Genomic DNA, 52,936 nt, shown 5'->3' on the forward strand with positions numbered 1-52,936 from the left:
TTTGGCGGTCGCAAGGGCTCAAGCTACGGTCCGCGCGAGCAGGGCCGCTATGCCCAGGAGTTCTACACCACGGTGAAGACGGCCTATACGCTGGCGTGAGCGAGATCGTTGATTGTTGCTTCTCTTTTGCCGGGCCTTGGGCTCGGCTTTTTCATGGCGCGGTGGCGATCAGCCCAGCAGCGCTGCCCTGATGGTCTTGACACCGTCGGCGTTGTCCCAGACCCCTTCTTCCAGCGCGTCGTGAATGGTCTTGTCCAGCGCGGCAGCCAGCTGCTCGCGTGTCTGGGCAGCCTGGGGGCTGGCGTCCAGCACGATGCGCAAGGCAGTGGCCAGTGCCGTGATCTGGGCTGTGAGATTGACGACGGTGGTGTTGGAGCTCATGAGTCGGTCCTTGAAAATGCGATGAACAGGGCAGCTGGCATGGCGCGCAGTGCGGGGTGTCCAGCTGTCAACGGCCTTCAGTGTCGCGCGGGTCGATACTGCTGTTAACGTATCAACAATGAGCAGCGGCCGCGAAGATCTCGCCTGGTTTCAAGGGTGGATAGTCTTCAGATGCTTTACGGTAAAGCACCGGCAGCTACTGTTTTTGAGAGTTCTATAAGACAGGAGAGACAAGAGCATGAGTCTGAAGAGAGTCTGTATCTATGGTGCCGGAGCCATTGGCGGCTGGCTGGGTGTGGCGCTGGCCAAGGCCGGCTGCGAGCTGAGCGCCGTGGCGCGGGGCCAGACGCTGGCTGCGCTGCAGCACAACGGCCTGACGCTGGTGCATGGCGAGGAGCGTGAGACCGTGGCCGTCAATGCGCAGCAGGACCCGGCCGCTCTGGGCGTGCAGGATGTTGTGGTGATTGCCGTCAAGGCGCCGTCCATGCCCGATGTGGCGCGTGCCGTCGCACCGCTGATCGGCCCGCAGACCCTGGTGCTGACCGCCATGAACGGTGTGCCCTGGTGGTTTCTGGCCGGTGGCGTGGATGCCAGCCTGCGCGGCCTGCAGCTCAGGACAGTGGATCCGCAGGGCGAGATTGCGCGCGCCATTCCCACCGAGCAGGTGCTCGGGTCGGTGGTGCATGCCAGCTGCTCCCTTGACGCTCCCGGCGTGGTGCGCCGGCATTTCGGCAACAGCCTCATCGTCGGCGAGCCCACGGCCCAGTCCGGCGATGCGCCCACGCCGCGCCTGCTGGCGCTGGCCGAGCTGCTGCGTGCGGGTGGTCTCGAGGTCAGGCTCAGCGACAACATCCAGCGCGACGCCTGGTACAAGCTCTGGGGCAATATGACCATGAACCCCGTCAGTGCGATCACGGGCGCGGCCACGGACAGGATTCTGGGCGATGAGCTGGTGCGCAACTTCATCACGGCCGTGATGCTGGAAGCCCGCGAAATCGGCGCGCGCATCGGCCTGCCGATTGCCGACAGTCCGCAGGACCGCCATCAGGTCACGCTCAAGCTGGGCGGCTTCAAGACCTCCATGCTCCAGGATGTGGAAGCCGGCAAGCCGGTGGAGCTGGATGCCCTGGTGGGCGCTGTGCGCGAGATGGGCGCCATGTGTGGCATGAGCACGCCGTTCACCGATGCGCTGCTGGGACTGGCGCGGCTGCGCGCGCAGCAGCTGGGTCTGTATCCGGTGTAAGGCGGTGGCGGGCAGGGCGCTCTTGGGCCTAGACTAGATGGCATGAGCACCACATCTACCCAGACCGCCACTCTCAAGTCCGCTCCTGCGCAGGACAGCCATTGGGCCACGCTGTGCGTGGTGACGACGACCGTTGGGCATTCGGCCGAGGCCGAGGACATGGCGCGGGCGCTGGTCTCGGCCAAGGCTGCGGCCTGCGTGCAGACCGAGCGCATCACCTCGTATTACGAGTGGGACGGAGTGCTGCAGACCGCTCCCGAATGGCGGCTGATCTGCAAGACCCTGCCCGAGGCCCTGCCGCGGCTGACGCAGCTGCTGCGCAGCCATCACAGCTATGAAGTGCCCCAGATCACCATGCGCACCGAGCGCTGCCTCAACGACTATGCCAAATGGCTCAAGCAGCAGGTGCAGCTCTGAAGCCTGAATAAAAAAGGAGCGCCTTGCGCGCTCCTTCATTAGGTTTCAGTACTTAATCTATCTGAAAATTTGATAGATAAAGCGCTGGTTGCTATGGTTTTTGTGATTCAGGACAGCAGGGCCTGGGCGAACTCGCGTGCGCTGAAGGTTTCCAGATCCTCGATCTTCTCGCCCACGCCGATGAAGTAGACGGGCACGGGACGCTCCTGCGCAATCGCGGCCAGCACGCCGCCCTTGGCCGTACCGTCGAGCTTGGTGACGATCAGGCCCGTGAGTTGCAGCGCGTCATCGAAGGCGCGCACCTGGGTCAGCGCGTTCTGGCCGGTGTTGCCGTCAATCACCAGCAGCACCTCGTGCGGCGCCGTGCCGTCGGCCTTGCTCACCACGCGCTTGATCTTCTTGAGCTCTTCCATCAGATGCAGCTGCGTGGGCAGGCGTCCGGCCGTATCGACCAGCACCACATCCTTTTTGCGTGCCTTGCCGGCTGAAACAGCATCGAAGCTCACGGCGGCGGGGTCGCCACCGTCCTGGCTGATGATCTCCACGGTGTTGCGATTGGCCCAGACGCCCAGCTGCTCGCGCGCGGCGGCGCGGAAGGTGTCGGCGGCGGCCAGCAGCACGGACTGCTCGCCGTCGGCCAGATGCTTGGTCAGCTTGCCGATGGAGGTGGTCTTGCCCGCACCGTTGACGCCGGCAACCATGATGACGGTCGGTGTGTGCTCGCCGATGGTCAGCGGCTTTTCCAGGGGCCTCAGCAAATCGGTCAGTGCATCGGCCAGCAGCGCCTTGACGGCGGCGGGCTCGGTGGTCTTGGTTTCCTTGACGCGGCGCTTCAGGTCTTCGAGCAGATGCTGGGTGGCCTTGACGCCGGTGTCGGCCATCAGCAGCGCGTCCTCCAGCTCTTCATAGAGCCGGTCGTCGATCTGCGTGCCGGTAAAGACGGTGGCGATGCTGGAGCCGGTCTTGCGCAGACCGGCTTTCAGCCGTTCCATCCAGTTTTGACGGGAATTTGGGGCTTGCGGCTTTGCGGTAGGCTCGGGGGCTGCTACAAAATCCTGAGTGGCAGGCTGATCTTCGCCGGCCTTGGCCGTCGCGCCGCCACCAAAGGGCTTGCGCCACCAGGAGCTGCTGCCGTTTTCGGCAGGCGTATCCTGTGGAGCTGGCCCGGTTTGCGGGGCAGGAGCGGGCGCCGCGGCTGCCTCGGCAGCGGGCGTGGTGTTCACTGCATCGGGTGAACTGGGCTTTTTCTTGAAAAAACTGAACATTGGCGGGTTTTTAGAATCGCATCATTCTATGAAACATGTACGCGCACTCCCTGTACTGGGCTTAATGGCCTGTTTGAGCGCTGGGGCAGCCTTGGCTGCGCCGGGCGCATCGTCGCAACCTGTGCCTGCTGCCGCCACGGCGGCCGCGCCGCAAGTGCAGCAGTTCACGCTGAAGAACGGCATGCAGCTGATCGTGCAGCCCGACCGGCGCGCGCCCACGGCCGTGCACATGGTCTGGGTACGCGTAGGCTCCATGGACGAGGTCGACGGCACCACGGGCGTGGCCCATGCGCTGGAGCACATGATGTTCAAGGGCTCCAAAAGCGTCAAGCCCGGAGACTTCTCGCGTCGCGTGGCGGCGCTGGGCGGCCAGGAAAACGCATTCACCTGGCGTGACTACACGGGGTACTACCAGCAGATTCCGTCCAGCCGTCTGGAAGACGTGATGAAGCTGGAATCCGACCGTTTTGCCAACAACCAGTGGCCGGACTCCGAATTCAAGAAGGAAATCGAGGTCATCAAGGAAGAGCGCCGCATGCGCACCGACGACCAGCCGCGCGCCATGCTGATGGAGCAGCTGATGGCGGCCACCTTCATGGCCTCGCCCTATCGTCGCCCCGTGGTGGGCTGGATGAGCGACCTGAACTCCATGACGCCCGGCGATGTGCGCGATTTCCACAAGCGCTGGTATGTGCCTGCCAACGCCGCCGTGGTCGTGGTGGGGGACGTGAACGTCAACCAGGTGCGTGCCTGGGCCGAGAAGTATTACGGCAGCATTCCCGCGCGAGCCCTGCCGCAGCGCAAGCCGCAGACCGAACCCAGGCAGATCGGCGTGCGTCGCATCGAGGTCAAGCAGCCTGCCGAGCAGGCCTTTATCGCCATGGCCTATCGCACCCCCACCCTGAAGAGCGTGGACAAGCTGCAGGCCGAGGATAAGGACGCGCTGGCGCTGCTGGTGCTGTCCGCCGTGCTGGACGGTTATGACGGTGCTCGCCTGGAGCGCGCCCTGGTGCAGGGCGAAGGCCAGGCCAACGGCCGTGTGGCCGATAGCGCCGGCAGCTCGGCCAACATCATGGGGCGCGGGCCCAGCCTGTTCATGCTGACCGGCGTTCCGGCCCAGGGCAAGACCGTGGCCGATGTGGAGGCTGCGCTGCGTGCGCAGATCAAGAAGGTGGCTGATGAGGGCGTGCAGGCCGATGAACTGGAGCGCGTCAAGACGCAGTGGATGGCCTCCAACGTCTATGAGCGTGATTCCGTCATGGGCCAGGCCCAGAACCTGGGCAATTACTGGATTCAGAACATGCCGCTGGATGCCGAGGACAAGCTGCTGGCCGAACTGCGCAAAGTCACCTCTGACGATGTGAAGGCCGTGGCCGCCAAATATTTTGGCGACGACCAGCTCACTGTCGGCACCCTGGTGCCTCAGCCTCTGCCGGCGGGTAGCAAGCCCCAGCGTCCCATGTCGGGCAAGGCGGATGCAGATAAATCCATGCACTGAGCGCAGCGGAGAAACCTATGAAAACTATGAAAAAGATAGCTGCTAGCGCTTTCGTGGTAAGCGCTGGAATGGGTTTTTTAACCCAATCTGCCTGGGCCTTGCTGCCGATAGAGCATTGGACCCAACCCAGTGGCGCCCAGGTCTGGCTGGTGCAAAGTCCCGGAATTCCCATGGTGGATGTGCAGGTGGACTTCGACGCCGGCAGCCGCCGTGATCCCGAGGACAAGGTAGGCCTGGCGACAGCCGTGGCCATGATGTCCTCCAAGGGCATCAAGGCGGCAGGCGATGCGCCTGCGCTGGATGAAAATGGCCTGGGTCAGGCCTGGGCCGACCTGGGCGCCAGTTTTGGCGCCAGTGCGGGGCGTGACAGCTTCAGCTACGGCCTGCGCACTCTGACCGAGCCCAATCTGCAGCAAAAGGCCGTGGCCCTGGCGGCACGCCAGATTGCCTCGCCAAGCTGGCCCGATGCCGTGTGGCAGCGTGACCGCGAGCGCTGGAGCGCGTCCATCAAGGAAGCCGATACGCGTCCAGGCACCGTGGCCTCCAAGGCCTTCCGCAAGGCCGTGTTCGGCAACTCGCCCTATGGCTATCAGACCACGGTCGACAGCCTGGGCCGGATCGATGTTTCGGCCATGCAGGACTTTCACCGCAAGCTGATTGCCGCCTGCCGCGCCAAGGTCAGCGTGGTGGGCGCGGTCAATCGCCAGCAGGCCGATGCCATGGTCAAGCAGTTGCTGGGGCCGCTGCAGGCCACCAATGGCAACGACTGCCCGCCGCTGCCTGCCGTGGCCAAGGTGCAGGACCTGCAGCAAGCCAAGGTCGAGAACATTCCGTTCGAGTCGGCACAAGCCCAGGTGCTGATCGGCCAGCCCGGCATTGCGCGCAACAACCCCGATTTTCTCGCCGTGATGGTGGGCAACCATATTCTGGGCGGCGGCGGCTTCACCTCGCGGCTGATGGAAGAGGTGCGTGAAAAGCGGGGCCTGACCTATGGCGTCTCCAGCGACTTCTCGCCGGGCCTGGATCGTGGCGCCTTCATCATAGGCCTGCAGACCCGGCCTGATCAGGCGGCCGAGGCGCTCAAGGTCTCGCAGGACGTGTTGCGCAAATTCATAGCCGAAGGTCCTAGCGACAAGGAACTCAAGGCGGCCAAGGACAATCTGATAGGCGGCTTCGCCCTGCGCATAGACAGCAACCGCAAGCTGCTGGGCAATGTGGCAAATATTGCCTGGAATGGCCTGCCGCTCGATTATCTGGAGCACTGGACCGATCGCGTTCAGGCTCTGACCACCAAGGACGTGAAGGAGGCGATGCAGCGCATGGTCCAGCCCGAGCGCATGGTCACCATCACTCTCGGAGCCAAGCCATGAGCCGCAGCGCCATCAAGCTACACACCCCGGCAGGCCGCAAGGCGCTGGACAAGATGATTCATGAGTCCGAGCGCAAGGCGCAGGAGCTGGCGGCCAGCCGTCCGGCCCGCCCCGGAGCCAAGGCTGCCCAGCCCGCTGCAGCCAAGCCGGCGGCCACGGGGGCCGGTGAAATCCGCATCATCGGCGGGCAATGGCGCCGCACGCGCCTGGTCGTGGCGCAAAAGCCCGGCTTACGGCCCACGCCCGATCGCGTGCGCGAGACCCTGTTCAACTGGCTGGGCCAGGACTTGAGCAACTGGAAATGCGTCGATGCCTTCTCGGGCACCGGGGCACTGGGTTTCGAAGCCGCATCGCGCGGCGCGACCAGCGTCATCATGAACGAGCAGGATGCCGCCCTGGTGCAGCAGCTGCAGCGTCTGCAGCAAAAGCTCGATGCCAGGATGGTCAAGGTGCAGCGCGGCGATGCGCTGAGCTGCCTGAAGACCGTGGCGGGCCAGGATCTGATTTTGCTGGACCCGCCATTCGGCCAGACTGAGCTGTTCGAGCCCGCGCTCAAGGCGGCCATCGCGGCCTTGAACGACGGCGGTTTCATTTACCTGGAAGCTCCCGAAGCCTGGGCCGAAGAGCGCCTGCTGGAAATGGGACTGGAGCTGCATCGCTATCTGAAGGCCGGCGCCGTCCATGCGCATCTGCTGAAGAAGCAGTAGACCTTTGCTATTGAACCGGGAGCTGCAGGCGCTTTGATCAGATGCGTCAGCAGCTCTTTTTTGTATGGGGCAGCGCTGTGCAGGCCTGAATGCATAATCTCTTTACGCTGCACTGCAGCAGCCCTCACCCTCATCAAGACCCGCAGGAGAGAGATAAGCCATGAGCCAGGACCTGATTGCTGTTTACCCCGGAACCTTTGACCCGATCACCCTGGGGCATGAAGATGTGGTGCGCCGGGCTGCACAGCTGTTTGGCAAGGTCATCGTGGCCGTGGCGGCAGGCCATCACAAAAAGACGCTGTTTTCGCTGGAGGAGCGCATTGCCATGGTGCGCGAGTCCTGTGCCAATTATCCTCAGGTGGAGGTGGAGAGCTTTGACGGACTGCTCGCGCATTTTGTGCTCGCGCGCGGCGCCAAGGCCATGGTGCGCGGCCTGCGTGCGGTGACGGACTTCGACTATGAGTTCCAGCTTGCCGGCATGAACCGCACGCTGATGCCCGAGGTGGAAACCGTGTTCCTCACGCCCAGCGATCGCTATCAGTTCATCAGCTCCACCTTTGTGCGCGAGATTGCCACGCTCAATGGCGATGTGGACAAGTTTGTCTCCAAGGGCGTGCATGAGCGCCTGATGCTCAAGGTCGGCCGCAAGGCCTGAGCTTTCAGCCTCCCTGGCTAGTCGCCCTGCTGCGATAGCTGCTGATGGTTTCGTGGACAAAGCGCAGCTTGTCCCAGGCCGGGCTGGAAATGGCAAACGGATAGGCATCGCCATGGCCGAGGCTGCGATTCAGGCTGTTGTGCAGCAGGGTCAGCGGCACCCACTGGGATTGCATCACCGAAAAATCGGGTGGCACCGGCCCCAGCGGGTTTTGAATGAGTTGCTGGCCCGTGCTGGGTATGTCCGGCACGGTAATGCAGGTGCCGTAGCTGGCAGCGGTCTCCAGCAAGTCCACCATGTGCAGATAGTGAGCCCAGGTTTCGGCCCAGTCCTCCCAGGGGTGTGAGGTGGCATAGGCGCTGATGAACTGACCGCGCCAGCTGTTGTCCAGAGGGTCCTTGCCATAATGGCGCTGCAGGGCCTGGGCATAGTCCTGATTCTCATAGCCAAACAATGCCCTGAAGCGCTCCAGATGCTCGCTGTTCGCTATCAGCTGATCCCAGTAGAAATGTCCCGATTCGTGACGCAGATGTCCTATCAGCGTGCGATAGGGCTCGTGCAAGGCCTGGCGGCGTTTGGCACGTTCGTCGTCGTCTGCCTCGACCACGTTGAGCGTGATCATGCCGCTGGCATGGCCGGTCATGACGGGATTCTGGCCGGGCAGGTCTGCGAGCAGGGAAAAGCGCGGCTCGGCCACGCGGTGTCCATGAGGGTCCAGCAGGCCCAGCCTGGCCAGGGTGTAGAACAGCCTGCGCTTGGCGACCTCGATCTTGGCCCAGCGCAGTTCATTGGCGGGATCGCTGCCGTCCGGCAGCCATTCGGTCTGTCGGCAGGAAACGCACAGCGGCTGCGGGTCTGAGGCCTCGATCGCAAAATTGCACAGGCTGATGTTGTGTCGGTGGGCGCAGGCGCGGTAGCGTACGTCGCCGGCCCGCGGCAGAATGCCGACGCGCAACTGGTCGGGCAGAAAGGCCTGGCTTGCTCCACAATGCACGCATTGCAGGCTTTCAAAATAGATCAGGTGGCCGCAGGCCTCGCAGTTGAAAACTTGCATGCGGACACTTTAATGGCGAAGTCAGCGACCCGGTTGTAGGAAAAAACAAAGCCAGCTCAAAAGCTGGCTTTGGGGCTGGAAGTGCAGCCCTCGGACAGGGCTTTGCTTCATGCGGGCAGATCAGGGTCTGACCACGATGCTGTTGCGCACTTCGCGCACATGCTTGGTCGTGCGGGCAATTTCGCCGGCACGGGCCTTTTCTGCTTCGGATTTGGCAAAGCCCGACAGCTGCACGGTGCCGTTCATGGTTTCCACGCTGATGGCGGTTGCAGAGACATTCTTGTCTTCGGCCATCTTGGCCTTCACCGCAGTGGTGATGCCGGCGTCGTCCACATAGGAGCCCACAGTCTGCTGGTCACGAGCCACCGAGCAGGCCGTGGTTGCCAGCACGGTCGTTGCGGCGACCAGACTGAAAGCCAAAGCGCGAGTCAGATTCTTCATATGGTTCTCCCTTGGTTTTGAAAAGGCGCAAAGAACGCTTGCGATAAACGGCTCAGAGTGAATTCCTGCTCACTTCCTGCGCGAGCGGCCCAGAAAGAAGGCCGTCGCCAGAGCCGCCCCGGTCGCCGCGGCGATCAGCACGGAGCGCCCAGGTTGTTCGGACACATACTTGGTGGTCGCATCCGCTGCGGTGTTGAACTGACGGCGTGCGCGGTGCGAGCTGTCGGCCCAGAAGTTGATACTGCGCTCGGCCAGATCCTGAGCGCGGTTGGCAAGGTTGTCGATCAGCGGGTTTTCGCTGTCGTCGATATTGCGCATATGACGCCCCGTGGAGTCGATGGCCTCGGAGGCTGTGCGCCGTGCGCGGCGTGCGGCGTCATGAACCTTGTCGGCGACGTCCTCTGCCACATCCTGAGCCTCATTCACCATTTTCTGGGCGGCCTGCTTGCCGGAGTCCGCTGCATCTTCAGCGGCATCGGCTACCTTGTTGGCCACATTCTGGGCGGATTGGGCGGCATGCTTTGCCGAGTCCTTGGCACCGGCAGCCAGCTCCTTGGCAGCGTCCTTGAGATCTTCAACCGTGTCCTTGGCGTCTTTTACGGCTTGGCTCATTGTTTGGAACTCCCTGAAATCTAGAAATTATCGTGACAGCGTGAAGTAACGCCAGTCTTCGTAACCCGGCCTATCGGAGGCAGAAGCTGAGAGCGATCATGGCGAATACTGGTGGTTTGTGCAATGTGCAGGAACAAAGTTCTACACATTTGGCGCCAGTGCTATTTCTTCACGAGGCCCATCAGGAAGGTGATGACGGCCATGACCAGAAACACGAAAAACAGAATCTTGGCGATACCTACGGCGCTGGCCGCGATGCCGCCGAAGCCGAACACTGCAGCGATCAAGGCAATCACCAGAAAGACAATGGCGTAGTGCAACATGGTTTTCTCCTATCGAATGCAGGCCGACAGGCATTGCCGTGCGGCCATGTATTGAATGTAGAGAACTGAGCAGCCCAAGCTTGACGGTGAGCTTCTGTCACCAGGGTCGGGGTATTTAGGGACAGTCATGTAGGACTGCGTTGACATGTGCGCCCAGTTCAGGTGCTTGCCATTGTCAAAGGAATGACTGCCGAGATCGTGGTTCCCTTGCCGAGCTGGGATGCCACGGTAAGCCTGCCGCCGACAGCTTCAACACGGTGTTTCATGCCTGCCAGTCCATGGGAGTTGGGGCGCATGCTGGCCGTCTCGAAGCCTTGGCCATCGTCCTGGATCTGCACGGCCACATAGGTGGGATAGTTGTGCACCGTGACGATGACATGGCTGGCCCTGGCGTATTTCCCGATGTTGGTGAGCGACTCCTGTACGACGCGATAGACCGTCAGCTGCGTGGATTCAGGCAGGTCCACTTGCTCCAGGCTGCATTCCACCTCGATGTTGCTGCGTTCACCGAATTCCCGGGTCAGGATTTCCAGCGCGGTGGTCAGGCCCAGGTTGGAGAGAGAAGAGGGTCGGAGGTCTTCAATGATGCGGCGTTTGAGTGCAATCCCGCTGTTGAGCGTCTCGATCAGATGGGTGATGCGTTCGGAGACGTCGGGTGTCGAGGTGTCGATCTTGGACTTGAGGCGCGCAACGTCCAGTTTCGCGGCGGTCAGCAGCGAGCCCAGTTCATCGTGCAACTCGCGTGCCAAGTGCGCTCGCTCATCCTCGCGTACCTGCTGCAAATGGGTTGCCAGCTCGGTGAGGGCCGCTGTGCGGTCGCGAACGACTTCCTCCAGACGATTGCGTTCATCGCGCTGAATCTCCTGCTCGCGCTGATGTGAGTGCTGCAACGCATTGGCCTGTCGCAGATACATGAAGAAGCCCAGAATCCCCAGAGCGGTCACTGTCGCAATTCCCAGGCGTGACAGACCCAGCGTTTGTTCGATATCCGCGAGATTGGACTTGACGCGCTGATCGATGCTGTCCATCAGGGTCTTGATATGGCCCCGTATGGCATCCATGTTTTCCATGCCTACGTCGGTAAACATCACAAAGCGCCACGCTTCATCGTTGCCCTGGCGATAAAGGCGCAGGCTCAGCTCCATTTCGCTGGTCTTGCGCTCGACCTGGCGCGCCAGCGGAGTAAAGGTTGCCAGCTCCTTGGGGTCCATGATGAAGATGCCGCGCAGGTCATCCATGCTGCTGCTGATAGCGGCGGAGGCAGAGTTATAGGGCTCGAGATAGCGCTCCTCTCCTGTCAGCAGGTAGCCGCGCAGGCCGGTTTCCGCATCCAGCATTTGCTGCATCAGCAAATTGAGCTTGGCTCTGGTGGCTTGCGTCTTGGTGAGCGTGTCCAGAGCCTGCAACGAGCGCTTATAGCCTGCTTCATTAATGCTTACCATTAAGACTGCCGCAATGACTGCGATCGTCAGGCTGACTGCAATTTTGCGGATATTGGTCCAACGCATCTACATCCTCTCACCTACAAGGCAATTACCTGATATTCTGCATAACCGTAGCGTCAACGACTGACATCATAGTGCGGGTCTTAAAATGTGATGCGCCCTGGAGATGAGCGCAGTTTCATGAAAAGAGGTGTTCATGATAAAAGTAGGCATAGTGGATGACCATGCGATTGTTCGCTCGGGATTACGCCAATTCCTGTCGGAACATGTAGATCTGAGGGTCGTGGGAGAAGCGGGCAATGGGCGGGAGGCCATTGACCTGGTTCGGGAGCATGAAATTGACGTGCTGCTGATGGACTTGTCCATGCCAGGACAAAGCGGCATAGATGCCTTGGCAATGCTCAGAGCCAAAGCACCTGATATGGGCATCCTGATACTTAGTGGATACCCTGAGGAGCATTACGCAATCAACTTGATTCGTCAGGGGGCCAGCGGATATCTCAACAAGGAGTGCGATCCCCAGGATATTGCAGAGGCCATCCGCACCGTGGCTCTGGGAAGGCGTTACCTGACGCCGGCGGTGGCCGATCTCCTGGCCCAGCAACTCAACCGCAAGGATGATGTTCCGGCACACGAGCAATTGTCGGAGCGTGAGTTTCAGGTATTCCTGAAGCTTGCGCGCGGCGAGACTGCCGGAGACATTGCCAAATCGCTCTCGTTGAGCGTGAAAACAGTGAGTACTTACCGGACAAGGCTCATGGAAAAAATGGGCCTTTCCTCAAATAGCGATCTGACATACTATGCGTTGAAAAATCGATTGATCGATTAATGGAGACTCAAATAAAAAAGGCTTGAATATTCAAGCCTTTTTTATTTTGCGTTATTTTCAAGATTTACTGGTATTTAAATCAATACAGAAATCGATAAGCGCATCGATTTCGTTGGATTTGTCAAATACGGCATCTGCGCTGAGTTCAAGGCAGCGCTGTCGTATATCGGCGGTCGCGTAATTGCTCAGCACGAGCAGCTTTTTCTGCGGTGGTCGATGTTGAAGGCTTGTGACGATGCCGAGACCGCTGCCCTCGCGCAAGAACAGGTCCACGATGACCAGATCCCAGGCGTCAGGGTTGTGGCTGAGCCAGCGTACGGCATCGGCTTCGGTCTCTGCCACCCCGACCGCTTCCACATCGGCAAGCTCCACCATCGTCGCAATCAGGTTGTCGCGAATCGTGGGATTGTCTTCAACAAAAAAGGTACGCAGTTTCACGACGGTAGCAAGCTGATGAGGTGGACGCCAAGGATCAAGCGGCGAGAGTCATTTCAATTCTCAATGTGGAAAATCAATTACGGCCCATGAAAAAATCATTGTATTGTCATTTTTTGTAATTTGTGTTTGGCGTTCCGCAGATATCACAGGTTTTAACCCTAGCAATTTTCATCCTACTCCACTCCATGGAGCGTGCATCAAGCATTTGAAGTTGTCCGACAGAAGATCGGCCAAAACCGACAATCAGCTTCAGTGCTTCCGCAGCTTGCTGGGTGCCGATCAGTCCAACCAGCGGAGCAAAGACGCCCATGGTTGAGCACTGAACCTCTTCGAATTCAGCCTCTGGCGGAAAGACGCATGCATAGCATGGGCTGTCGGGGTTGCGTGGATCAATGACCATCAGCTGGCCATCGACACGGATGGCAGCTCCTTCGACCAGGGGTACGCCGTGGCGTACGCAAGCCGCATTGATGGCCTGGCGGGTCTTGTAGTTGTCGGTGCAGTCGAGCACGATGCTTGCCTCAGGCAGCAGTTCATCGAGCAGGGTCTCGGTTGCACGCTGCTGGATGCAGCGAATCTCGATCCCGGGATTGATGGCATGTACGGCAGTGCGGATCGATTCCACCTTGGCCATGCCTATGCGCTCGGTCGTGTGGGCAATCTGGCGCTGCAGATTGGTCATGTCCACGACGTCGTTGTCGACAATGGTGATGCGCCCCACACCTGCCGAGCCCAGGTAGAGTGCGGCAGGCGAGCCCAAGCCGCCGGCTCCAATGATCACTGCATGCGCTGCCAGAATGCGCTCCTGGCCTTCGATGCCGATCTCGTCGAGCATGATGTGACGGGAATAGCGTAGCAATTGATCGTCATTCATCGGTTTGCTTCCATGGTTCCAAGAAAAAAGCCGGGCAAGCCCGGCTGATTTTGAGCGGGTTCCATAACCCGGTGCTTATTTTTTGCTCTTGTCGGATTCGCCTTTTTCGGGCGCTTTCTTGTCAGCGGGCTTTTTGTCCGCGGCCGTCGCGTCTCCGGGCTTCTCTTCGATTTTGCGCTCCGTCAGGGTTTTGCTGACCTTGACAGCTTGGCCTTTGAGCTTGTTCAGTGCCTGTTGCAGCTGAAAGTCCTTTTCAGACCCGAATTCCGGCAGGCGGCGTTCGGCGGCTGGCTTCTTGGCTTCCTCTTCCAGGCGTTTGCGAGCTTCCTCGCGGGCCTTTTCAAGCGAATCGTTCTTGACCTCCGCACCCTGTCCGCTGGACAAATGCTTTTCAAGGTCTGCTTCACGCATGCTCAGTGCTGCAAACAAATCGCCGTCTGCAGTCTCGTCCACCATCACATCGGGCACGATGCCCTTGGCCTGAATGGATTTGCCGCTAGGCGTGTAGTAGCGCGCCGTCGTCAGTTTGAGAGCCGTATCGGGGCCCAGAGGGCGCACGGTTTGCACCGACCCCTTGCCAAAGGACTGGCTGCCCATGACGGTGGCGCGTTTGTGATCTTGCAGGGCTCCGGCCACGATTTCGCTGGCCGAGGCCGAGCCTTCATTGACCAGCACCACCAGAGGCAGCTTTTTCAGTGCTGCAGGCAGGCGTTGCAAGGGGTCGCCAAAACCGCGCTGGGCGTAGAACTCGGGCGATGCCTTGTAGACGGCCTTGCTTTCGGCCAACTGGCCGTTGGTCGAAACCACGGGCACATCGGGTGGCAGGAAGGCCGCAGAGATGGCTACGGCAGCATCCAGCAAACCGCCTGGATCATTGCGCAGGTCCAGCACCAGTCCCTTGAGATTGGGTTCCTGCTTGTAGATTTCCTCGACCTTGCGGACAAAGTCATCGACGGTGCGTTCCTGGAACTGGCTCAGGCGGATCCAGGCGTAGCCAGGCTCGATCACCTTGCCCTTGACCGATTGAGTCTTGATTTCTTCACGGGTGATGGTGACGGGGAAGCTGCGGCTTTCATCCTTTCGCAGGATGTTCAGGCGCACCTTGGTATTTGGTTCGCCACGCATGCGCTTGACAGCGTCATTGAGCGTCAGGCCCTTGACGGCAGTGTCGTCGATCTTGGTGATCAGGTCGCCGGTCTTGAGACCCGCACGGAAAGCGGGCGAGCCTTCGATGGGGGAGACGATCTTGATCAGCCCGTCTTCCATGGTGATCTCGATGCCGACGCCAACGAACTTGCCGGAAGTGCCTTCCTTGAATTCTTTGTAGGTTTTCTTGTCGAAGTACTGGGAGTGAGGGTCCAGGCTGGAGACCATGCCGGAGATGGCGTCGGTGATCAGCTTCTTGTCGCTGACCTGCTCCACGTAATCGGTCTTGATCAGGCCGAAGACGGCCGACAACTGCTGGATTTCTTCAAGTGGCAGAGGCGTCACACCCCCGCGAGCCAGCGTCTGCAGGGATACGGTGGTCAACGCACCGGCGACCACGCCCACAGAGATCCAGCCTGCAATTTTGATTTTTTGACCCATAGCACCCCTTAAACCATTCGCAATATACACCTTGGACGGCGGAAGGCCCATGAGGTTCCAAGGCCTTTTGCCGTGTCAGTCCTGTTCAGACTGCGCAAGCGGTCTGAACAGGAACGGTGAAGAGGTCTCTCTCAGGCCTTGCCCTGGGCCGCAACTGCCGCTGCAGCCTTGGCTGCGGCTTCGGCGTCGCCCAGGTAGTAGTGGCGGATGGGCTTGAGGTCGGCGTCCAGCTCATAGACCAGAGGAATGCCGTTGGGCACGTTCACGCCCACGATCTGGTCGTCGGCGATGTTGTCCAGATACTTGATCAGGGCGCGGATGGAGTTGCCGTGTGCGGCCACAACCACCCGTTTGCCGGCCTTGATGGCGGGTGCGATGGACTCGTCCCAGAACGGCACAACGCGTGCCACCGTGTCCTTGAGGCACTCGGTCAGCGGGATCTGCTCGGGCTGCAGCTTGGCGTAGCGCACATCGCTGCGTTCGCTGCGAGGGTCGGTGGCTTCCAGGGCGGGAGGCGGCACGTCGTAGCTGCGGCGCCAGACCAGCACTTGCTCGTCGCCGTACTGCTTGGCCATATCGGCCTTGTTCAGACCTTGCAGACCGCCGTAGTGGCGTTCGTTGAGGCGCCAGCTATGCACCACGGGCAGCCAGGTGCGGTCCATTTCATCCTGCACATGCCACAGGGTACGGATGGCGCGCTTGAGCACGCTGGTATAGGCCACATCGAAGTCATAGCCTTCTGCCTTGAGCAGTTGGCCGGCCTTCTTGGCCTGTTCGACGCCGGTGGCAGTCAGATCCACATCGGTCCAGCCGGTGAAGCGGTTTTCAAGGTTCCAGGTGGATTCACCGTGGCGGATCAGAACGAGCTTGTACATGGATTCTCTCAAAGTAGCAAAGCAGTAATGACACAAAGTCAAAACCGTGCATTTTAGGGGCTGGCCTTTGTCCGGGCTTGAGGCAAGGTAAGCCGGTCGCACCCAGCGGTGGCCGCCAAGCTATTCCTGTTGGGCCCTTCGGGGATTGTGAAGAGCACTCACTTGCGGCCTAGGGCATGTGAACAGAGGGTTTTGGCTTGCGAGAACAGGGGCTGTGGCCCTCTGGCGCGATCCGCCGGCAAGCCTGCCTCTAAAATCGTTCGGTTTGCCATCCCAAGGAATGACGTGAAATTCATCATTGATAACTGGTATTTGATCCTGATTGCCGTGGCTTCGGGTGTGATGCTGCTGCTGCCCGCACTGCGCGGTGCCACAGGCGGCTCGCTGTCGGCAGCGGCTGCGGTGCACCTGATCAACCGCGAAAAAGCCGTGGTGCTGGACGTCTGCGAGCCCGAAGAGTTTGCCGCCGGCCATGTCAACGGAGCCAGGAACCTGCCGCTGAGCCAGTTGGAAGAAAAGTTGCCCTCCACCGTCAAGAACAAGCAACTGCCCGTGGTGCTGGTGTGTGCATCGGGCGCCCGTGCCGTGCGTGCCGAAGCGGTGGCCAAGAAGCTGGGTTACGAGAAGGCCCAGGCGCTGGCTGGCGGCATGAAGGCCTGGCGCGATGCCGGCCTGCCGGTTGAAAAAGCCTGATTCGGCCGCAACTGAGAACTCTGACGACTGCAGCACAGCGTGCTGCATTGCAAAAACTACAAGGAAGTTGCTCATGCAAGCCGTGAAGATGTACACCACCGCCGTCTGCCCCTATTGCATTCGTGCCAAGCAGATTCTCAAGTCCAAGGGCGTGGATCAGATCGAGGAAGTGCGCATCGATTTCGATACCGCTGCCCGCGATCACATGATGCAGGTCACCGGCCGCCGCACCGTACCCCAGATCTTCATTGGCGATACCCATGTGGGCGGTTGCGACGATCTGATGGCGCTGGATGCCAAGGGCGGTCTGCTGCCCCTGCTGCAAAGCTGATTACTTGCCGTGCCACTGCCGCCAAACGGCATGAATTTGCGCTTTGTGCTGCCTGCTACGACGCAGCCTCTGGCTGTCACTGCATAATGCAAAGCGCTATTTCATGGAAATGCCTGCTGTGAGGATAGCTGCGTGCTAGTCCTCTGCGCAGGCATTTTCATTTCCCTCTCAAGATTTTCTGAAAGACCTAGCTCATCATGGCCGAACAAGACAACAGCCCCGTGTTCCAGATCCAGCGCGTGTATCTGAAGGACCTGTCCCTGGAGCAGCCCAACTCTCCCGCCATCCTGCTGGAGCAAGAGCAGCCCAGCGTGGACATCCAGCTGGGTGTGGAAGCCACTCCCGTGGCTGAAGGCGTCTACGAAGTGGCCGTGACCGCCACGGTTCAGACCAAGATTCAGGACAAGACCGTGTTCCTGGTCGAAGCCAAGCAGGCCGGCATCTTCGAAATCCGCAACGTGCCCGAAGACCAGATGGGCGGCGTGATCGGCATTGCCTGCCCCCAGATCATCTACCCCTATCTGCGCGGCAACGTGGCCGACGTGGTGACCCGCGCCGGTTTCCCTCCCGTGCACCTGGCCGAGATCAACTTTCAGGCCATGTACGAGCAGCAGCAAGCGGCTGCCGCAGCACAGGCCGAAGGCCAGCTGCCCCAGTAAGCTGACGGCAATTGCTGATTCCTGCGATGTGCAAGAATCGGCAGCCAGGCAAGAAAGAGGCCCTAGCGGCCTCTTTTTCTTGTGGGTTGTGCGCAAACTGCTATCAAAATTCAGGTATGAAAATTCTTGTCATCGGCGCTGGCGCCTGGGGTACGGCCATGGCCATCAGCGCGGCCACCCATCCCGAGCAGGGCAGCGTCAGACTCTGGGCGCGTGACCCGGCACAGGCGCAGCTCATGCAGGCCGAGCGCGCCAACAGCCGCTATCTGCCCGGCATCCGCTTCCCGGATGCGCTCACGGTGGTCAGCGGAGATGTGATGGCCCATGTGGCGGATGCCGATCTGATCGTGCTGGGCACGCCCATGGCGGCGCTGCGCCAGTGGCTGGGCCAGCTCAAGGATTGCCGCCGGCCCGTGGTCTGGCTGTGCAAGGGCTTCGAGGCCGTGGCCGCCGACGCACCTGCCGGCAGCTATGGGCTGATGGCGCATGAAGTCTGCCAACAGGTGGCTCCGCAGCTGCAAAGCGGTGCGCTCAGCGGCCCCAGCTTTGCGGCCGAGGTGGCGCGCCAGCAGCCTACGGCTTTGGTGGCAGCCAGCGCCCATGAGGGCGTGAGCGAGCTGCTGGTGTCGGCCTTTCACGGTGAGGCCATGCGCGTCTATGCCAATCAGGACATCGTGGGCGTGGAAGTCGGCGGAGCCGTCAAGAATGTGCTGGCCATTGCCACGGGTCTTTGCGACGGCCTGCAGCTGGGGCTGAACGCGCGCGCGGCCCTGGTCACGCGTGGCCTGGCCGAGATGACGCGCCTGGGCGTGGCGCTGGGTGCGCGCGCCGAAACCTTCATGGGCCTGTCCGGCCTTGGCGATCTGGTGCTGACCGCCACCGGCGATCTCTCGCGCAATCGCAAGGTGGGTCTGCTGCTGGCCGAAGGCAAGAGCCTGGAGCAGGCCGTGACATCGCTGGGCCATGTGGCCGAGGGTGTGTACAGCGCCCGCACCGTGCTCGCACGGGCACGCCAGGTCGGTGTGGAAATGCCCATCACCGAAACCGTGGTTGCCTTGCTGGACGGCCAGCTGCCGGTGACCGAAGCCGTGCAGCACCTGATGGTGCGCGATCCGCGCGGCGAATAAGCCTATAGAACGATAGCTGTTAGCGCTTGATATTCATGGATCTCAGATACTTTTCTATCTGAAAGTTAATGGATGCAGGCGGTAGCAGCTATTGTTTTCCATGGTGCTGACTGACGGATTCAGGCGCGCCCGGCGAGCTACTTCGCCTCTCTGACGCTGAGCCAGGCACTCGCCGCCCCGCACAGCGCAATGACGACCATGCCCAGCACGGCCCATTGGTCGGGGATATGACCATAGACCAGCCAGCCTGCCAGCAGCGCGCAGGGGATCTGGCTGTAGAGAAACGGCGTGATGGTCGCAGGCTCGGCTTTTTCATAGGCCTTGAGCAGCATCAGGTGTCCGACGGCGCTGCCTGCGCCCATGGCAATCGCGGCCAGCCAGAGTGCTGCGCTGTCCGGCAGCTGCCAGGACCAGGGCAGGGCCATGCAGCTCAGGCTCAGGGCCAGCAGGCTGGTGTAGATCTGCGTGGTCAGCGGGCGCTCCTTGCCCGCCATGCGGCTGCTCAGGATCTGATAGGCGGTGTTGGCCAGCAGCTGCAGCGCAGGCCAGACCAGGGCCCAGCCGCTGAACTGGCCGCCGCCCGGCCGCAAGATGACCAGCGTGCCCGCAAAGCCCAGCGCCACCAGCACCCAGCGCAAGGGGCTGACCTGCTGGCCCAGCCAGAGCGCGGCCAGCAAGGTCAGGGCCAGCGGCGTCAGCGCCACGATGGCCGTGAACTCCGCCAGTGGCAGATAGCGCAGGCTGAGCATGGCCAGCGCATTGCTCAGACAAAACAGAATGGCGCGCAGACACTGAAAGCCCGGGCGCTGGGTGCGAAAAATCTCCAGCCCATGTCTTGCCACGCCAAAGCCCACGGTCAGCACCGACTGCAGCGCATAGCGCAGCCACAACGCCATCAGCAGCGGCAGCACGGCGCCCGCATATTTGGAGCCCGTATCGAGTATCGAAAAACAGGCGCAGGCCAGCACCGTGAAGCCGATGCCCGTCAGCGTATGGCGATGGACCGAGGAGGCTGAGTGCTGTGACATGGAAGAACTTGCCGGGCACTGCGCGGTGCCGAGAGAAAAGACTTCAGGTGATTTTGGCCTGAAGCCCCTGATGACTAAGCGTTGGCTGCTATTGAATTCATGGCGTGAACTCAATCATGGGGCGTGACGCAAGAGAGAGACAGCAAGCAAGGGCCTAGCCGGCCGCGCCGCCCCGCAGCTAGGGCTGCCCCAGCGATGCTGTCGTCCCCCTCCCTTAGCGCGCAGCGCGTAGAGAGAGGAGAGGGGCGCCCGGCCAGGGGAAGGCGCGGGGCCGCCCAGGCAAGCGGCTCAGGGGGAGTTACAAACCAATCTCCAGGGCCAGCAGTTCCTCCACCGTCTGGCGACGGCGAATCAGCTGGCTCTGCGCTCCATCGACCAGCACTTCGGCGGCCAGCGGGCGGGTGTTGTAGTTGCTGGACATGGAGCTGCCGTAGGCGCCCGTGTCATGAATCACCAGCAGGTCGCCCACGCTGGCGCCGGCCAGCGCGCGCGGCAGCACCACGCCGCCGTCGCCCTGGGTGAAGACATCGCCCGATTCGCACAGCGGGCCGGCCACCACGCTGTCCTGCGCGGGCAGGCTCTGGCCGTCGCGGCGCAGCACTTCCATGCCGTGGTAGCTGCCGTACATGCTGGGGCGCATCAGCTCGTTGAAGCCGGTGTCGACCAGCACGAAGTGGTTGCTGCCCGCATTCTTGGTGGCGCGCACGGTGCCCAGCAGCACGCCGGACTCGGCCACCAGGAAGCGGCCGGGTTCCAGTTCCAGACCCAGGCTGTGGCCCACGATGCCTTCTGCCTGCTTGCGCGCCGCATCCCACAGGCCGTGGTAGTGGTTGGTGTCGATGGTGGCATCGCCCTGTTTGTAGGGGATGGACAGGCCGCCGCCGGCCGAAATCGCATGCAGGTCCACGCCCGCCGCCTTGGTGCGCTCGACCAGCTTGACCATGGCGCCGCAGACTTCCTGCAGATGGCCGTAGTCCACGCCCGAGCCGATGTGCATGTGCAGGCCGGCCAGCACCAGGCCGCCGGCCTTGATGGCGTCCAGTGCGGCTTCGAGTTCGCTGTGCCAGATGCCGTGCTTGCTGTGCTCGCCGCCGGTGTTGGTCTTGTTGCTGTGACCGTGGCCGAAGCCGGGGTTGATGCGCAGCCAGACATGGTGGCCCTTGGACACGGCGGCCAGCTGGTGCAGCATGTCGATGGAGCCCGCGTTCACAGGCACCTGGTGTTCCACCACGGTGGCCAGCGTGGCCTCGTCCATCACGTCGGCTGTGAAGACGATATCGGCAGGTTCGCCGAAGCCGGGCGTAAAGCCCGCCGCCAGCGCGCGCAGGACTTCGCCGCGCGAGACCGCATCCACCTTCACGCCTTGCTCGCGCATGAGCTTGAGGATGTGAATGTTGGAGCAGGCCTTCTGGGCAAAGCGCACGGTGTCGAAAGCCTTGAGCTGGGCAATGCGTTCGCGGATGGTGGCGGCGTCATAAACCCACAGCGGCGTGCCGTACTGGTCGGCCAGGTTCCAGAGCTGTGCGGGAGAGAAGGGGTTTGCCATGGGCGGTCTCTTGAAAGGGAATAGTTCAGCGCATCATGCATGCGACTATCTATTCAGTCCAATAGATTGATTTTTGAAGATCATTCAATATTGATATGCTTTGGGCATGACTGATTCAGAAGCTTCTCAGCGCATCACCCACCGTCATATCGAGGTGTTCCGTGCCGTCATGACGGCCGGCAGCGTCACGGGCGCGGCGCAGCTGCTCTATACCTCCCAGCCCACGGTCAGCCGCGAGCTGGCGCGCATGGAGCAACTGCTGGGCTATGCACTGTTCGAGCGCGTGCAGGGCCGGCTGCGCGCCAATGCGCGGGCCTTGCTGCTGTGGGACGAGGTGCGGCGCAGCTGGCAGGGCCTGGAGCGCGTGATCGACCGCGCCGTGGAGCTGGGACGCCCGCAGGGCGCGAGCATCAGCGTGCTGTGCCTGCCGGCACTCAGCCACGCCTTGCTGCCGGGCGCGCTGGCGCGTCTGCAGGTCAGTCATGGCGCCGTGGCCGTGAGCGTGAGCACCCAGGAGGCACCGCTGCTGCAGGAATGGATGGCGGCCCAGCGCTTCGATCTGGGCCTGTCCGAGCTGGCCGAGGCGCCGCCGGGCACGCGTAGCCAGCCCTTGCCGGCCATGGACGAGGTAGCCGTGCTGCCTGCCGGCCATGCGCTGGCGCAGAAGGCGCTGCTGAGCGAGCGGGACTTTGAGGGCGAATCCTTCATCAGCCTGGCGCGCGACGACCCCTACCGGGCCCAGATCGATGCGGTGTTCGCCCGTGCCGGCGTACAGCGCCGGCTGAGCCTGGAGACCGCCAGCGCCGTTGCCGTCTGCGCCATGGTCCAGCATGGCCTGGGTCTGGCCATCGTCAACCCGCTGACTGCGCGGGCCTGCGCCGGCCCGCAGCTGGTGGTGCGGCCGCTGGCGTTCTCGATAGCGTTCCAGGTGCATATGCTGCTGCCGCTGCACCGGCCTGCCGATGCGGGCCTGCCCTGGCTGACGGCGGCACTGGAGCAGGAGGCACTCAGCCTGCTTGGGCACAGGCGCTGAATTCGGCGATAGGGCTTTCGCAGGTGAGCTTGCGCAAACTTCTATGTTGCAGTGCACAATAAAACGCCTGAATGCAAGGAGTTACACATGCCTGAATCCGCCATCCCCCACCGCACTGCCAGCGAACTGCTGGACATCAGCATGGCCGTGCCTCAGGTCATCAACCACCGGCTCACGCGCATGGCCCTCAGCGGTCCGGTGCTCTCTGCGCGCGACCAGAAGGAGTTCACGCGCATGGTGGTGGAAAAGCAGGTCGCCTTCAGCAGGCCTGGCTGACCATGGGGGCCGAAATGTTCAAGGTGCAGCAGCAACTGTGTCTGGCCTGGATGCGCAACCCCTGGACCATGAGCCAGAAGCTGCCCGTGGCGGCCGACAAGGTGGCGGCCAGAAGCCTGGCGCCGATTCGCCGCAAGGCCGTGGCCAATGCCAAGCGCCTGTCGCAGACCAGCCTGAAATAAGCGGCCACCAGCCGCCAAACCTAGACCCTGATGCGTTCTATCAGTCGTTGACTGGCCTCGTCCAGCCCCGTCAGCTCCACGCGGCAGCCATGCTGGCGCAGGCGCTCCATCACCTTATCCAGCGCGCCCACGGCAGTGATGTCCCAGAAATGAGCGCCACTTACATCGATGCGGGCCTGCCTGCCGGCCGCGGCACGCACGTCGAAGGCTTCGATCAGCGCATCGGCCGAGGCAAAAAACACCTGGCCGCTCACCGTCCAGGTATAGAGTCCGCCGGCCTCGTCCAGGCTGCCCCGGACCTGCAGCATATGGGCCACCTTGAAGGTGAAGAACACGCCCGAGAGCAGCACGCCTGCCACCACGCCGGCGGCCAGATTGTGGGTGGCGATGGTGATGACCACCGTCACCAGCATCACCGAGCTGGACAGACGCGGGTGGCGCACCAGATTGCCCAGCGACTTCCAGTCGAAGGTCGAGACCGACACCATGACCATGATGGCCACCAGAGCAATCACCGGTACCCGCGACACCCAGGGCTTGAGGGCGACCATGAGAATCAGCAGAAACACCCCGGCAAACAGGGTGGACAGACGACCGCGGCCGCCGTATTTCACGTTGCCCACGGCTTGGCCGATCATGCCGCAGCCCGCAATGCCGCCGAACAGGCTGGCCGAGACATTGGCCAGGCCCAGGCCCGTGCATTCGCGGCTCTTGTTGCTGGGCGTGCCCGTCAGGTCGTCCACCACGGCGGCTGTGAGCACCGACTCCAGCAGACCCACCATGGCAATCGCCAGGGCCGGCAGGGCGATGATGCGTAGCGTCTCCAGGCTCGCGGGGATTTCGGGCAGTGCAAACAGCGGCAGGCTGTCCGGCAGATGACCCAGATCGGCCACGGTCTTGAGGGGCAGGCCCATGAAGCTGGCGAGCAGCGTCAGCACCAGCACGCAGATCAGTGGTGAGGGAATGGCGCCCAGCGCCTTGAGCTGCACTCTCTGTCCCAGCCAGGGCAGGCCGTAGATCAGGGCCAGGCCCAGGGCCAGCATGGCCCAGGTGGCGGTGTTGGCGCCCTGCAGATGCGGCAACTGGGCTGAAAAGATCAGAATGGCCAGCGCGTTGACAAAACCCGTGCGCACCGAACTGGAGACAAAGCGCACCAGGCTGCCCATCTTGCACAGGCCGAAAGCGATCTGCATGACGCCGGCCAGCAAGCCTGCGGCCAGCAGATATGGCAGACCATGCGATGCGACCAGCGGAGCCGCCACCAGGGCCACCGAGCCGGCCGCTGCCGAGACCATGGCCGGACGTGCGCCGAACACGGCAATCACGATGCTGATGATGAAGGAGGCATACAGCCCCACGGCCGGGTCCACACCCGCGACAAAGGAAAAGGCAATGACCTCGGGAATCAGCGCAAACGTGGCGACGGCGCCGGCCAGCAGCTCACGCGGCACGCTGGGCGCCCATTCGGCGCGCCATCGGCTCAGAGAAAAATGGGGATTCATATCGCAGCAGCAAGTGATGCGCTGCCTGTATAGAGCAGGCAGCGCCGGTGGGCGATATTAAGCAGTGCCCAGGACTTTTGCTGCGCAAGGGTCAGGCCGGGCGCTTGAAGCACACCATCTTGGGCCTGAAGCGCTGCAGCACCTCGCCGCGCTGGTTTTTGGTGTGGGAGAGCACGCGCACCAGGGCCCGGTTGAGTTTGGACTGGGAAGGAATGATCTCCACGATTTCCGACTCGACCTGCAGCACGTCACCAGGGCGTGTGGGCTGGGGCCAGGCCAGCTCTTCCATGCCGCCGCCGATCACGCCGTCGGCCAGGGGAATGCTTTGCGTCACCAGCAGCATGCTGATGGAGGCCGTATGCCAGCCGCTGGCGGCCAGGCCCTGGAAGAAGGTGTGCTTGGCGGCTTCGGGGTCGAGGTGAAAGACCTGGGGATCGAACTGCCTGGCATAGGCAATGATTTGCGCCTCATCCAGCGGGTAGCCTTCGCTGACGAACTTCTGGCCCACGTACAGATCATCGAGATACAGTTTTTCGCTCATTTGGCTCCTCGTTCCTTCTTGTGTGGAGTAGCCGACAGTATGCGCGGCAGCGGCCCTGGCCGCTGTTGCCAAGGTGCCAGAGCGCTATGCTCGGGCCCATGAATTTCGAGTTTGAAGATTCCGAGGTCGCCGCAATCAGCCTGCAGAACGGCGCATTGCAGATCCGCTTTTCCGCTGCCCGTGTGCTTGACGGTGACCGAGCCGGGGCCGGGGAGGGCCTGTGGCAGCCGATGCTATTGATATGCAAGCAAACTGCGCAGGCTGACAAAGTGCCGGAGGCCGATTTGGCGCGAATCCTGGCCGCCGTGGGCCGTGTCCGGCAAGCGCAGCTGCATATTGCTGGTCAGCGCCTGCGCAGCCTGCCCCTGCCTTTTGTCAGCGATGCCGATTTTGTGCTGGAGCTGGAAATGGGCAGCGGCCTGTTCTGCCGGCTCAATGGGCAGGGACTTGAGCTGCAGCCTCTGCCCGGTCGGTCATCGACGGACTCCTACCAGTGCTGAGAGCGCTACTCGCCTCTGCATTGGTCTTGATGCCTGACGCTGGCGGGGCCTGAATCAGAGACACGAGGCAAGGGCCTGATCCTGGGTTGGCCGCGCCGCAGCGGGTGTGCTGCCCGCTGCCCACATGCCTCGCCACAAAGCGCCTAAGAAGGCCTAGAACTCCAGGTTGTCTATGAGCCGGGTGCTACCCAGGCGTGCCGCGCCCAGGGCCACCAACTCGCCGCTGCGCGCATCGACAGGTGTCTGCAGATCGCTGCGCTGGCGCACGCTCAGATAGTCGGGCTCCCAGCCCTTGGCGCGCAGCGCGGCCATGGCCTGCGCTTCGAGATCGGCCAGATTGCCGCCCTGGCGTGCGGCATCGGCCAGTGCCTTGAGCGCCTGCGACAGCGCCATGGCCTGCACACGCTGCTCATCGCTGAGGTAGCCGTTGCGCGAGCTCAGGGCCAGGCCGCTGTCGGCGCGTGCCGTGGCGCAGCCGATGATCTCTATGGGTAGGGCGAACTGCTGCACCATGCGGCGGATCACCATCAACTGCTGATAGTCCTTCTGCCCGAAAACGGCCGTGCCGCCGCCCGTGGTGGCAAACACGGCCTGGAACAGCTTCATGACCACGGTGCAGACGCCGGTGAAGAAGCCGGGGCGGAAGTGCCCTTCCAGAATGTCGGCCAGCTGCGCATCGGGCTGGACCTTGAAGGTCTGCGGCTCGGGGTAGAGGTCTTTCTCCCTGGGGGCGAAGACGATGTCGCAGCCCTCGGCTTCCAGCTTGGCGCAGTCGGCATCGAAGGTGCGCGGGTAGCTGTCGAAATCTTCGTGAGGCAGAAACTGCAGGCGGTTCACGAAGATGCTGGCCACGGTCACATCGCCATGCTGGCGGGCCTGGCGCACCAGGGAGAGATGGCCTTCGTGCAGATTGCCCATGGTGGGCACAAAAGCAGGGCGGCCGCGACCGGCCAGGGCGGCGCGCAGGTCGGCGATGGTGTGAACGATTTGCATGACTCAAACAGTGGGGGAAAACAAAAACAAAAGCCCGGACTCACCAGGCGTGCAGGGCATTGTCGGGGAAGCTGCCATTCTTGACGGCCTGCACATAGGCTTCCATGGCGCCCTTGACGCTGCCTGCATCAGCCATGAAGTTGTGCACGAACCTGGCCATCTTGCCCAGGTTCACGCCCAGCATGTCGTGCAGCACCAGAACCTGGCCGGCCGTGCCATTGCCCGCGCCAATGCCTATGGTGTGGCACAGCGGCAGCTCTTCGGTCAGTTGGGCGGACAGGGCTGCGGGCACCATCTCCAGCACCAGCATGGCGGCCCCGGCGTCCTGCAACTCCAGCGCATGCTGGCGCAGCGTAGCGGCGGCCTGCTCGTCCTTGCCCTGGACGCGGTAGCCGCCCAGTGCATGCACGGTCTGCGGCGTCAGTCCCAGGTGGGCGCAGACGGGCACGCCGCGATCGACGAGAAAGCGCACGGTGGGTGCGGTCCAGCCACCGCCTTCGAGCTTGACCATATGGGCGCCGGCCTGCATCAGCTGGCAGGCGCTGCGCATGGCCTGTTCGGGACTTTCGGCATAGCTGCCGTAGGGCATGTCGGCAATCACCCAGGCTGTGGCCTGGGCGCGATGCAGGCCGCGCGTGACGCTGGCCGTGTGATAGGCCATATCCTGAAGCGTCACGCCCACGGTGCTGTGTAGGCCCTGGCAGACCATGCCCAGCGAGTCGCCGACCAGGATGCACTCCACCCCGGCCGCGTCGGCCACGGCGGCAAAAGTGGCGTCATAGGCCGTCAGCATGGTGATTTTTTCACCGGCCGCGCGCATCTGAGCCAGGCGCGGCAGGCTGACGGGGCGGCGCTGGGGCTGGGGCGAAGAGGGGGGGATGGTGCCGTAAGGCGTGCCGGTTGCGGTCATGGGATGTCTCCTGGTCTTGTCTATGGCTGGGCCCCGCAGAAAAGCCTGCAGGCAAATTTGCCCGCGAGTCTATGCGATGCTGCGCTGCAGCGCCACGTTAAAAAAGGGTATGGCTGCTGTCGGCCACCTTACTATGCTGTGTGGCCCATACATTGCATGGCCCTGCGTTCAGCGGCCTTCCATTTCTTTTTGCACAAGGTGGTTCATGTCCATGCTCGAGTCCCCGCAGCCCTCGGTTTCAGCGCCTGTGTCAGCCGTTGCCTGGCAGGGGCTGCGCAACGTGAGCTGGCTGGAGTCGCTTTCCGACGAGAGGCTGTCCGTGCTGGCGGGGCAATGCCTTTGGCACCGGCTGGAGTCGGGACAGGTGCTGCACGGGGCCTATACCGATGAGCGCATGTACATGCTGATCAACGGCCAGCTCAGTGTCGGCAGCTACAGCACCAGCGGGCGGGCCATGATTCTGGGTTATCTGGAGCCCGGTTTCTTTTTTGGTGCTTTCGCGCCCAAGCCTCTGGTCAGGCATGTGTCCGTGCAGGTGCAGGCCACGCATGAAAGCCTGGTGGCATCGCTTTCCAGTGCAGAACTCGAAGCATTGATCATGAGCGATGTTCTGGTCATGCGGGCCGTGGTCCAGCGGCTCAGCGAGCTGGCCGGGGTGCTGGCGCGGCGTGTGGTCAGCCTGGGAACCCTCACGGTGCGGGGCCGCCTGCATGCCCAGTTGCTGGAGCGGGCCGAGATGGCGGGAATCGAGAACGACGAGGCCCTGCTGTCGCCGGCTCCACGCCAGAACGATCTGGCCTTGATGCTAGGCACCAGCCGCGAAGAAGTCGCACGCGAGATGTCGCGGCTCACGCGCCTGGGCCTGCTCAGACGTGAAGGGCGCAATCTGCGTCTTTGCCGCGTCGATGGCCTGCGGCTGCTGCTCGAAGAAGCGCATTGATTTCGCAATGTGAAATGATTTTTTGCGTGAGAAAACGCACAGACGGCCCGTGGGGGCAGGGCGCATAGTTCAGTCGTGCAGTACGCGGCAGGTCTTCTTTCCGCTGCTGCGCCGTTGAAAGGATTGAAAATGCGCTCCCTCACCCGTTTGTTGACCGCAGCTGTGCTGACCGCCAGCGCCGCGGTTGCCATGGCTCAAGACCTCCCCCAAACTTCCGTAACCGCCAGCAAAAGTCGTGCCGAAGTGATGGCCGACCTTGAGATGTACCAGCGTGCAGGTCTGGGCTATATGCCCACGCCTGCGGCTTATGTCGAAACAGAATTCAGCACCGAGTACCGCAAGGCTTATGCCGAATACCAGCGTCTGCTGGCCAGCCCCGCCTACACGGCTGCCGTGGCCAAGTACCAGTCGCAGCTGGGCGGCAAGTAACAGAGTTCTCTCTTAGCCATCCGACAGAGGTGGCCCATTGGTGGATGCGCGCTGAGGGATTCCTTCAGCGCGTTTTTTTTATGCCGGCAATGCCAGGCTGATGGATATAGCAAGTTTGATAGCATTCGGCGCATATTGATAGTGTGCTTGCAGGTGATCTGACTTGAAAACCGTTCTTGATTTCACCGCTCCCTGGCAGACGGGTGCTGCCCGTTTGCAGCATGGCTTTGACGAGCCCGAGCGCATATTGCAAGCCCATGCTCCCGAGGATGTGCCTGCCGTGCTGGAAGTCGTGCAGCAGGCCGCCGAGCAAGGCCTGTGGTGCGTGGGCTGGCTGGCCTATGAGGCGGCCAGCGGGTTTGATCGCGCCTATGCCGAGGCCGTGCATAGGAACTCCGCTGGCCAGCCGCTGGCCTGGTTCGGCCTGCATCGCGCGCCGCTGGCGGCCTGCGGGCAGAACTCGCCCGTGCCTTCTGCGGCAATACATTGGCAGACGGCTCTGAGCCGCGAACAGTTCGATGCCCATGTGGCGCGCATTCATGCGGCCATCGCTGCGGGCGACTGCTATCAGATCAATTACACGGCCCCCTTGACTGCAGAGCTATCGGGTGAGAAAGAGTCCGACACTTCCGCCCTGGCTCAAGAGCTGTTTGCAAGGCTGCAGCGGGCCCAGCCCGGAGGCTATGCAGCATTGGTCGATTGCGGCGACATGCAGGTGCTGTCGCTGTCCCCGGAGTTGTTTTTCGACTGGGACGGCGAGCGGATTCTGACCCGCCCCATGAAGGGCACGGCGGCGCGCGGCAGGACCCCCGAAGCCGATGCGAAGGCCGCGCAAACCATGCGCGAGTCGGCCAAGGAGCGGGCCGAGAACGTGATGATCGTGGACTTGCTGCGCAACGATCTGTCACGCATAGCCGTGCCGCACAGCGTGAAAGTGCCACAGCTGTTTCAGGTCCAGGCACTGCCGGCCGTCTGGCAGATGACCTCGGATGTGGTGGCACGCACGCGCCCGGATGTGCGGCTGGTGGATGTATTCGGGGCGCTGTTCCCTTGCGGCTCGATCACCGGGGCGCCCAAGCGCCAGGCCATGCGCCTGATTCGCGAGCTGGAGCCCGAGCCTCGTGGCGTCTATTGCGGTGCGCTGGGCGTGGTGCGACCCGGGGCCAAGCCGGGGAGTATTCACGCAACTTTCAATGTTCCCATTCGCACCGTGGTGCTCAGGAATGGGCGCCTGAGCTGCGGCGTAGGCAGCGGTATCACGGCCAGCGCCAATGCGGCCGATGAATGGATGGAATGGCAACACAAGCAGGCTTTTCTGAAGGTGCTTGAGCAAGGTGTTGGAGCATGAACACGAATCTTGAGATCCTCGAAACCCTGGCGCTCAAGGATGGCCGCTGGCAGAACTGGGCCTTGCATTGGGCGCGCCTGCAGATCACTGCGCAGCATTTTCGCTATCCCTTGATGCAGATGCAGCTGGAGTCCGATATGGAGCGCATGGCCAGGCAGACTCATGCCATGGGCGACTGGCGCGTGCGGCTGGCGCTTTCGATCACCGGTGAAGTGCAGATCACGGCCGAGCCCTTGCCGCCCACGGTCCAGCCGGTGGCGCTGCAGCTGGCGCATCAACCCATTGCAAGCGCGGTGGCGCATAGCGATGTGGTGCGTTTCAAAACCTCGGTACGTCAGCATTACGACGCTTTCAAGCCCCAGAGCGCCGGCATTTTCGATATCGTGCTTTTCAACGAGGACGGTCAGATCACCGAAGGCACGCGCGGCAATATTGCCGTGCAGCTCGATGGGCGCTGGGTCACCCCGCCGCTGCAATGCGGGCTGCTGCCGGGCGTGGGGCGGGCACTGGCCCTGTCCCAAGGCCGGCTGACAGAGCAGGTGGTGACGCTGCAAGAGGCAAGCCATGCCAGCGGCTGGGCCTTTATCAATAGCCTGCGTGGCTGGCTGGATGCTCGTTTGATCGCCTAGGCCTGGTTTGTTATCGTGCGGATGTAAGCAACCTGGAGGAGTCTCAGCCATGGATGACGACGACTTTGATGCCCTGTATCTGGACCTGATGAAGGAATTCCTGGCCACTGCCACGCCCCTTCAGTGGCTGGCCGTGGTCACCACCATGAACTACGACAACGGCAGTGCGTTGCCCGACTGGATCAGCAAGCATCCCAAGCTGGAGCCGGCCGTTGCCAAGGCCTTGTACTGGTATCAGCAGCCGGGCTACTTCCAGCACTATGCTTCGCAGGACAAGGTTCCCAGCATCAACCGCTCAGGCTGGGCCCGTGTGCAGGCGCTGAGCCAGCGCTTTGAACAGGGCAATCTTGCTCCGGCCACCATTGGCTGGGATCCGGCCAACGATCTGGCTTCGCCCACGGGCAATGAAAAGCATCCTGGCTATGACTGGACCAGCGAAGCCGTCAAGGGCGATGAAGCCAAATGGCAGATTCCGGCCATCATGCTGCAGGCCGTGCCCGGCGAGCAACCCGATATCTATGCCTATGTCGACGAGCACGGCTGGGAAGACGGCATGCCGCCCCATGTCCAGGAGGAGCTCAATGCCGCCATGGATGGAGATGAAGTCGAGGATGAGGATTAGCGCCTGCGCGCCCGGTTGTTGCGCTCACGCAGGCCTATGCTTAGGGCAACTGCAGCGCATGAAGCGGCAGATGGCCGTGCTCGGGATGAAGCCGCTGCCGCCGGGGGTCGTAGCCGGGGCGGTTCAGGCAAGCCAGTGGCTGATGAGTGAAACAGCTCCTTGGGTATCTTTTGGCGATACCTTGTGAAGAAACTCTTGGCTTGAGAGAATGGATTTTCTACTATCCGTTCACCACAACTTTCGAGACAAGCTCATGAACTCTCAAGCTGTCACCAGCCACAAGCCTTCAACCGCCTTTGTCGGCGCATCCTGGGCCGCCTTGCTGCTGGGTGTCGTAGCCTTCATGGCCGGGCTGTGGAATGCAGCCATGCAGCTCAACGAGAAAGGCTTTTACTTTGCCGTGCTGGTGCTGGGCCTGTACTCGGCCATCTCGCTGCAGAAAACCGTGCGCGACAAGCTCGAAGGCGTTGCCGTGACCGGCATTTACTACGGCATCAGCTGGGTGGCGCTGATCATCGCGGTGCTGCTTCTGGGCACAGGTCTCTTCAACGCCACGTTGCAACTCAGCGAAAAAGGGTTCTATGCCATGGCTTTTGCACTGGCTCTGTTCGGTGCGATTGCCGTGCAGAAAAACACCCGCGACAGCCTGAGCGCCGACGACGGGGCAGCAGAGCGCAAGCGCGGCAAGAGCGAGCGCAGCGGCCCCGCTCTGGTGGTGACTGATCCTGCCAAGCCTGCCGATGTGCCTGAGCAGGTGGTCAACAACCGCTGAGTCGAAAGCCGTTTGACGGCTGAACATCAGGCGCTCCTTTGGGGCGCCTGATTGCGTTGGCGCAGCTGCAGTTGCTGCGTCACAAACTGCTTGAAGACTTCATGCAGTGTTGCATTGGCTGACCCATCTGCTGTCCAGTTGTGCAGCTGTGCCAGGGCCTGGGCCGCTGCCTCGAAGCTGGAGAGCTGCCCTGGCAGATGGGCCTTGCGGATGGCGTAACCGGAGTCCTCCACATTTTGGAGGGGCAGGCGCGGCAGGGCTTGCAGAGCAGGATTGAGATAGAGCATCTTGCGGCTTTTGCGCCAGGTGCCGTCGATGACCACCAGCCGAAGGCGCTCTGGCGGCTGCGGCCAGGGCAAGGGTAGGGGGCTGGCCGCAGCCAGCTCCAGGGCGGCATCCTGCTCTGCGGTATCGGGGTAGAGCAGCAGGCTGTGGCGTGGCGCACCATCGGTATCGGCCCAACTGGTCCAGCTTCCATGGAGAGCGGCTTCCAGCTCGGCGGCATCGAATTCCTCGCCCACCATCACCCGGCTATGCGGCAGACACAGATGCAGCAAATGCCCCGTGCCCTTGGCTTCATGCACTTCCATGGGATGCATGAGGATCAGCACTTCGGCCTGATGCGCGACCGCCTGGGCCAGCGAGCAGATGCAGGTGCGCAGTGCTCGGTGACAGTGGGGGCAGCGGGGGCGAGAGTCAGGTCTGCTCATGATTCAAGAGCTGTTTGTGCCTTTGGAGAAGGCAAGGCGATTTTTATTCAGGCCGATGTCCCTGAAACAGCAACGCCCGCAAGCATGGGCTGCGGGCGCTGTTGCGGGAGTCGTGAAGGACTTAGAGGCGACCCTTGAAGTAGGTGGCCTTGTCCATATCGGATACGTCCACGCTCAGCTGCACCATCACATCGGCAGGCTGGGGCACGAGGCGGCGCAGGACTTCGGCAATGCCGTCCGACATCTGCTTCTTGGCTTCGGTGCTGCGGCCTGCCATCAGCTGCAGGTGTACATGGACAAAGCCGCGCTTTTCGGGCTGGGTGCCGATATAGACATGGTCCATGTTCAGGCGGGCAATACGGGCCTTCACATCGGCTTCATCGAGAACGGAGGGATGGGAGCAGACCACTGCGTTGATGTCGCGCATCAGCTCGCGCTCGTTCAGGCCGGTCAGGTTGTCGGTGTATTCAATATGCAGATGAGGCATGGAGTTCTCTCGCTCGGTGTTGGAGGCAAAAGCCGTTTTTACAGCATCTGGGTGGGCACTTTGTGGCGCAGCTCGACCTGTTTGTTGCTGTCGTCCACAAAGACCAGCTGGGGCTGGTGCTCGGCCACATCGCTTTCATGAACCTGGGCGAAGGCGGCAATGATGAGCAGATCGCCCACGCTGGCGCGGCGGGCAGCCGAACCGTTGACGGAAATCATGCCCGAGCCGCGCTCGCCCTTGATGGCATAGGTCACGAAGCGCTCTCCGTTGTCGATATTCCAGATATGGACCTGTTCGTTTTCAGCAATGTTGGCGGCATCCAGCAGATCCTCGTCGATGGCGCAGGAGCCTTCGTAGTGCAGCTCGCATTGCGTGGTCTTGACGCGGTGGATCTTGGATTTGAGCAGGGTGCGGAACATGGTTGTCTCTCTGGGGCGCTTTGCGCGTTGCTGGAATGGGGCAGGCCTGTGCTTGCGAAAAATCACGCAAGTCTAAATGCGATCGGTAAAACCCATGTAGTTCATTGAGGGCATTGACAGGGAAATGCGGCGCCTGCGCATTCTCGATGTCGATAGTTCTGCCAACCGCTGATGTAGGACGATGTGACGATTGTGGTTGAGATTGTTGTTTTGTTGAGAATTTAAGGGTTGTAACTAATGTTTCATTTTCACTTTGTTTAATGACTTCAGTCCCAGACGGGGCCCGTCCAAGGCAGGCCATCTCCGTACTGCATGGGCTTTCTCATTTCTACAAACAAGTGAACAGCATGAAACGAACTCTTCTCGCCCTTGCCGCCCTGACCGTTTCCGCCGGTGCCCTGGCTCAATCCAGCGTGACCGTCTTTGGCGTGGCCGACGTGTCGGTGGCCCACATCTCCACGACCGGCAAAAGCGTTTCCGGCCTGGCCAACGGCGGCAACTCCAGCAGCCGTCTGGGCTTTCGCGGCGTGGAAGATCTGGGCGGCGGCCTGAAGGCCGATTTCTGGCTGGAAGGCAGCCTGGGCGTGGACGACGGCACGGCTTCCGGCTTCAAATTCGATCGCCGCTCCACCGTCAGCCTGCTGGGCAACTTCGGTGAAGTCCGCCTGGGTCGCGACAAGACCCCCGCCTACCAGAACCTGGAGACCTTTCATGCCTTCGGTGACACCGGCATGGGCGCCATCAACGGCCACAACCTGATCAGCGGCTCGGCTGCAGGCACCTCCGAAGGCTCCAACCCCAAGCGCAACTCCAATGCCATCAGCTATCTGCTGCCCAAGCTGGGTGGCGTCTACGGTCAGCTGACCCACAGCTTTGGCGAGCAGGCCGACGACCACAGCCTGGCCAGCTCCACCGGCCTGCGTCTGGGCTATGCCAACGGTCCTCTGAACGTTGCCGCAGCCTACGGCATCGCCCGCGGCGGCACGGCTGCCGCTGGCGTGGACTACAAGACCATGAATCTGGGTGCTTCCTACAACTTCGGCGTTGTCACTCCTATGTTGCTGATCGCGTCCGACCGCGGCAACGGCAAGCGTGTCGATCTGTACAGCCTGGGCATGAAGATGCCTCTGGGCGCCGGCGAACTGCGCGCTGCCTACACCTGGTACAAGGACAAGAAGCAAAGCGATGCGGACTCCCAGCGTCTGGCCCTGGGCTATGGCTACAAGCTGTCCAAGCGCACCGAAATCTATGCGGCCGTGGCACGCATGAGCAACGACGACAAGGCTTCCCGCAAGCTGGGTTCGTCGCTGAGCCCTACACCCGCTGTGGGCAAGAGCCTGACGGGCTACGAAATCGGCCTGCGCCACAATTTCTAAGAGCATGGGCAGCAAAGAGTTGCGGCGGCTGCCGCACTCTGCTGTCTGATGATCTTGCCGAGTTAGGCCTCCTGGTGGGGAAGCCGTCTGACTCTCAGCAAGCTGGCCCCGCAATAGCGGGGCCTTTTTTTGGGTTTGTTTCGGGGCCTATGCGGTGGCTGTCTTCAGGACAGATCGAGCACGCAGCCGTCGCCGATGCTGTCGCGCCAGACGCGGATGCGGCTGGGCGCAGGCTCGAGGTCGGCCAGGGCATTGGCGATGAAGAGACAGAGGTTTTCCAGCGTGGGCTTGCCCAGGCCCGGCACTTCATCGAGAAAGTGATGGTCTAGCTGATCGCGCAGCAACTCCAGGCGCGCGCGCAGGTGGCCGAGGTCGATGACCATGCCGTTGTCCGGATTGCGCGGGCCTCTCACGCTGACTTCCGCCCAGTAAGTATGGCCGTGAATGCGGCGGCTGCTCTCGGTCTCGATAGCCCGCTCCAGAGTATGGGCGGCATCGAAGAAAAAACGCTGGTGAACGGTGAACTGCATATCAGTGATCGGTGACTCTGAGCATTGCCTTCTGCCTTTGAGTTGGGAACGGACCCCATGGCGGACGGCCAGCAAGGGCCGCCCCGCAGCAAAGGCCGTCGTCCCCCGGGGGAAGGCGCGAAGCGACTCAGGGGGGTCATCTAATTCCCGTGAGCTTGTGGGTTTGCAGGCTCAGGCGCCAGCCGGGGCGCTGCATGCATTGCGCGATACAGGCGGCAATATTGCTGCTCTGCTGGGCGTTGTCCATGGGCTGCAGAAAATAGTGCTGGAACTCGGTGCTGGCTTCAATGGCCGCCAGATCGAACGTGGGCTGAGGCCAGACCAGCTTGAGCTCCTGCCCGCTGCGCTGAATCCAGTCCGCACCGGCCTTGGGGCTGATGCACAGCCAGTCTATGCCTTCGGGTGCGGTCACCGTGCCGTTGCTTTCCACCGAGATACGAAAACCGCGCGCATGCAGGGCTGCGATCAGGGCCTGGTCGACCTGCAGCAAAGGCTCGCCGCCCGTCAACACCACCATGCGGTGTCGGCTGTCATCGGCTGGCCACTGGCCCAGAATGCGCTCGGCCAGTTCATCGGCCGTGGTGAACTTGCCGCCCAGCGTGCCGTCGGTGCCGACAAAATCGGTGTCGCAGAACTGGCAGATGGCCTTGGGTCTGTCCTGCTCGCGGCCAGTCCACAGATTGCAGCCCGCAAAGCGGCAGAACACGGCGGGCATGCCGGCCTGGCCGCCTTCGCCTTGCAAGGTGTAGAAAATTTCTTTGACGCTATATGTCATGTCGTGTGTGTCGCGTCAAGGCGCGGTGGAACAGGAGGCTGGCGTGCTGCAGCCCAGGATGCGAATGTAAGCCCTTGCTGAACTTCTGGTGGGCCATAGGGTTACAAGGCCGAGGCCCTGCAACTGTTCTCCGGCCTCACACCGGGGTATAGGCCAGGCGCACATAAATGGGCGCGTAGGCTTCGGCCTGGGTGATTTCGATCAGCGTTTCCTTGGCCAGCTCCAGCATGGCGATAAAGGTGACGACCAGCACGGTCGAGCCTTTTTCCGGATTGAAGATGCGCTCGAACTCCACAAAACGCTGACCCTGCAACTGCTTGAGGATCTGGCTCATGTACTCGCGCACCGACAGCTCTTCACGCGTGATCTTGTGGCTTTGCACCAGCTTGGCGCGCTTGAGGATGTCGCGCCAGGCGGCTTGCAACTCGCCGATTTCCACATCCGGAAAGCGCGGTTGCAGGCTTTGCTCGATATAGACCGTGGCCTTGAGAAAGTCGCGCCCGTAGGTGGGCAGCTGTCCCAGTTGCTGGGCGGCCAGCTTCATCTGCTCGTATTCGAGCAGGCGGCGCACCAGCTCGGCGCGCGGATCCTCGGCTTCCTCGCCGTCCTCCTGCTTCTTGGGCGGCAGCAGCATGCGCGATTTGATCTCGATGAGCATGGCCGCCATCAGCAGATATTCGGCTGCCAGCTCCAGATTGCGGCTGCGCACCTCGTCCACATAGGTCATGTACTGGCGCGTCACGTCCAGCATGGGGATGTCGAGGATGTTGAAGTTCTGCTTGCGGATCAGGTAGAGCAGCAAGTCCAGCGGGCCTTCAAAGGCTTCGAGAAAGACTTCCAGCGCATCGGGCGGGATATAGAGATCCTGGGGCAGCGCAAACAGCGGCTCGCCATACAGGCGTGCCAGGGCCACCTGATCGACGACCGAAGGCGACGGATCAGAAGCGTCCGGGTTCTGGCCCGGCAACAGGGTCTGTTCTTCAGCCTCGCTCATGGTCTGCTATGGATTGCAGAGCTGAGCGCGCTTGATGAGTAAGCGCTTGAGGCTGATTTCATCGAAAAGATCAGGAGTGGTTGGTCTGGTACACGTAGGGCTGTTGTTCCACGCGACCGGCGCGCAGATCTTCCCAGACTTCATAGTTCACGTCCTTGTCCCACAGCAGGGCGCGACCGGCTTGCTGTTGCTTGTCCAGCTCGGGCTTTTGCTGCTTCAGGTCGTTGATGAAGTTGGTGGTGTCGGAACGGTAGTCGGGGCGACGGAAGAAAGACATATGTGTAAAACCTCTCAGAACAGCGGATTTTAGCCCGTCGCGGACGCCAGGCCCGTTCCGGGCTATTAGAACGTGCTTGCGATCTCTACGCAGCCGCGTTGGAGCGCAATCGGGATGAGTTCGAAGCGATGGCTCGCCGCTTGCACCGGGGTGCAAGCAAGAGACAGAGTGCAGAAATCGTCCGATTTCGCGCCAACCCTGCGGGACAGTGTCTTTGCGGGCGCCCGGTCAGGGGCGGTATGCGGCGTTGCCTCGCCGGCCGCGCAAATCCTCGCAATAGCACGGCTATTGCTACGGTATCGCGCGCGCGGGGCCGCCCCCTGGCATTCCATCCCGTAAAGCCCTCTGTCGCGGCGCGAGGAGATCGCAAGCTCGTTCTTATAGATCCTTGAGACAGATCTGCGCGAACTCCTTGCAGTCGTCCGAGGCCAGCGGCGAATCGACGATCTTGCGCAGCACAGCGGCAAATTCGGTGGCTCCAACCGGGTTCGGGTCATTGCGCTGGAAATCCTCGTCCACGCGCATGGTGCGGTCCAGCCAGCCTATCACCTGCACGCTGGGTTGACGTTCCAGCGACGCCAGCAAGGCCGGGGTGTAGGCGGCCATGGGGTGCTCCTCGATCAGGCTGCCGAACGGACCTGGGCCGCCATAGTCCAGTTCGGGATAGGTTTCGATCAGCGTCAAGATATGCGGCAGAACCTGCTCCAGTGCGGCATCTTGCAGTGTTTCGAGGTGCTCGTAGACGGGATCGATGATCAGCCATTTGTCCTGCTGATCCTGGGCCGCCTGTGCGGCGCTGGTGAATTGGGAAAACAGCTGCTCTATGGTTGTGCTCACTGGGGATAGCTCCGTTTTGACAAGCGTTTGCAAAAGTGGCGCGCGTGCGCGGGTGGCTTGCTGTCAGAATTCGCATTCTGTCTGGCAAGCATTGTGATTCAAGCCCATGAATATTTTTTCCCGTGTGACAGCGGCCCTGGCGGCGGCTGCGATCAGCACTCTGGCATTGCTGGGTTGCGACGAGCAGAAGATCAAGGAGCTGGAGGAGGGCCTGTCCACCGAGGCCGATGTGCGCGCGAAGTTTGGCGAGCCCGAACGCATCTGGAACGAGGAAGACGGCTCGCGAACCTTCGAGTACAACCGTCAGCCGGCCGGTGCCAGGAACTACATGATCACCATAGACACTGACGGCAAGATGAGCGCGCTGCGCCAGGTGCTGGCCCCGCATGTGTTTGCCAAGATCGTGCCCGGCATGGAGGAAAACGAGGTGCGCCGCATGCTGGGCAAGCCTGCCAAGATGATGACTTACAAGCTCAAGCAGGAAACCGACTGGGACTGGAACTACATCGATCCGCCCACGCGCGAGATGCAGTTCACGGTGACCTTTGGCGCCGATGGCCGGGTGCTGCGCACGCTCAACCGCGAACGTCTGCCCGACGAGCCGCGCGGCTGATCGCCTGCAAAGCCACCAGATCTCTTCAAAGCCCTGTTTGCGATGGTGCAGACAGGGCTTTTTTGCCTCTGGTCTGGAGAGGGCCTGAATGCTGTGGTGGCGGGGGAGTCGAGATGCTTCTGAATTAATAGCTTTTAGCGCTTTACCGGTAAGCGATGGAAGCCAAAAAGCTTGAAATATTCGACGGAATTGCGCCTGAAATTCCCCTTCGGGATTTGTTGCGTTGCAGCAAATCATGTGCATGCAGCATGAGTCCATCCGTAAAATTAAGGGGTTTCCCGGTGTTATCCGCACCGGCTCGTCCCGGTCTTTATCGAGATCATGGGCATCAATCTTGCTGTCTTACCCGACATGTCGACACCGCTATCTTCTTCGGCCAGTTCTGCTCTGGCCGGCCGCATGGATGCCCCCGCTGCTGCTGCACCGGCCACTTCGGGCCTGCGCCATGGCCGCTTCGAGGACGCGCAGGCCCTGTTCACGGGCTCGCTGTTTGTCTCCATCACCATGATGCTGTTTGCGCAGGCGGGACTGCTCACGGGCAGCACGGCGGGCGTGGCCTTTTTGCTGCACTATGTGACGGGACTGCCTTTCGGCGCCATTTTCTTCGTCATCAATCTGCCGTTCTACTGGTTTGCCTGGAAGCGCATGGGCGCGGAGTTCACGATCAAGACCTTTGTCTCGGTTGCCATGCTGGCGCTGATGGCCGATGTGGGCCCGCGCTTCATCCATATCGACTATCTGAATCCGCTCTATGCGGCCGTGGCTGGGGGCTTGCTCATGGGATCGGGTTGCCTGTTCCTCGCACGGCATCATTCCAGCCTGGGCGGAGCCACCATCGTCTCTCTCTACCTGCAGGACCGCTACGGCATTCGCGCCGGCAAGGTGCAGATGATGATCGACTGCACTGTTGTGCTGCTGGCGCTGGCCATCGTGCCGCTGGAGCGTGTGGCGTATTCGGTGCTCGCTGCGGTCATCATGAGCATGTTCCTGTGGATCAGCCATCGCCCCGGCCGCTATCAGGGCAACTGAGGCCTGTCATCCATGAAAAAAGCCCCGCTCCGGTGCAAACCGGGCGGGGCTTTTTCATCGCCGGGCCGCCCCAAGATGAAAACGCCGGGGCCGCGGCCACACGTAGTGGGCAAGCGTGGGGCGCCATTTCTCATGGCTCTCGCGATCAGGCGACGCTGATCGTCTTCTGAGCGCTCAGTGTCTGGCCTTGCTCGTCCTTCCACTGCATATTCAGCTCGCCGCTTTCGCGCGCCACAAAGGTGAACTCGATATAAGGGTTCTGGGCAATCGAAATACCTGGCTCCCAGGCAAACAGCAAGGTATTGCCCAGCTTGGCTTCAAAGCGGCTGACGATATTGCGCGGGCGCACCTTGCCCGTGGCCGGGTCGGTGCGCAGACCGCTTTCCATCACATGTTCCATCTGCGCGCGCACGCGCAGCACTTCGCCTTTCTTGGGGTTGGCATTGCTGACCCATACGCGGGGTGGTTTATTCATCAAAATTCCTTTCAGTTCAGGCATCTATCGTGAATGTGGATGCAGCTACGCTCCATACCAGAAGTGGGCCTGGGCCAGCAACCGCCGCGCAAAGGCCGCCCTGCCTCGCGGGCGGTGTCCCCCTCGGCCACGCAAAGCGGGACACAACAGAGGGGAAGGGAGCGCAGCGACTCAGGGGGGGCCAGATTCACATGCCGCAGCCGCTGGCGGCCACGGTCGTCGCCTGTTTGGCGACCAGCACCTTGCCGCTCTTCATGCGCGCCAGCGCGTGAACAGTCTGCGATTGGGACAGGCGTATGCGCACCGCCGCCTCGGCCGTTCCGGCTGCTGCGGTGAACTGCATGCGGCAGGTCAGCGGCGAGGGGTTGAGCTCGGCCAGCACAATGATCTCCTCGCACCAGTCCTGCTCGGTGATGGGCAGCGTCACCTTGACCTTGACGGGCACGGCGCTGGGGTTGTCGGCCAGCACGGGCACCTCCAGCTGCAGGCCTTCTGCCAGGCCGGGCTTGCCGCCCGTGAACTGCTCCATGGCTTTTCTGAACTCGGCCGGGTTGGGGGCCAGCGGCCCGACCAACGGAGCCTTGGCCTGGGCGAGAGCAGGGACGGGCAGGGCCAGGCTGGCGCCGGCTGCCGCCGCGCTCAGCACCATGCTTCTACGGGTGGTGTTCTTGAACATTGCTTCTCTTCAATCCAATCAACAAAACTTCAAAACTCGCACCGGCTCCAAGCGAGAGACGCCAAGCAAGAGCCGCCTCGCGGCGGGGGCGCCTAGCAGAGGGCGTCGTCCCCCTCCCGAAGAGAGAGGGGGAAGCGGCAAAGCCGCTCAGGGGGAGATTTAAGTGCCCAAGAAATCACCGAACTTGCCGTTGATCCAGGCAAAGTCTTCCTTGACCAGATCGGAGGTGCGCACATCCATGTCGATCTGGGTCTGGTTGACCTGGCCGCTGGCGTCCACCTCGTATTCGAACTTCACCGAAATTTCCTCCTGAGGGTCGCCGTTGACCATCATGTAGCAGAGGTTGTCGGGCAGCCGGGCCACGACCTCCTTGCCGGCCACGCGCTCGGCAATGTTCCGGGCGACGATCTTGCCGATGTAGTTGGCCACATGGCCGCTCTTGGGATAGTGGCCGAACTGGGGCGAGATCGCGCCCATCAGATCGCCCACAAAGTAGACGCGGTCGTCGCTCCTGGCATGGAACAGGCGGTTATGCATATCGGCCCAGCCCGTGGGCTTGCCGGTGGCCGCATCCTTGCCTATCAGGTCTGCCTTCCAGACCATGTCGGCGGCCTGGTGGGGCGGCATGAGGATGGCGTCGTCGAACTTGAAGTCGCCCGCAGCGGTCTTGATCTGCTTGTTGAAGGGGTCCACTTCCTTGACGCCGGCATTGGGCACATGGGTGATGATGTCTGCGTACAACTCTTCGAAAGCCTGCTTGTAGCCCACGCCGATGGGGGCGATCTTGGGCTTGGGGTCGAGGATCAGGATCTTGCCGGGAATCTTGTTCTTCTTGATGTGCCAGGCGATCAGGCAGGCGCGCTCATAGGGCGAGGGCGGGCAGCGATGCGGTGGCGGCGGCAGCGTCATCACCAGCGTGCCGCCCTTGAAGTTCTTGACCTTGCTCTTGAGCGAGAGCATCTCCTGGTTGGGGATGTAGGCGTTGGGGAAATGCGTGCGCGTGTACTCGATGGCGTGCTGGTCGTTGCCGAACCAGGCCTCGTAATCGTTGCGAATGCCGCCCGAGAGAATCAGGAAGTCGTACTCGATCAGGCCATGGGCCGTGCGCACCAGCTTTTTGTCGCGCTCGAAACCCGTGACTTCGGTCTGCAGCAGCGTGTAGCCGTATTTGTTGGCAGGGTGCAGCATGTCGCGGTTCACGAAGTCCGTGCCAACTATGTCCACCAGCCACTTATTGCTCATGGGGCCGGACCAGAAGGTCGGATTGCGCTCCAGCAGCACGACGTCGGAAGCGGGAATCAGCTCGCGCAGATAGCGTGCCGCCGTGAGGCCGCCCCAGCCGCCGCCGCAGATCACGATACGCGGCCCCTTGCCCTTGCGCGGCAGGATGGGCGACTGGCTGCTGATGATGGCGGGTGCAGCCATTGCCGGGCCGGCAGCGGCGCCCAGGGCGAGTGCGGGCGGAGTCCAGAGGAAATGGCGACGTTGCATGAGCATTGCTCCTGTAATGGGAATGGGGCCTGATTCAGGCCTTGGATTCGGGGGAGGGAAGCAAGCTTGGGCGCAGCGCGATGGGATTGCCTCTCAGCCGACACGCGGCACAAGCAGAGCTGGTGGCTGGAGATTCTAGGAGCAGGTCCTGATCCGGAGGTGAATACCCAAGCGAAGCCAGCGCTATTGCTGGCGCAGCAGGCGCAGGCTGAGAAGCGCTCCGAGCAGGATGCCGGCAACGGCCGCAAAGCTGGCCAGCGACAGCGTGGACAGCCCGCTCAGCCCCTGGCCTATGGAGCAGCCTGCGGCCAGCACGCCGCCAATGCCCATCAGCAGGCCGCCACCGGCGCTGGCAGCCAGCCGGCTGGTGGAGTCAAAGCCTTCCCAGCGTGCCGTGCGACTGCCAAAGGCTGCGAGAAATGCGCCGGCGAGCACGCCAGCCGTCAGCGCCAGGCCTATGCCGGGCTCGCGGCCCACGGACAGTTGCAGATAGAGCAGGGTCTCGGCGATCGGGCCGATGAAGCTCAGCGAGGTGAGGCGGGCCGGCTCGAACTCATCGACCCCGATATGCGCAGTCAGCCACCAGCCGGCAGCCACCAGCAGGCCTATGAGCAACGCACTGCCCCACTGCAAGCGGCTTTGACGCAGGCCGGGACGCAGCAGGGCGTAGGCCAGCAGCAGCAAGGCCAGCCCAAGCGTCAGCAGCCATGTATTCAGGGAAGACAGATAGGCGGGCAAGGTGGCCTGGGCCAGAGTGAGGGGGGTGAGGGCCTGCAGCCACAGGCGCAGAGGCGTCAGCACACCCGTCATGGCCAGTTGTGCGCCCAGCGCCAGAAACACCAGGGTGACCAGAGAGCGCAGATTGCCTCCCGCCAGCAGCACCAGAGAGCGTGCTCCGCAGGCGCGTGCCAGCACCATGCCGATGCCAAACAGCAAACCACCAATCAGCACGCCAGCCATGGAAAAGCTGGGCCGCGCAATGGCGGCCTGGCTCAGATCGAGCATTCCCAGAGCCTGCAGCCCCTGCGAGGCCAGCAAGGCCACGGCCAAGGCCAGGGCAAAGGCCTGCAATGCAGGTGCCTGGCCCGCCGCGACTTCGGTATCCAGCCCCATTTGCTGGCGCAGGCCGCGCAGCAGACAGAAACGCCCCAGCCGCGCGGCGACGCCGAAGGCCATGCCTAGCAAAAAAACAGACCACAACAACATATCAGTCGTTCAATAAAGCAGAGGAGGGCGGGTGGCAGAGATTCGCATCCAGCGCATGAAGCGTGAACTTTCGCTCGGGCTGGCGAGCAAGGGCCGCCCCGCAGCAAAGCCAGCGTCCCCCTTCCCGCAAGCGAAGCGCAACGAGAGAAGGGGGAAGGCGCGTTAGCGCCTCAGGGGGATGCCTCTAGTCAACCACCCCAGATATCCGCGCTGATCGCCTTGTACCAGGCTGCGCCGTAGTCGGCCTCGGCCTTGCGGAAGGCGGCATCGCCGTTCAAGGGACTCACGCCGCCGGAGTCTGGCACCTCGATCAGCTTGCCCGCTGCCGTGCGGTAGACGCCGGCCACGGAGATGCCGTAGTCGGCGCCGATCAGGCTGTAGCAGGTGTTGGCAAAGGCCGCCGCAGGCAGGGGCTGGCCGCTCAGCTCGGCGGCAATCGCAGCAGCGGCCACCTTGCCTTGTGTATTGGCGGCAAAGCCGGACTTGGGCATGGGCGCGGCAATCGTGGCGTCGCCCAGCACATAGACATGCTGGACCTGAGTGGACTCAAAGGACTCGGGCTTGACGGGCACCCAGCCACTGGCATTGGTTACGCCGGCGCGGTCGGCGATAAAGCCGGCCTTCTGGGGCGGGATGACGTTGAGCACATCGGCCTTGTGCCTGGTGCCGAACGCAGTTTCCACTTCCAGGTTCCTGGCATCCACGCGCGTGACCTTGCCGTCATCGGCCTGCTTGACCCATTCGATCATGTCGCCGTAGAGCGCCTTCCAGCCCTGGATGAACAGACCTTGCTTGGAGAAGGCATCCTTGTCGTCCAGCAGCAAAATCTTGGAGCGGGGTTTGTGCTTCTTGAGGTAGTGCGCCACCATGGCGGCGCGCTCGTAGGGGCCGGGCGGGCAGCGGAAAGGGTTGGCAGGAATGACCATCACGAACTTGCCGCCGTCGGGCATGGCTTCGAGCTGCTTCTTGAGCAGCTGGGTCTGCGCACCGGCCTTCCAGGCATGGGGGGCGAGCTGGGAAGCCGCCTCGTCATAGCCCTCCAGTGCATTCCAGCGCATATCGATGCCGGGCGAGAGCACCAGCTTGTCATAGCTCAGCGCCTGACCGTTGGACAGCAGCACGCGCCTGGAGTCGGTCAGGACCTGGTCGGCACGTGCATGGACCACGTTCACGCCGGCCTTGCGCAGACCGCCGTAACCGTGGCCTATGCTGTCCCAGCTGCGCAGGCCGGCCAGGTACAGATTGGAGAAGGGGCAGGTATAGAAGCGCTCGGCCGGCTCCACCAGCGTGACCTGGATATGCGGCGCGAACTGGCGCAGATAGCGCGCGGCCGTGGCTCCGCCAAAGCCGCCGCCGATCACGACCACATGGGCCGAGGCTGCCTTGGCCTGCACGATGGCGGGCATGGCGAAGCTGGCTGCGCCGGCGGCGGCACCGCCGAGAATTTGACGACGATTGATCTGCATTTACTGGCCCTTCTTGCTGAACCACTGGGCCAGCGCTTTGAGTTGCTCATCGTCGTAGCCCTTGGCCAGACGGGTCATGACGGTGGCGTCCTTGGCGGTGCCGGCCTTGAAGGCCTGCAGGCGCTGCAGCAGATGGGCCTCAGGCAGGCCGCGCAGCTGGGGAATGACGCCCGTGGAGCGGCCGTCCGGGCCGTGGCAGTTGGCGCAGCTGGCAGCCAGCACGGCCACATCCTGCACACGCAAGGAGGTGGCGGCAGGGTTGGCCAGGCTGGGCAGCGGCGCTGCCAGGGCAAAAGCCAGCCATAGCGCAGGGCGCGCTGAAGTGAGCAAGGGTTTCGATCGCATGGGGCCTCCCGTTGTCCCCACGCAAGGCCGCGTGGGGGATTTATGACCTCGATGCCTGAATGTGCGCGGCCTTTGTTATGTGTGGCGAATGTCGAGCATTCTTCTGGGCAGGGGCGGAGCAGGCAGAGCCGATGGAGTCGGATTCTAGGAAGCGGACCGGCTCTGACAAGCTCAATATCCCGGTGGTGTAACAGGAAGTTATTGGTTATTTAGTTATGCGCTGCGCTTGTGCTTGCGGGTGCGCGCCAGGGCATCAAAAAACCGCATTGCGCTATCTGATGTATAGCGCAATGCGGTTTCCTGTGAAAGGGTACGGGTGATTCGTCAGTTTTGCGGCGGCATTCCGTCAGAGGGCGCGGAAGGCGTGGTATTGGCGGACGTTGCCGGCATTTCTGCCGCTGCGGGAGCGGTAGCCGACGGATCGCGGTAGCGAATATTCACGCCGCTGGCATCGGGCTGGTCCTCATCCATCAAGGCGTCAGCGGCCTTGCCCACGCCCTTGCCCACGATCTTGGCCGTGCCGATGGCGGCATCGGCGGCCAGACCCACGGCCCCGGCCGTCACGCTGATGGCAGTGCCGGTGACGGCGATCACGGTGCAGCCCGAGAGCGTCAGGCTGAAGCAAAAAGCCCCCAGGGCCAGGAAGCGCGAGGGTTTGCGGAGCATGCAAAGGGCAGAGCCCAGCTCGGGGACAGCGAGCAAGGGCCTAAGGCGGCCCCGCCGCCCCGCAGCGAGGCTGTCGTCCCCCCAGGGGGAAGGCGCCGAAGGCGACTCAGGAGGGGGCATAGGATCAATGAATCCGCATGCCGGGCATGGCGCCGGGGAAGGGCTCCAGCACATAGATGCCGGGGTGGGCTTTCTCGTCGGCATGGCTGGCGGCCAGCACCATGCCTTCGGACAGTCCGAACTTCATCTTGCGCGGAGCCAGATTGGCCACCATCACCGTCAGCTTGCCCTGCAGCTGCTCAGGCTGGTACATGCTGCTGATGCCGCTGAACACATTGCGGGTCCTGGGCTGGCCGTTTTCGTCCTTCTCGCCCACGTCCAGCGTCAGCTGCAGCAGCTTGGTCGAGCCTTCCACCGTCTTGCATTCCAGAATCCTGGCGATGCGCAGATCGACCTTGGCAAAGTCGTCGATGCTGATGGTCTCGGCCAGCGGCTCGCCGCCGGGGGCATTGGGGTCGATCACGGGCTCGGCCTTCTTGGCAGCCTTCTTCTCGGCCTTGGCGGGTTCGGTGGCGGGGGCGGCCTGGCCCGAACCTGCAGAAGATGGCGCTTCGAACAGGGCTTCGAGCTGCTTGGGATCGACGCGCTGCATCAGATGCTGGTAGATGCCGATCTGGTGGCCTGCGCCCAGGGGTTTGACCACGTCGGCAAAGCTCTCGGGCGGCACGATGAGGAATCGGGCCACTTCGGCGGCCACGCCGGGCAGGATGGGGCTCAGGTAGATGGTCAGGATGCGGAAGGCTTCGATGCAGGTCGTGCACACATCGTGCAATCGCGCATCCATGCCTTCCTTCTTGGCCAGTTCCCAGGGCTTGTTGGCGTCCACATAGCTGTTGACCTTGTCGCACAGCAGCATGATCTCGCGCGCGGCGCGGGCGCTGTCGCGGGACTCGTAGGCGGCGACGATGGCGGCTTGCTGCTCGCGCAGCGCGTCCAGCAGGGCCTGGCCGTCTTCGCTTACCTGACCCAGCCTGCCGTCAAAGCGCTTGCTGATGAAGCCTGCGGCGCGCGAAGCGATGTTCACGTACTTGCCGATCAGATCGGAGTTGACGCGCAGCATGAAGTCTTCGGGATTGAAGTCGATGTCTTCGTTCTTGCCGTTGAGCTTGGCGCCCAGGTAGTAGCGCAGCCACTCGGGATTCATCTTGAGCGACAGGTACTTGAGCGGGTCGAGGCCGGTGCCGCGGCTCTTGCTCATCTTCTCGCCGTTGTTCACGGTCATGAAGCCGTGCACGCAGATCCTGGTCGGCGTCTTGCGGCCGCTGAACTTGAGCATCGCAGGCCAGAACAGGGTGTGGAAGGTGATGATGTCCTTGCCGATGAAGTGGTACTGCTCCAGGTCGGGGTCGGCCATATAGGCGTCGTAGTCTTCGCCGCGTCGGTTGAGCAGTTCCTTGAGCGATGCCAGATAGCCCACGGGCGCATCCAGCCAGACATAGAAGTACTTGCCTGGAGCGTCGGGAATCTCGATGCCGAAATAGGGCGCGTCGCGGCTGATATCCCAGTCGTCCAGGCCTTCGCTGGTCGATCCGTCGGGGTTGGTGCGCACGCCGAACCATTCCTTGATCTTGGCCGCCACTTCGGGCTGCACATGCTTGCCGTTCTGCGTCCACTCGGTCAGGAACTCCACGGCGCGCGGGTCCGAGAGCTTGAAGAAGAAATGCTCGGACGACTTCATCACCGGCGTGGCTCCCGACAGGGCCGAGAATGGGTTGATGAGGTCGGTGGGCGCGTAGACCGAGCTGCAGACTTCGCAGTTGTCGCCGTACTGGTCCTTGGCGTGGCAGCGCGGGCATTCGCCCTTGATGAAGCGGTCGGGCAGGAACATGTTCTTCTCGGGATCGAAGAACTGCTCGATGGTGCGGGTTTCGATGAAGCCGGCCTTCTTCAGGTCCAGGTAGATCTGCTTGGACAACTCGTGGTTTTCGGCGCTGTCGGTGTTGCTCCAGTTGTCGAAGGCGATGTGGAAGCCGTCGAGGTACTGCTTGCGGCCGGCGGCGATGTCGGCCACGAACTGCTGGGGCGTCTTGCCAGCCTTTTCGGCGGCAATCATGATGGGCGCGCCGTGGGCGTCGTCGGCACCCACGAAGTTGACCGCATTGCCCTGCATTCGCTGCGCACGCACCCAGGTGTCGGCCTGGATGTATTCCATGATGTGGCCGATGTGGAAGTTGCCGTTGGCGTACGGCAGGGCGGTGGTGACGAATAGTTTGCGTGCGGTCATGAGGAAACAGCTTTCACAGAGAACCCGTCATTCTAGAAGGGCTTGGCACCAGGCTGCGGGCGCGGGTTTTGCGGCGGCACCCGCCGAGTTCGTTCAGGAACGGCATTCGCTTTGCTTTTTATAGCTAATTACATAATGCACATATTGCTTTTAAGCTGAAAAGAATGGTAATTCTATGAATATAAGGCGTAAGCAGCTTCAAAATTGGAAGCGATAGCCGAGGCTGCGCTCAGCCCACCGAAGGCCTTTTGTTGCGATACATGTCCTGGTCGGCCACCTTGAGCAGGCTTTGCGCATCCTGGGCATCCCTGGGATACAGGGCTTGTCCCACGGATGCGCCCACGGTCACGGCTTCGCCCTCGGGAATGCCTTGCAGCGTGCCCAGCGGTTGCTGCAGCGCATGCTCTATCTTCAGGCGCACGGCCTGTACCTGCTCCTCGTCGCTGACGCCGCGCAGGATGAGGATGAACTCGTCACCGCCCAGACGCGCCACGACGTCATCGGGGCGCAGCAGATTGCGCAGGCGCAGGCTGATCTCGGCCAGTGCCAGATCGCCGTTGTCATGGCCCCAGCGGTCATTGAGCGGCTTGAAGCGATCCAGGTCCACAAACAGCAGGGCAAACGGGGCGGCCATGCTCTGGCCGGGCAGGGGGCGGGTGAGTGTGGTCAGAATATGCTGCAGTGCGCTGCGGTTGCTGGCCCCGGTCAGTGGATCGGTGAACAGGCTGTGGCGCATGCGGTGGAAATTGTGGGCCAGCTCGCCAATTTCATCGCGGCGCTGCACTTCGATCGGCGTGTCGATTTCGCCCAGGCCCACGCGGCGCACGGCGCGGGTCAGCGAGCGCATATCGTTGGCCACGGCGCCGAAGATGCGGGTGCCGATGACGACGGCCACGACCAGGGCCAGCAAGCCCAGGCTGCCCACCAGGGCCATATGGCGGTAGACGCCGGCCAGCATGTCCTTGTGCGGCACGGCCACCACGGCCATCCAGTCCTGACCGGCTCCATTGCTCAGGCGACGGTAGGCAATGCGAATATGGTTGTGCCTGTCATCTTCGAGCAGGGCCGTGCCGGGGCCGTCGCTGGACAGCGAGGACTGGAAGGCGCCCTGGATTTTGTCGTACACCGCCTGAATCAGCGGGTCCTGGCTGTTGGCGGCGCTCATGCGCTCCAGCTTGCCGTCTTCGCGCCGGTGGATGTTGGGCATGCCGGTGGCGGCGATCAGGGAGCCGTCGGCCTCGATGATGAAGGCGCGGCCATGTTCGCTCAGATGCAACTGGTTGACGAATTCATTGAGTGCGCGCAGCGAAATATCAGTGGCAATCACCCCCTCTAGGCTGCCCTTGCTGGAGAGAATGCGGCGTGCGCGAGTGAGCACCAGGTCCTTGGCGCTGAAGTCGATATAGGCAGGAGTCCAGATCACATCGGCCGACTCCGCCGCAAGCTTGAACCAGGGGCGCTGGCGCGGCTCGAACAGATTGGTTTCGGTGGATTCATAGATCGGCTCGGCATGCATGCTGGCGACCTTGAAGTAGCTGCGGTGCTCGCCGGACTGAGTCTTGAGGCGCAACTGGCCCAGTTCTGGAGCCACTCGCTTGAGAGCAATGCCCTGGCCCGCGATATTGGCGTAGTACACATAGTCATTGGGCCGGGTATGCAGCGAGGTCGCCACCCACAGCCGGGAGATCAGGTCGGGAATATGTTCGCGGATATCGGCTGCTACGGGCTGGCCGCTGGGAAACGCAGCCTCCAGCACGGCGCTGGACGGGTGCAGGTGACGATCCACGATCAGCGCGATACGCTCGGCCTTCTCTTCCATCACCTGCTCGGACAAGGCAGACACCGTGTTGCTGCCCGTCCAGTACCAGAGCATGCCCAGGGCCGATGTCAGCAGCGCAATCAGTGCAACAAAAGGCAGGATCAGCGAGAGCTTGAGCGATTTGGAAGCGCGGATGGGCTGTGGGGATGGAGTCACTAGGCGATTGCCGGAAAGATGATGAAGGTCATGCAAAGTGTCTCACGCATCATTTGCCTGGCTCCTTTCGCATCATTAACATTTGTTACATTCTTGAGGCCAACCCAGAAAGGCGCACAGCTCCTCACTTCGAGCCAGTGCGTCTTTGCGGCCCAGTGCTATCAGTTCACGGGTATAGCCTTGCTCAAACAGCAGGTAGCTGGCCAGCGCGCCGTCACGCATGGGGTTGCCCGTGCCTGCGCGCACGCCCAGCGTGGCCAGCAGGGTGCGCACCGGCCGCGGCAGCTTGTCGATGTGGCGTGTGGCAATATCGTCGATGCGCTCGCTGGGGGTGATGGCCAGTACCTCGATAGGGCGCAGCCGGCTGTGAATGCGCTCTGCCGGTGAAATCAGGCTCAGCGTGTGATTGATGCGTTCGGCACGCTCTATGTCCACAGCCAGCGTGTCCAGAAAAATGCTGGACAGCGCGTGCCCGGCCACCTGGGCCAGAGTGGGATAGCTGGCATCGACCTGGGGCTGGCTGCTCACAGGCTCGTGGCGTCTGCCCGCGCCGACGACCAGCAGTTTGCTGGCGCCCAGATGAATCGCTGGTGCCAGGGGCGCAGTCTGGCGCATGGAGCCGTCGCCGAAATGCTCGAGATGTCCGTCCATGGGCAGCGGCATGGCTGGAAATATGAAGGGCAGGGCCGACGAGGCCAGCAGGTGATCGGCGGTCAGCAGGGTCTGCACGGCCTTGCGCTGGTCGCGCACCCAGGGGCTCAAGGCCTCGCGAGTCTGAAAGAAAGTGATGTGCTGACCGCTGCTGTAGCTGGATGCGGTAATGGCCAGGGCGTGCAGATGACCGCTGTCGATGAGTTGTGGGATGCGCTCGAAAGGCATGAGGCCGCTGTTCATCAGGGTTTTGAGCGGAGCATTGTCCAGCAGCGAGCGCGGGCGCATGCGGCTCCAGCGGGCCAGCGCCCAGCCCAGCGACAACAGCGTCAGCCAGCGTGCGCCGCTGCGCAGCACGCTGAGCGAGTCGGCCTTGTAGATTTGCTCGGTATGCATATGGCCCCAGACATGCAGCATGCGCCGCACTGCGCTGTCAAAGGCATCGGCATGGCACGCCAGGGCTGCGACATTGATGGCGCCTGCCGATGTGCCTGCAAGCACTGGAAAGGGATTGGGGCCATGCTGCAGACCGCGAGCGCGGCGCAGCTCGGCGATGGCGGCCAGCACGCCGACCTGGTAGGCAGCCCGGGCGCCGCCGCCGCTGAGCAACAGGCCGGTCTGCCCGATGCTGGAGCTAGGGCCTATGGAGCTCTGCCGCTCTGCTTCGGCAAGACTGGATGGGAGGGTGGGAGAGAACTGCACTGCCGCCATGGCTGCAGTGTGCCCGGATTGGGCCGCGGGCGGTAGGTGGGCCGGGCCATCGAGCGGGCCGGCGGCGGCCCTGGTGACAGTCTGCGGCGGCCGTCAGCTCTTTTTCTGGTTCTTGGCAATCAGCGTGGCGATGGACTTGGCATCCAGCACCACCAATTGATTCTGCGCGGCCCAGCTGGCGGCATTTTCGCCCAGAGGCTGCAGAGCCACGTAAACGCAGAGATCGGCTTTGAGCTTGTGTTGTGCGGCCTGCAGCTCGCGCAGCGGCTCCACGCCATGGGCGGCGGCTTTCCAGCGGCGCGCGCCGACCACGCTGGTCTGGCCGTTGCGCGTCAGCAGCAGGTCGGCGCCGGCCTGGTTCAGGCGCTGAACCTCATAGCCTTCGGCTTGCCAGGCAGTCTGCAACTGTGCGCTGAAGTCGGCCCAGGACTGCTCGGCGATCACCTGCTGAATCTGCTCCAGCCTGGCCGGGCTGGGGGCCCGCAGCTGCCTATAGCAGGCAATGCAGCCGACGACGAAGAACGGGAAGGCTCCCAAAGCGGCAAAAGGCGAAATGTCCTTGGGGAACACCGCCAGCGACACCAGCACCACCGCAGCGCAGATCGCAAAGCTGATCCACCAGCGTGAGCGCATCAGGACTGCAAACAGGGAATTTTCGGCCATCTTCAATTTCACGGGCTGTCTCTCAAATCTTGGGCAAAGGGCTGCATTGTCTCCTGTGCACAGGGGTTGGACAGCTTCGCTAGACTATCCCTCATTGAAGAAACCTCTGGAAAACTAAATCCAATGGCTGTTACAGAACAAGCGCTTCTGAGCGCGCTGGCCACCGTGCTTGATCCGCACACTGGCAAGGACTTTGTGAGCACGC

Annotated in this window: 62 protein-coding genes (1 of these 62 cut by a window edge); 26 read left to right on the forward strand and 36 right to left on the reverse strand. The window is 62.2% G+C overall.

Annotated elements, in window-relative coordinates; genetic code table 11:
- Positions 1-168: 168 nt before the first annotated feature.
- The gene (locus V8Z78_RS17065; protein ID WP_003066698.1) at positions 169-381 is read right to left on the reverse strand and encodes a hypothetical protein; all 213 of its coding nucleotides are present in this window, start codon (positions 379-381) and stop codon (positions 169-171) included.
- A 238-nt stretch (positions 382-619) separates the two neighbouring features.
- Between V8Z78_RS17065 and V8Z78_RS17070 the strand changes: the two genes are divergently transcribed.
- The gene (locus V8Z78_RS17070) at positions 620-1,624 is read left to right on the forward strand and encodes a 2-dehydropantoate 2-reductase (RefSeq protein ID WP_046462217.1); all 1,005 of its coding nucleotides are present in this window, start codon (positions 620-622) and stop codon (positions 1,622-1,624) included.
- Positions 1,625-1,666: 42 nt separating this feature from the next.
- Positions 1,667-2,041 (forward strand): divalent-cation tolerance protein CutA, encoded by a 375-nt coding sequence (gene cutA, locus V8Z78_RS17075; RefSeq protein ID WP_003066702.1) that lies wholly within the window; start codon positions 1,667-1,669, stop codon positions 2,039-2,041.
- A 107-nt stretch (positions 2,042-2,148) separates the two neighbouring features.
- Here cutA and ftsY read toward each other — a convergent pair whose 3' ends face one another.
- On the reverse strand, positions 2,149-3,306 hold the full coding sequence (gene ftsY / locus V8Z78_RS17080; protein WP_057093349.1) for a signal recognition particle-docking protein FtsY: 1,158 nt from the start codon (positions 3,304-3,306) through the stop codon (positions 2,149-2,151).
- Positions 3,307-3,370: 64 nt separating this feature from the next.
- Between ftsY and V8Z78_RS17085 the strand changes: the two genes are divergently transcribed.
- The 4 genes from V8Z78_RS17085 (at position 3,371) to coaD (ending at position 7,536) form a co-directional block, all read left to right on the forward strand.
- Positions 3,371-4,804 (forward strand): M16 family metallopeptidase, encoded by a 1,434-nt coding sequence (locus tag V8Z78_RS17085; RefSeq protein ID WP_034362354.1) that lies wholly within the window; start codon positions 3,371-3,373, stop codon positions 4,802-4,804.
- Positions 4,805-4,821: 17 nt separating this feature from the next.
- The gene (locus tag V8Z78_RS17090) at positions 4,822-6,174 is read left to right on the forward strand and encodes a M16 family metallopeptidase (RefSeq protein ID WP_034362356.1); all 1,353 of its coding nucleotides are present in this window, start codon (positions 4,822-4,824) and stop codon (positions 6,172-6,174) included.
- Positions 6,171-6,881 carry a 16S rRNA (guanine(966)-N(2))-methyltransferase RsmD gene (gene rsmD, locus V8Z78_RS17095; RefSeq protein ID WP_003066710.1) on the forward strand — a complete coding sequence of 237 codons (711 nt, stop codon included), beginning with the start codon at positions 6,171-6,173 and terminating at the stop codon, positions 6,879-6,881. The genes V8Z78_RS17090 and rsmD overlap by 4 nt, the downstream gene beginning before the upstream one ends.
- Before the next feature lie 160 nt (positions 6,882-7,041).
- On the forward strand, positions 7,042-7,536 hold the full coding sequence (gene coaD, locus V8Z78_RS17100) for a pantetheine-phosphate adenylyltransferase (RefSeq protein ID WP_003066712.1): 495 nt from the start codon (positions 7,042-7,044) through the stop codon (positions 7,534-7,536).
- Between the two features lie 4 nt (positions 7,537-7,540).
- Here the strand turns inward: coaD and V8Z78_RS17105 are convergent, their stop codons facing one another.
- The 5 genes from V8Z78_RS17105 to V8Z78_RS17125 form a co-directional block, all read right to left on the reverse strand.
- Positions 7,541-8,590, reverse strand: a complete 1,050-nt coding sequence (locus V8Z78_RS17105) for a zinc-binding metallopeptidase family protein (protein ID WP_349731787.1) — start codon at positions 8,588-8,590, stop codon at positions 7,541-7,543.
- Between the two features lie 120 nt (positions 8,591-8,710).
- Positions 8,711-9,031 (reverse strand): BON domain-containing protein, encoded by a 321-nt coding sequence (locus V8Z78_RS17110; protein ID WP_003066716.1) that lies wholly within the window; start codon positions 9,029-9,031, stop codon positions 8,711-8,713.
- A gap of 69 nt (positions 9,032-9,100) precedes the next feature.
- Complete coding sequence (locus tag V8Z78_RS17115) at positions 9,101-9,643, reverse strand: hypothetical protein (protein WP_314352776.1); 543 nt, start codon at positions 9,641-9,643, stop codon at positions 9,101-9,103.
- Positions 9,644-9,804: 161 nt separating this feature from the next.
- Positions 9,805-9,966 carry a DUF1328 domain-containing protein gene (locus V8Z78_RS17120; RefSeq protein WP_003051882.1) on the reverse strand — a complete coding sequence of 54 codons (162 nt, stop codon included), beginning with the start codon at positions 9,964-9,966 and terminating at the stop codon, positions 9,805-9,807.
- Between the two features lie 158 nt (positions 9,967-10,124).
- The gene (locus tag V8Z78_RS17125) at positions 10,125-11,474 is read right to left on the reverse strand and encodes a sensor histidine kinase (protein WP_003066721.1); all 1,350 of its coding nucleotides are present in this window, start codon (positions 11,472-11,474) and stop codon (positions 10,125-10,127) included.
- 133 nt (positions 11,475-11,607) lie between these two features.
- Between V8Z78_RS17125 and V8Z78_RS17130 the strand changes: the two genes are divergently transcribed.
- Positions 11,608-12,240 carry a response regulator gene (locus V8Z78_RS17130; RefSeq protein WP_003051886.1) on the forward strand — a complete coding sequence of 211 codons (633 nt, stop codon included), beginning with the start codon at positions 11,608-11,610 and terminating at the stop codon, positions 12,238-12,240.
- 57 nt (positions 12,241-12,297) lie between these two features.
- On the opposite strand, the gene V8Z78_RS17135 is transcribed toward V8Z78_RS17130, so the two are convergent.
- The 4 genes from V8Z78_RS17135 to gpmA all read right to left on the reverse strand — a co-directional run bounded on the left by V8Z78_RS17135 (position 12,298) and on the right by gpmA (position 16,014).
- Complete coding sequence (locus V8Z78_RS17135; RefSeq protein WP_179626783.1) at positions 12,298-12,678, reverse strand: response regulator; 381 nt, start codon at positions 12,676-12,678, stop codon at positions 12,298-12,300.
- 106 nt (positions 12,679-12,784) lie between these two features.
- Positions 12,785-13,552, reverse strand: coding sequence for a HesA/MoeB/ThiF family protein (locus V8Z78_RS17140; protein WP_003066727.1), 768 nt, complete (start codon positions 13,550-13,552; stop codon positions 12,785-12,787).
- Positions 13,553-13,627: 75 nt separating this feature from the next.
- Positions 13,628-15,139, reverse strand: a complete 1,512-nt coding sequence (locus tag V8Z78_RS17145; RefSeq protein WP_003066730.1) for a S41 family peptidase — start codon at positions 15,137-15,139, stop codon at positions 13,628-13,630.
- Between the two features lie 131 nt (positions 15,140-15,270).
- Positions 15,271-16,014 (reverse strand): 2,3-diphosphoglycerate-dependent phosphoglycerate mutase, encoded by a 744-nt coding sequence (gene gpmA, locus V8Z78_RS17150; RefSeq protein ID WP_003066733.1) that lies wholly within the window; start codon positions 16,012-16,014, stop codon positions 15,271-15,273.
- A gap of 285 nt (positions 16,015-16,299) precedes the next feature.
- On the opposite strand from gpmA, the gene V8Z78_RS17155 reads away from it, so the two are divergent.
- The 4 genes from V8Z78_RS17155 (at position 16,300) to V8Z78_RS17170 (ending at position 18,824) form a co-directional block, all read left to right on the forward strand.
- Complete coding sequence (locus V8Z78_RS17155; protein WP_057093344.1) at positions 16,300-16,707, forward strand: rhodanese-like domain-containing protein; 408 nt, start codon at positions 16,300-16,302, stop codon at positions 16,705-16,707.
- A gap of 73 nt (positions 16,708-16,780) precedes the next feature.
- Complete coding sequence (gene grxC, locus V8Z78_RS17160) at positions 16,781-17,038, forward strand: glutaredoxin 3 (protein WP_003066738.1); 258 nt, start codon at positions 16,781-16,783, stop codon at positions 17,036-17,038.
- Positions 17,039-17,235: 197 nt separating this feature from the next.
- Positions 17,236-17,697 (forward strand): protein-export chaperone SecB, encoded by a 462-nt coding sequence (gene secB / locus V8Z78_RS17165; RefSeq protein WP_003066740.1) that lies wholly within the window; start codon positions 17,236-17,238, stop codon positions 17,695-17,697.
- 116 nt (positions 17,698-17,813) lie between these two features.
- Complete coding sequence (locus tag V8Z78_RS17170) at positions 17,814-18,824, forward strand: NAD(P)H-dependent glycerol-3-phosphate dehydrogenase (protein ID WP_003066742.1); 1,011 nt, start codon at positions 17,814-17,816, stop codon at positions 18,822-18,824.
- 137 nt (positions 18,825-18,961) lie between these two features.
- On the opposite strand, the gene V8Z78_RS17175 is transcribed toward V8Z78_RS17170, so the two are convergent.
- Positions 18,962-19,852, reverse strand: coding sequence for a DMT family transporter (locus V8Z78_RS17175; RefSeq protein ID WP_003066745.1), 891 nt, complete (start codon positions 19,850-19,852; stop codon positions 18,962-18,964).
- Between V8Z78_RS17175 and V8Z78_RS17180 the strand changes: the two genes are divergently transcribed.
- A complete protein-coding gene (locus tag V8Z78_RS17180) occupies positions 19,851-19,979 on the forward strand; it encodes a hypothetical protein (RefSeq protein WP_255432092.1) in 129 nt (42 codons plus the stop codon). The two genes, V8Z78_RS17175 and V8Z78_RS17180, sit on opposite strands and share 2 nt — an antisense overlap.
- A 171-nt stretch (positions 19,980-20,150) precedes the next feature.
- Here V8Z78_RS17180 and lysA read toward each other — a convergent pair whose 3' ends face one another.
- Positions 20,151-21,398, reverse strand: coding sequence for a diaminopimelate decarboxylase (lysA, locus tag V8Z78_RS17185; protein ID WP_349731788.1), 1,248 nt, complete (start codon positions 21,396-21,398; stop codon positions 20,151-20,153).
- A 106-nt stretch (positions 21,399-21,504) separates the two neighbouring features.
- Here lysA and V8Z78_RS17190 point away from each other — a divergent pair, with 106 nt between their 5' ends.
- From V8Z78_RS17190 to V8Z78_RS17200, 3 genes are all read left to right on the forward strand, one after another.
- Positions 21,505-22,431 carry a LysR family transcriptional regulator gene (locus V8Z78_RS17190; protein WP_034362359.1) on the forward strand — a complete coding sequence of 309 codons (927 nt, stop codon included), beginning with the start codon at positions 21,505-21,507 and terminating at the stop codon, positions 22,429-22,431.
- 87 nt (positions 22,432-22,518) lie between these two features.
- Positions 22,519-22,707, forward strand: a complete 189-nt coding sequence (locus tag V8Z78_RS17195; protein WP_349731789.1) for a hypothetical protein — start codon at positions 22,519-22,521, stop codon at positions 22,705-22,707.
- A 2-nt stretch (positions 22,708-22,709) separates the two neighbouring features.
- Positions 22,710-22,889: a hypothetical protein gene (locus V8Z78_RS17200; RefSeq protein ID WP_349731790.1), complete on the forward strand. Its 180-nt coding sequence runs from the start codon at positions 22,710-22,712 to the stop codon at positions 22,887-22,889.
- 20 nt (positions 22,890-22,909) lie between these two features.
- Here V8Z78_RS17200 and V8Z78_RS17205 read toward each other — a convergent pair whose 3' ends face one another.
- On the reverse strand, positions 22,910-24,391 hold the full coding sequence (locus V8Z78_RS17205; protein ID WP_134737341.1) for a SulP family inorganic anion transporter: 1,482 nt from the start codon (positions 24,389-24,391) through the stop codon (positions 22,910-22,912).
- 91 nt (positions 24,392-24,482) lie between these two features.
- Positions 24,483-24,932 (reverse strand): MaoC family dehydratase, encoded by a 450-nt coding sequence (locus V8Z78_RS17210; RefSeq protein WP_003065763.1) that lies wholly within the window; start codon positions 24,930-24,932, stop codon positions 24,483-24,485.
- A gap of 98 nt (positions 24,933-25,030) precedes the next feature.
- Here V8Z78_RS17210 and V8Z78_RS17215 point away from each other — a divergent pair, with 98 nt between their 5' ends.
- Positions 25,031-25,432, forward strand: coding sequence for a hypothetical protein (locus tag V8Z78_RS17215; RefSeq protein WP_003065765.1), 402 nt, complete (start codon positions 25,031-25,033; stop codon positions 25,430-25,432).
- A 153-nt stretch (positions 25,433-25,585) separates the two neighbouring features.
- On the opposite strand, the gene panC is transcribed toward V8Z78_RS17215, so the two are convergent.
- Entirely contained in the window at positions 25,586-26,425 is an 840-nt protein-coding gene (gene panC, locus V8Z78_RS17220; protein ID WP_003065767.1) for a pantoate--beta-alanine ligase, read from the reverse strand.
- Between the two features lie 40 nt (positions 26,426-26,465).
- Positions 26,466-27,335, reverse strand: coding sequence for a 3-methyl-2-oxobutanoate hydroxymethyltransferase (gene panB, locus V8Z78_RS17225; protein ID WP_003065769.1), 870 nt, complete (start codon positions 27,333-27,335; stop codon positions 26,466-26,468).
- A 205-nt stretch (positions 27,336-27,540) separates the two neighbouring features.
- On the opposite strand from panB, the gene V8Z78_RS17230 reads away from it, so the two are divergent.
- The 6 genes from V8Z78_RS17230 (at position 27,541) to yiaA (ending at position 32,075) form a co-directional block, all read left to right on the forward strand.
- Positions 27,541-28,275 (forward strand): Crp/Fnr family transcriptional regulator, encoded by a 735-nt coding sequence (locus V8Z78_RS17230; RefSeq protein ID WP_039049688.1) that lies wholly within the window; start codon positions 27,541-27,543, stop codon positions 28,273-28,275.
- A gap of 129 nt (positions 28,276-28,404) precedes the next feature.
- A complete protein-coding gene (locus tag V8Z78_RS17235; RefSeq protein WP_003065771.1) occupies positions 28,405-28,704 on the forward strand; it encodes a DUF4148 domain-containing protein in 300 nt (99 codons plus the stop codon).
- 163 nt (positions 28,705-28,867) lie between these two features.
- Positions 28,868-30,052 (forward strand): aminodeoxychorismate synthase component I, encoded by a 1,185-nt coding sequence (gene pabB / locus V8Z78_RS17240; RefSeq protein WP_280042061.1) that lies wholly within the window; start codon positions 28,868-28,870, stop codon positions 30,050-30,052.
- Positions 30,049-30,681: an aminotransferase class IV gene (locus V8Z78_RS17245; protein WP_003065776.1), complete on the forward strand. Its 633-nt coding sequence runs from the start codon at positions 30,049-30,051 to the stop codon at positions 30,679-30,681. The genes pabB and V8Z78_RS17245 overlap by 4 nt, the downstream gene beginning before the upstream one ends.
- 49 nt (positions 30,682-30,730) lie before the next feature.
- Positions 30,731-31,303: a DUF4274 domain-containing protein gene (locus tag V8Z78_RS17250; protein WP_003065778.1), complete on the forward strand. Its 573-nt coding sequence runs from the start codon at positions 30,731-30,733 to the stop codon at positions 31,301-31,303.
- 253 nt (positions 31,304-31,556) lie between these two features.
- Positions 31,557-32,075, forward strand: a complete 519-nt coding sequence (gene yiaA, locus V8Z78_RS17255; protein WP_003065781.1) for an inner membrane protein YiaA — start codon at positions 31,557-31,559, stop codon at positions 32,073-32,075.
- 26 nt (positions 32,076-32,101) lie between these two features.
- Here yiaA and V8Z78_RS17260 read toward each other — a convergent pair whose 3' ends face one another.
- The 3 genes from V8Z78_RS17260 to panD form a co-directional block, all read right to left on the reverse strand.
- Positions 32,102-32,785 carry a tRNA-uridine aminocarboxypropyltransferase gene (locus V8Z78_RS17260; RefSeq protein WP_046462223.1) on the reverse strand — a complete coding sequence of 228 codons (684 nt, stop codon included), beginning with the start codon at positions 32,783-32,785 and terminating at the stop codon, positions 32,102-32,104.
- Between the two features lie 121 nt (positions 32,786-32,906).
- Complete coding sequence (locus tag V8Z78_RS17265; RefSeq protein ID WP_003065785.1) at positions 32,907-33,272, reverse strand: 5-carboxymethyl-2-hydroxymuconate Delta-isomerase; 366 nt, start codon at positions 33,270-33,272, stop codon at positions 32,907-32,909.
- Between the two features lie 38 nt (positions 33,273-33,310).
- Positions 33,311-33,691, reverse strand: coding sequence for an aspartate 1-decarboxylase (panD, locus tag V8Z78_RS17270; protein WP_003065787.1), 381 nt, complete (start codon positions 33,689-33,691; stop codon positions 33,311-33,313).
- 347 nt (positions 33,692-34,038) lie between these two features.
- Here panD and V8Z78_RS17275 point away from each other — a divergent pair, with 347 nt between their 5' ends.
- On the forward strand, positions 34,039-35,067 hold the full coding sequence (locus tag V8Z78_RS17275) for a porin (RefSeq protein WP_349731791.1): 1,029 nt from the start codon (positions 34,039-34,041) through the stop codon (positions 35,065-35,067).
- 164 nt (positions 35,068-35,231) lie between these two features.
- On the opposite strand, the gene V8Z78_RS17280 is transcribed toward V8Z78_RS17275, so the two are convergent.
- From V8Z78_RS17280 to V8Z78_RS17300, 5 genes are all read right to left on the reverse strand, one after another.
- Positions 35,232-35,597 carry a 6-pyruvoyl trahydropterin synthase family protein gene (locus V8Z78_RS17280; protein ID WP_003065792.1) on the reverse strand — a complete coding sequence of 122 codons (366 nt, stop codon included), beginning with the start codon at positions 35,595-35,597 and terminating at the stop codon, positions 35,232-35,234.
- 136 nt (positions 35,598-35,733) lie between these two features.
- Positions 35,734-36,372, reverse strand: a complete 639-nt coding sequence (gene queE, locus V8Z78_RS17285) for a 7-carboxy-7-deazaguanine synthase (RefSeq protein ID WP_003065794.1) — start codon at positions 36,370-36,372, stop codon at positions 35,734-35,736.
- 136 nt (positions 36,373-36,508) lie between these two features.
- Entirely contained in the window at positions 36,509-37,366 is an 858-nt protein-coding gene (locus tag V8Z78_RS17290) for a segregation and condensation protein A (RefSeq protein WP_003065796.1), read from the reverse strand.
- A 70-nt stretch (positions 37,367-37,436) separates the two neighbouring features.
- A complete protein-coding gene (locus V8Z78_RS17295) occupies positions 37,437-37,643 on the reverse strand; it encodes a DUF3460 family protein (RefSeq protein ID WP_003051953.1) in 207 nt (68 codons plus the stop codon).
- 378 nt (positions 37,644-38,021) lie between these two features.
- Positions 38,022-38,480 (reverse strand): hypothetical protein, encoded by a 459-nt coding sequence (locus V8Z78_RS17300; RefSeq protein ID WP_012839635.1) that lies wholly within the window; start codon positions 38,478-38,480, stop codon positions 38,022-38,024.
- 106 nt (positions 38,481-38,586) lie between these two features.
- On the opposite strand from V8Z78_RS17300, the gene V8Z78_RS17305 reads away from it, so the two are divergent.
- Positions 38,587-39,093 (forward strand): outer membrane protein assembly factor BamE, encoded by a 507-nt coding sequence (locus V8Z78_RS17305; protein WP_349731792.1) that lies wholly within the window; start codon positions 38,587-38,589, stop codon positions 39,091-39,093.
- Between the two features lie 321 nt (positions 39,094-39,414).
- Positions 39,415-40,122, forward strand: a complete 708-nt coding sequence (locus tag V8Z78_RS17310; protein WP_003065804.1) for a YitT family protein — start codon at positions 39,415-39,417, stop codon at positions 40,120-40,122.
- A gap of 145 nt (positions 40,123-40,267) precedes the next feature.
- On the opposite strand, the gene soxZ is transcribed toward V8Z78_RS17310, so the two are convergent.
- The 11 genes from soxZ to V8Z78_RS17365 all read right to left on the reverse strand — a co-directional run bounded on the left by soxZ (position 40,268) and on the right by V8Z78_RS17365 (position 52,731).
- Complete coding sequence (gene soxZ, locus V8Z78_RS17315; protein ID WP_003065807.1) at positions 40,268-40,597, reverse strand: thiosulfate oxidation carrier complex protein SoxZ; 330 nt, start codon at positions 40,595-40,597, stop codon at positions 40,268-40,270.
- Positions 40,598-40,784: 187 nt separating this feature from the next.
- Positions 40,785-41,273, reverse strand: coding sequence for a thiosulfate oxidation carrier protein SoxY (locus V8Z78_RS17320; RefSeq protein WP_179626774.1), 489 nt, complete (start codon positions 41,271-41,273; stop codon positions 40,785-40,787).
- A gap of 159 nt (positions 41,274-41,432) precedes the next feature.
- On the reverse strand, positions 41,433-42,764 hold the full coding sequence (locus V8Z78_RS17325; protein WP_003065814.1) for an FAD-dependent oxidoreductase: 1,332 nt from the start codon (positions 42,762-42,764) through the stop codon (positions 41,433-41,435).
- A gap of 183 nt (positions 42,765-42,947) precedes the next feature.
- Positions 42,948-43,970 (reverse strand): YeeE/YedE family protein, encoded by a 1,023-nt coding sequence (locus V8Z78_RS17330; protein ID WP_057093328.1) that lies wholly within the window; start codon positions 43,968-43,970, stop codon positions 42,948-42,950.
- A gap of 188 nt (positions 43,971-44,158) precedes the next feature.
- Complete coding sequence (locus V8Z78_RS17335; protein ID WP_003065818.1) at positions 44,159-45,436, reverse strand: NAD(P)/FAD-dependent oxidoreductase; 1,278 nt, start codon at positions 45,434-45,436, stop codon at positions 44,159-44,161.
- The gene (locus V8Z78_RS17340; RefSeq protein WP_003065819.1) at positions 45,437-45,766 is read right to left on the reverse strand and encodes a c-type cytochrome; all 330 of its coding nucleotides are present in this window, start codon (positions 45,764-45,766) and stop codon (positions 45,437-45,439) included.
- A 339-nt stretch (positions 45,767-46,105) separates the two neighbouring features.
- The gene (locus V8Z78_RS17345) at positions 46,106-46,447 is read right to left on the reverse strand and encodes a hypothetical protein (RefSeq protein ID WP_057093325.1); all 342 of its coding nucleotides are present in this window, start codon (positions 46,445-46,447) and stop codon (positions 46,106-46,108) included.
- Between the two features lie 124 nt (positions 46,448-46,571).
- A complete protein-coding gene (gene metG / locus V8Z78_RS17350; RefSeq protein ID WP_057093322.1) occupies positions 46,572-48,731 on the reverse strand; it encodes a methionine--tRNA ligase in 2,160 nt (719 codons plus the stop codon).
- Positions 48,732-48,960: 229 nt separating this feature from the next.
- Complete coding sequence (locus V8Z78_RS17355; protein WP_003065827.1) at positions 48,961-50,706, reverse strand: sensor domain-containing diguanylate cyclase; 1,746 nt, start codon at positions 50,704-50,706, stop codon at positions 48,961-48,963.
- Positions 50,707-50,781: 75 nt separating this feature from the next.
- Positions 50,782-52,068 (reverse strand): patatin-like phospholipase family protein, encoded by a 1,287-nt coding sequence (locus tag V8Z78_RS17360; RefSeq protein ID WP_012839626.1) that lies wholly within the window; start codon positions 52,066-52,068, stop codon positions 50,782-50,784.
- A gap of 93 nt (positions 52,069-52,161) precedes the next feature.
- On the reverse strand, positions 52,162-52,731 hold the full coding sequence (locus tag V8Z78_RS17365) for a restriction endonuclease (RefSeq protein ID WP_053284206.1): 570 nt from the start codon (positions 52,729-52,731) through the stop codon (positions 52,162-52,164).
- A 123-nt stretch (positions 52,732-52,854) separates the two neighbouring features.
- Here V8Z78_RS17365 and apbC point away from each other — a divergent pair, with 123 nt between their 5' ends.
- On the forward strand, positions 52,855-52,936 hold the beginning of the coding sequence (apbC, locus tag V8Z78_RS17370; protein WP_003065831.1) for an iron-sulfur cluster carrier protein ApbC. 1,010 nt of this gene lie beyond the right edge of the window; only the first 82 of its 1,092 coding nucleotides appear in the window; it begins with the start codon at positions 52,855-52,857; its stop codon lies beyond the right edge, outside the window.

Source organism: Comamonas sp. wu1-DMT, from assembly GCF_040187805.1.
GTDB lineage: Bacteria > Pseudomonadota > Gammaproteobacteria > Burkholderiales > Burkholderiaceae_C > Comamonas > Comamonas thiooxydans.

What these genes read in the sequence shown, in the direction of transcription:
- V8Z78_RS17065 (WP_003066698.1), bottom strand. Translation starts at nt 381, where the DNA reads ATGAGCTCCAACACCACCGTCGTCAATCTCACAGCCCAGATCACGGCA.
- V8Z78_RS17070 (WP_046462217.1), top strand. Translation starts at nt 620, where the DNA reads ATGAGTCTGAAGAGAGTCTGTATCTATGGTGCCGGAGCCATTGGCGGC.
- cutA (WP_003066702.1), top strand. Translation starts at nt 1,667, where the DNA reads ATGAGCACCACATCTACCCAGACCGCCACTCTCAAGTCCGCTCCTGCG.
- ftsY (WP_057093349.1), bottom strand. Translation starts at nt 3,306, where the DNA reads ATGTTCAGTTTTTTCAAGAAAAAGCCCAGTTCACCCGATGCAGTGAAC.
- V8Z78_RS17085 (WP_034362354.1), top strand. Translation starts at nt 3,371, where the DNA reads ATGGCCTGTTTGAGCGCTGGGGCAGCCTTGGCTGCGCCGGGCGCATCG.
- V8Z78_RS17090 (WP_034362356.1), top strand. Translation starts at nt 4,822, where the DNA reads ATGAAAACTATGAAAAAGATAGCTGCTAGCGCTTTCGTGGTAAGCGCT.
- rsmD (WP_003066710.1), top strand. Translation starts at nt 6,171, where the DNA reads ATGAGCCGCAGCGCCATCAAGCTACACACCCCGGCAGGCCGCAAGGCG.
- coaD (WP_003066712.1), top strand. Translation starts at nt 7,042, where the DNA reads ATGAGCCAGGACCTGATTGCTGTTTACCCCGGAACCTTTGACCCGATC.
- V8Z78_RS17105 (WP_349731787.1), bottom strand. Translation starts at nt 8,590, where the DNA reads ATGCAAGTTTTCAACTGCGAGGCCTGCGGCCACCTGATCTATTTTGAA.
- V8Z78_RS17110 (WP_003066716.1), bottom strand. Translation starts at nt 9,031, where the DNA reads ATGAAGAATCTGACTCGCGCTTTGGCTTTCAGTCTGGTCGCCGCAACG.
- V8Z78_RS17115 (WP_314352776.1), bottom strand. Translation starts at nt 9,643, where the DNA reads ATGAGCCAAGCCGTAAAAGACGCCAAGGACACGGTTGAAGATCTCAAG.
- V8Z78_RS17120 (WP_003051882.1), bottom strand. Translation starts at nt 9,966, where the DNA reads ATGTTGCACTACGCCATTGTCTTTCTGGTGATTGCCTTGATCGCTGCA.
- V8Z78_RS17125 (WP_003066721.1), bottom strand. Translation starts at nt 11,474, where the DNA reads ATGCGTTGGACCAATATCCGCAAAATTGCAGTCAGCCTGACGATCGCA.
- V8Z78_RS17130 (WP_003051886.1), top strand. Translation starts at nt 11,608, where the DNA reads ATGATAAAAGTAGGCATAGTGGATGACCATGCGATTGTTCGCTCGGGA.
- V8Z78_RS17140 (WP_003066727.1), bottom strand. Translation starts at nt 13,552, where the DNA reads ATGAATGACGATCAATTGCTACGCTATTCCCGTCACATCATGCTCGAC.
- V8Z78_RS17145 (WP_003066730.1), bottom strand. Translation starts at nt 15,139, where the DNA reads ATGGGTCAAAAAATCAAAATTGCAGGCTGGATCTCTGTGGGCGTGGTC.
- gpmA (WP_003066733.1), bottom strand. Translation starts at nt 16,014, where the DNA reads ATGTACAAGCTCGTTCTGATCCGCCACGGTGAATCCACCTGGAACCTT.
- grxC (WP_003066738.1), top strand. Translation starts at nt 16,781, where the DNA reads ATGCAAGCCGTGAAGATGTACACCACCGCCGTCTGCCCCTATTGCATT.
- secB (WP_003066740.1), top strand. Translation starts at nt 17,236, where the DNA reads ATGGCCGAACAAGACAACAGCCCCGTGTTCCAGATCCAGCGCGTGTAT.
- V8Z78_RS17170 (WP_003066742.1), top strand. Translation starts at nt 17,814, where the DNA reads ATGAAAATTCTTGTCATCGGCGCTGGCGCCTGGGGTACGGCCATGGCC.
- V8Z78_RS17180 (WP_255432092.1), top strand. Translation starts at nt 19,851, where the DNA reads ATGGAAGAACTTGCCGGGCACTGCGCGGTGCCGAGAGAAAAGACTTCA.
- V8Z78_RS17175 (WP_003066745.1), bottom strand. Translation starts at nt 19,852, where the DNA reads ATGTCACAGCACTCAGCCTCCTCGGTCCATCGCCATACGCTGACGGGC.
- lysA (WP_349731788.1), bottom strand. Translation starts at nt 21,398, where the DNA reads ATGGCAAACCCCTTCTCTCCCGCACAGCTCTGGAACCTGGCCGACCAG.
- V8Z78_RS17190 (WP_034362359.1), top strand. Translation starts at nt 21,505, where the DNA reads ATGACTGATTCAGAAGCTTCTCAGCGCATCACCCACCGTCATATCGAG.
- V8Z78_RS17195 (WP_349731789.1), top strand. Translation starts at nt 22,519, where the DNA reads ATGCCTGAATCCGCCATCCCCCACCGCACTGCCAGCGAACTGCTGGAC.
- V8Z78_RS17200 (WP_349731790.1), top strand. Translation starts at nt 22,710, where the DNA reads ATGGGGGCCGAAATGTTCAAGGTGCAGCAGCAACTGTGTCTGGCCTGG.
- V8Z78_RS17205 (WP_134737341.1), bottom strand. Translation starts at nt 24,391, where the DNA reads ATGAATCCCCATTTTTCTCTGAGCCGATGGCGCGCCGAATGGGCGCCC.
- V8Z78_RS17210 (WP_003065763.1), bottom strand. Translation starts at nt 24,932, where the DNA reads ATGAGCGAAAAACTGTATCTCGATGATCTGTACGTGGGCCAGAAGTTC.
- V8Z78_RS17215 (WP_003065765.1), top strand. Translation starts at nt 25,031, where the DNA reads ATGAATTTCGAGTTTGAAGATTCCGAGGTCGCCGCAATCAGCCTGCAG.
- panC (WP_003065767.1), bottom strand. Translation starts at nt 26,425, where the DNA reads ATGCAAATCGTTCACACCATCGCCGACCTGCGCGCCGCCCTGGCCGGT.
- panB (WP_003065769.1), bottom strand. Translation starts at nt 27,335, where the DNA reads ATGACCGCAACCGGCACGCCTTACGGCACCATCCCCCCCTCTTCGCCC.
- V8Z78_RS17230 (WP_039049688.1), top strand. Translation starts at nt 27,541, where the DNA reads ATGTCCATGCTCGAGTCCCCGCAGCCCTCGGTTTCAGCGCCTGTGTCA.
- V8Z78_RS17235 (WP_003065771.1), top strand. Translation starts at nt 28,405, where the DNA reads ATGCGCTCCCTCACCCGTTTGTTGACCGCAGCTGTGCTGACCGCCAGC.
- V8Z78_RS17245 (WP_003065776.1), top strand. Translation starts at nt 30,049, where the DNA reads ATGAACACGAATCTTGAGATCCTCGAAACCCTGGCGCTCAAGGATGGC.
- V8Z78_RS17250 (WP_003065778.1), top strand. Translation starts at nt 30,731, where the DNA reads ATGGATGACGACGACTTTGATGCCCTGTATCTGGACCTGATGAAGGAA.
- yiaA (WP_003065781.1), top strand. Translation starts at nt 31,557, where the DNA reads ATGAACTCTCAAGCTGTCACCAGCCACAAGCCTTCAACCGCCTTTGTC.
- V8Z78_RS17260 (WP_046462223.1), bottom strand. Translation starts at nt 32,785, where the DNA reads ATGAGCAGACCTGACTCTCGCCCCCGCTGCCCCCACTGTCACCGAGCA.
- V8Z78_RS17265 (WP_003065785.1), bottom strand. Translation starts at nt 33,272, where the DNA reads ATGCCTCATCTGCATATTGAATACACCGACAACCTGACCGGCCTGAAC.
- panD (WP_003065787.1), bottom strand. Translation starts at nt 33,691, where the DNA reads ATGTTCCGCACCCTGCTCAAATCCAAGATCCACCGCGTCAAGACCACG.
- V8Z78_RS17275 (WP_349731791.1), top strand. Translation starts at nt 34,039, where the DNA reads ATGAAACGAACTCTTCTCGCCCTTGCCGCCCTGACCGTTTCCGCCGGT.
- V8Z78_RS17280 (WP_003065792.1), bottom strand. Translation starts at nt 35,597, where the DNA reads ATGCAGTTCACCGTTCACCAGCGTTTTTTCTTCGATGCCGCCCATACT.
- queE (WP_003065794.1), bottom strand. Translation starts at nt 36,372, where the DNA reads ATGACATATAGCGTCAAAGAAATTTTCTACACCTTGCAAGGCGAAGGC.
- V8Z78_RS17290 (WP_003065796.1), bottom strand. Translation starts at nt 37,366, where the DNA reads ATGAGCGAGGCTGAAGAACAGACCCTGTTGCCGGGCCAGAACCCGGAC.
- V8Z78_RS17295 (WP_003051953.1), bottom strand. Translation starts at nt 37,643, where the DNA reads ATGTCTTTCTTCCGTCGCCCCGACTACCGTTCCGACACCACCAACTTC.
- V8Z78_RS17305 (WP_349731792.1), top strand. Translation starts at nt 38,587, where the DNA reads ATGAATATTTTTTCCCGTGTGACAGCGGCCCTGGCGGCGGCTGCGATC.
- V8Z78_RS17310 (WP_003065804.1), top strand. Translation starts at nt 39,415, where the DNA reads ATGGGCATCAATCTTGCTGTCTTACCCGACATGTCGACACCGCTATCT.
- soxZ (WP_003065807.1), bottom strand. Translation starts at nt 40,597, where the DNA reads ATGAATAAACCACCCCGCGTATGGGTCAGCAATGCCAACCCCAAGAAA.
- V8Z78_RS17320 (WP_179626774.1), bottom strand. Translation starts at nt 41,273, where the DNA reads ATGTTCAAGAACACCACCCGTAGAAGCATGGTGCTGAGCGCGGCGGCA.
- V8Z78_RS17325 (WP_003065814.1), bottom strand. Translation starts at nt 42,764, where the DNA reads ATGCAACGTCGCCATTTCCTCTGGACTCCGCCCGCACTCGCCCTGGGC.
- V8Z78_RS17330 (WP_057093328.1), bottom strand. Translation starts at nt 43,970, where the DNA reads ATGTTGTTGTGGTCTGTTTTTTTGCTAGGCATGGCCTTCGGCGTCGCC.
- V8Z78_RS17335 (WP_003065818.1), bottom strand. Translation starts at nt 45,436, where the DNA reads ATGCAGATCAATCGTCGTCAAATTCTCGGCGGTGCCGCCGCCGGCGCA.
- V8Z78_RS17345 (WP_057093325.1), bottom strand. Translation starts at nt 46,447, where the DNA reads ATGCTCCGCAAACCCTCGCGCTTCCTGGCCCTGGGGGCTTTTTGCTTC.
- metG (WP_057093322.1), bottom strand. Translation starts at nt 48,731, where the DNA reads ATGACCGCACGCAAACTATTCGTCACCACCGCCCTGCCGTACGCCAAC.
- V8Z78_RS17360 (WP_012839626.1), bottom strand. Translation starts at nt 52,068, where the DNA reads ATGGCGGCAGTGCAGTTCTCTCCCACCCTCCCATCCAGTCTTGCCGAA.
- V8Z78_RS17365 (WP_053284206.1), bottom strand. Translation starts at nt 52,731, where the DNA reads ATGGCCGAAAATTCCCTGTTTGCAGTCCTGATGCGCTCACGCTGGTGG.